Source organism: Kitasatospora sp. NPDC001664, from assembly GCF_053596675.1.
Window position 1 is genome coordinate 1 of the sequence record NZ_JBSFGS010000039.1, and the last position, 56,264, is coordinate 56,264.

Annotated in this window: 50 protein-coding genes and 1 tRNA gene (1 of these 51 running past the window's edge); 20 read left to right on the forward strand and 31 right to left on the reverse strand. The window is 73.4% G+C overall.

The genetic code is table 11. The features are described from left to right. The 3 genes from ACWCYY_RS35795 to ACWCYY_RS35805 all read right to left on the reverse strand — a co-directional run. Nucleotides 1–2,020 (reverse strand): heavy metal translocating P-type ATPase (locus ACWCYY_RS35795; RefSeq protein WP_449798443.1); only part of this gene is annotated, 2,020 nt, incomplete at its 3' end. Between the two features lie 65 nt (nt 2,021–2,085). Continuing rightward, on the reverse strand, nt 2,086–2,304 hold the full coding sequence (locus tag ACWCYY_RS35800; protein WP_449798444.1) for a heavy-metal-associated domain-containing protein: 219 nt from the start codon (nt 2,302–2,304) through the stop codon (nt 2,086–2,088). A gap of 298 nt (nt 2,305–2,602) precedes the next feature. After that, nucleotides 2,603–3,517 carry a PrsW family intramembrane metalloprotease gene (locus tag ACWCYY_RS35805; protein ID WP_345288535.1) on the reverse strand — a complete coding sequence of 305 codons (915 nt, stop codon included), beginning with the start codon at nt 3,515–3,517 and terminating at the stop codon, nt 2,603–2,605. Between the two features lie 136 nt (nt 3,518–3,653). Between ACWCYY_RS35805 and ACWCYY_RS35810 the strand changes: the two genes are divergently transcribed. After that, nucleotides 3,654–4,826, forward strand: a complete 1,173-nt coding sequence (locus tag ACWCYY_RS35810; protein ID WP_345288536.1) for a PP2C family protein-serine/threonine phosphatase — start codon at nt 3,654–3,656, stop codon at nt 4,824–4,826. A gap of 175 nt (nt 4,827–5,001) precedes the next feature. Here the strand turns inward: ACWCYY_RS35810 and dhaL are convergent, their stop codons facing one another. After that, nucleotides 5,002–5,583, reverse strand: coding sequence for a dihydroxyacetone kinase subunit DhaL (gene dhaL / locus ACWCYY_RS35815; protein WP_345288537.1), 582 nt, complete (start codon nt 5,581–5,583; stop codon nt 5,002–5,004). Between the two features lie 13 nt (nt 5,584–5,596). Then, on the reverse strand, nt 5,597–6,592 hold the full coding sequence (dhaK, locus tag ACWCYY_RS35820) for a dihydroxyacetone kinase subunit DhaK (RefSeq protein WP_345288538.1): 996 nt from the start codon (nt 6,590–6,592) through the stop codon (nt 5,597–5,599). A gap of 131 nt (nt 6,593–6,723) precedes the next feature. Between dhaK and dhaM the strand changes: the two genes are divergently transcribed. Then, nucleotides 6,724–7,116 (forward strand): dihydroxyacetone kinase phosphoryl donor subunit DhaM, encoded by a 393-nt coding sequence (dhaM, locus tag ACWCYY_RS35825; RefSeq protein WP_345288539.1) that lies wholly within the window; start codon nt 6,724–6,726, stop codon nt 7,114–7,116. A gap of 15 nt (nt 7,117–7,131) precedes the next feature. On the opposite strand, the gene ACWCYY_RS35830 is transcribed toward dhaM, so the two are convergent. Continuing rightward, on the reverse strand, nt 7,132–8,814 hold the full coding sequence (locus tag ACWCYY_RS35830; RefSeq protein WP_449798445.1) for a bifunctional 3'-5' exonuclease/DNA polymerase: 1,683 nt from the start codon (nt 8,812–8,814) through the stop codon (nt 7,132–7,134). 330 nt (nt 8,815–9,144) lie between these two features. On the opposite strand from ACWCYY_RS35830, the gene ACWCYY_RS35835 reads away from it, so the two are divergent. After that, the gene (locus ACWCYY_RS35835) at nt 9,145–11,175 is read left to right on the forward strand and encodes a M3 family metallopeptidase (RefSeq protein WP_345288541.1); all 2,031 of its coding nucleotides are present in this window, start codon (nt 9,145–9,147) and stop codon (nt 11,173–11,175) included. Between the two features lie 28 nt (nt 11,176–11,203). Here the strand turns inward: ACWCYY_RS35835 and ACWCYY_RS35840 are convergent, their stop codons facing one another. Then, nucleotides 11,204–12,682 (reverse strand): cellulase family glycosylhydrolase, encoded by a 1,479-nt coding sequence (locus ACWCYY_RS35840; protein ID WP_449798446.1) that lies wholly within the window; start codon nt 12,680–12,682, stop codon nt 11,204–11,206. A gap of 102 nt (nt 12,683–12,784) precedes the next feature. Then, nucleotides 12,785–13,378: a TetR/AcrR family transcriptional regulator gene (locus tag ACWCYY_RS35845; RefSeq protein WP_345288543.1), complete on the reverse strand. Its 594-nt coding sequence runs from the start codon at nt 13,376–13,378 to the stop codon at nt 12,785–12,787. Between the two features lie 129 nt (nt 13,379–13,507). Here ACWCYY_RS35845 and ACWCYY_RS35850 point away from each other — a divergent pair, with 129 nt between their 5' ends. Continuing rightward, the gene (locus ACWCYY_RS35850; protein WP_449798447.1) at nt 13,508–14,725 is read left to right on the forward strand and encodes an acyl-CoA dehydrogenase family protein; all 1,218 of its coding nucleotides are present in this window, start codon (nt 13,508–13,510) and stop codon (nt 14,723–14,725) included. A gap of 85 nt (nt 14,726–14,810) precedes the next feature. Here the strand turns inward: ACWCYY_RS35850 and ACWCYY_RS35855 are convergent, their stop codons facing one another. The 3 genes from ACWCYY_RS35855 to ACWCYY_RS35865 all read right to left on the reverse strand — a co-directional run bounded on the left by ACWCYY_RS35855 (nt 14,811) and on the right by ACWCYY_RS35865 (nt 16,889). Continuing rightward, complete coding sequence (locus tag ACWCYY_RS35855; RefSeq protein WP_449798467.1) at nt 14,811–15,596, reverse strand: enoyl-CoA hydratase/isomerase family protein; 786 nt, start codon at nt 15,594–15,596, stop codon at nt 14,811–14,813. 58 nt (nt 15,597–15,654) lie between these two features. After that, nucleotides 15,655–16,074: a RidA family protein gene (locus ACWCYY_RS35860; protein ID WP_449798448.1), complete on the reverse strand. Its 420-nt coding sequence runs from the start codon at nt 16,072–16,074 to the stop codon at nt 15,655–15,657. A gap of 248 nt (nt 16,075–16,322) precedes the next feature. Next, nucleotides 16,323–16,889 (reverse strand): GNAT family N-acetyltransferase, encoded by a 567-nt coding sequence (locus ACWCYY_RS35865; protein ID WP_345288546.1) that lies wholly within the window; start codon nt 16,887–16,889, stop codon nt 16,323–16,325. Nucleotides 16,890–16,952: 63 nt separating this feature from the next. Between ACWCYY_RS35865 and ACWCYY_RS35870 the strand changes: the two genes are divergently transcribed. Further along, entirely contained in the window at nt 16,953–17,630 is a 678-nt protein-coding gene (locus ACWCYY_RS35870; protein ID WP_449798449.1) for a TetR/AcrR family transcriptional regulator, read from the forward strand. 43 nt (nt 17,631–17,673) lie between these two features. Here the strand turns inward: ACWCYY_RS35870 and ACWCYY_RS35875 are convergent. Beyond that, nucleotides 17,674–17,749 (reverse strand) — tRNA-Arg (locus ACWCYY_RS35875). A gap of 578 nt (nt 17,750–18,327) precedes the next feature. Between ACWCYY_RS35875 and ACWCYY_RS35880 the strand changes: the two genes are divergently transcribed. The 5 genes from ACWCYY_RS35880 (at nt 18,328) to ACWCYY_RS35900 (ending at nt 24,099) form a co-directional block, all read left to right on the forward strand. Then, entirely contained in the window at nt 18,328–18,972 is a 645-nt protein-coding gene (locus tag ACWCYY_RS35880; protein WP_345288548.1) for a single-stranded DNA-binding protein, read from the forward strand. 326 nt (nt 18,973–19,298) lie between these two features. Next, nucleotides 19,299–20,663 carry a Cys-Gln thioester bond-forming surface protein gene (locus ACWCYY_RS35885; protein ID WP_345288549.1) on the forward strand — a complete coding sequence of 455 codons (1,365 nt, stop codon included), beginning with the start codon at nt 19,299–19,301 and terminating at the stop codon, nt 20,661–20,663. 246 nt (nt 20,664–20,909) lie between these two features. After that, complete coding sequence (gene ettA / locus ACWCYY_RS35890; protein WP_345288550.1) at nt 20,910–22,574, forward strand: energy-dependent translational throttle protein EttA; 1,665 nt, start codon at nt 20,910–20,912, stop codon at nt 22,572–22,574. Nucleotides 22,575–22,694: 120 nt separating this feature from the next. Further along, nucleotides 22,695–23,165, forward strand: a complete 471-nt coding sequence (locus tag ACWCYY_RS35895) for an acyl-CoA thioesterase (RefSeq protein ID WP_345288551.1) — start codon at nt 22,695–22,697, stop codon at nt 23,163–23,165. A gap of 193 nt (nt 23,166–23,358) precedes the next feature. Further along, complete coding sequence (locus tag ACWCYY_RS35900; RefSeq protein WP_449798450.1) at nt 23,359–24,099, forward strand: hypothetical protein; 741 nt, start codon at nt 23,359–23,361, stop codon at nt 24,097–24,099. A gap of 70 nt (nt 24,100–24,169) precedes the next feature. Here ACWCYY_RS35900 and ACWCYY_RS35905 read toward each other — a convergent pair whose 3' ends face one another. From ACWCYY_RS35905 to ACWCYY_RS35940, 8 genes are all read right to left on the reverse strand, one after another. Then, entirely contained in the window at nt 24,170–24,553 is a 384-nt protein-coding gene (locus ACWCYY_RS35905) for a globin (protein WP_345288554.1), read from the reverse strand. A gap of 136 nt (nt 24,554–24,689) precedes the next feature. Beyond that, a complete protein-coding gene (locus ACWCYY_RS35910) occupies nt 24,690–26,243 on the reverse strand; it encodes an FHA domain-containing protein (RefSeq protein WP_345288556.1) in 1,554 nt (517 codons plus the stop codon). Between the two features lie 72 nt (nt 26,244–26,315). Continuing rightward, on the reverse strand, nt 26,316–27,686 hold the full coding sequence (locus ACWCYY_RS35915) for a vWA domain-containing protein (RefSeq protein ID WP_345288557.1): 1,371 nt from the start codon (nt 27,684–27,686) through the stop codon (nt 26,316–26,318). Between the two features lie 130 nt (nt 27,687–27,816). Beyond that, nucleotides 27,817–28,992, reverse strand: a complete 1,176-nt coding sequence (locus ACWCYY_RS35920) for a protein phosphatase 2C domain-containing protein (protein WP_449798451.1) — start codon at nt 28,990–28,992, stop codon at nt 27,817–27,819. Between the two features lie 4 nt (nt 28,993–28,996). Next, nucleotides 28,997–31,675 (reverse strand): tetratricopeptide repeat protein, encoded by a 2,679-nt coding sequence (locus ACWCYY_RS35925; RefSeq protein WP_449798452.1) that lies wholly within the window; start codon nt 31,673–31,675, stop codon nt 28,997–28,999. Continuing rightward, nucleotides 31,668–33,029 (reverse strand): hypothetical protein, encoded by a 1,362-nt coding sequence (locus tag ACWCYY_RS35930; protein WP_449798453.1) that lies wholly within the window; start codon nt 33,027–33,029, stop codon nt 31,668–31,670. The genes ACWCYY_RS35925 and ACWCYY_RS35930 overlap by 8 nt, the downstream gene beginning before the upstream one ends. Nucleotides 33,030–33,184: 155 nt before the next feature. Next, nucleotides 33,185–34,162, reverse strand: coding sequence for a glutamate ABC transporter substrate-binding protein (locus ACWCYY_RS35935; protein ID WP_345288563.1), 978 nt, complete (start codon nt 34,160–34,162; stop codon nt 33,185–33,187). A gap of 13 nt (nt 34,163–34,175) precedes the next feature. Beyond that, complete coding sequence (locus ACWCYY_RS35940) at nt 34,176–35,432, reverse strand: hypothetical protein (protein ID WP_449798454.1); 1,257 nt, start codon at nt 35,430–35,432, stop codon at nt 34,176–34,178. A 401-nt stretch (nt 35,433–35,833) separates the two neighbouring features. On the opposite strand from ACWCYY_RS35940, the gene ACWCYY_RS35945 reads away from it, so the two are divergent. Next, nucleotides 35,834–36,412, forward strand: a complete 579-nt coding sequence (locus ACWCYY_RS35945; RefSeq protein ID WP_449798455.1) for a nucleosidase — start codon at nt 35,834–35,836, stop codon at nt 36,410–36,412. Between the two features lie 25 nt (nt 36,413–36,437). Here ACWCYY_RS35945 and ACWCYY_RS35950 read toward each other — a convergent pair whose 3' ends face one another. Next, on the reverse strand, nt 36,438–37,028 hold the full coding sequence (locus ACWCYY_RS35950; protein WP_449798456.1) for a cysteine hydrolase family protein: 591 nt from the start codon (nt 37,026–37,028) through the stop codon (nt 36,438–36,440). 71 nt (nt 37,029–37,099) lie between these two features. On the opposite strand from ACWCYY_RS35950, the gene ACWCYY_RS35955 reads away from it, so the two are divergent. After that, nucleotides 37,100–38,077 (forward strand): GlxA family transcriptional regulator, encoded by a 978-nt coding sequence (locus tag ACWCYY_RS35955; protein ID WP_449798457.1) that lies wholly within the window; start codon nt 37,100–37,102, stop codon nt 38,075–38,077. A 254-nt stretch (nt 38,078–38,331) separates the two neighbouring features. On the opposite strand, the gene ACWCYY_RS35960 is transcribed toward ACWCYY_RS35955, so the two are convergent. From ACWCYY_RS35960 to ACWCYY_RS35990, 7 genes are all read right to left on the reverse strand, one after another. Further along, nucleotides 38,332–39,357, reverse strand: a complete 1,026-nt coding sequence (locus ACWCYY_RS35960) for an N-acetylglucosamine kinase (protein WP_345288569.1) — start codon at nt 39,355–39,357, stop codon at nt 38,332–38,334. A gap of 116 nt (nt 39,358–39,473) precedes the next feature. After that, on the reverse strand, nt 39,474–40,763 hold the full coding sequence (locus ACWCYY_RS35965; protein WP_380148967.1) for a 6-phospho-beta-glucosidase: 1,290 nt from the start codon (nt 40,761–40,763) through the stop codon (nt 39,474–39,476). Further along, nucleotides 40,763–41,647 (reverse strand): carbohydrate ABC transporter permease, encoded by an 885-nt coding sequence (locus ACWCYY_RS35970; protein WP_345288570.1) that lies wholly within the window; start codon nt 41,645–41,647, stop codon nt 40,763–40,765. The genes ACWCYY_RS35965 and ACWCYY_RS35970 overlap by 1 nt, the downstream gene beginning before the upstream one ends. Further along, a complete protein-coding gene (locus ACWCYY_RS35975; protein WP_345288571.1) occupies nt 41,647–42,609 on the reverse strand; it encodes a carbohydrate ABC transporter permease in 963 nt (320 codons plus the stop codon). The genes ACWCYY_RS35970 and ACWCYY_RS35975 overlap by 1 nt, the downstream gene beginning before the upstream one ends. A gap of 1 nt (nt 42,610) precedes the next feature. Further along, nucleotides 42,611–43,960 carry an ABC transporter substrate-binding protein gene (locus ACWCYY_RS35980; RefSeq protein ID WP_449798458.1) on the reverse strand — a complete coding sequence of 450 codons (1,350 nt, stop codon included), beginning with the start codon at nt 43,958–43,960 and terminating at the stop codon, nt 42,611–42,613. A 155-nt stretch (nt 43,961–44,115) separates the two neighbouring features. Continuing rightward, on the reverse strand, nt 44,116–45,324 hold the full coding sequence (locus ACWCYY_RS35985; RefSeq protein WP_380148969.1) for an ROK family transcriptional regulator: 1,209 nt from the start codon (nt 45,322–45,324) through the stop codon (nt 44,116–44,118). 207 nt (nt 45,325–45,531) lie between these two features. Beyond that, complete coding sequence (locus ACWCYY_RS35990) at nt 45,532–46,677, reverse strand: mechanosensitive ion channel family protein (RefSeq protein ID WP_449798459.1); 1,146 nt, start codon at nt 46,675–46,677, stop codon at nt 45,532–45,534. Nucleotides 46,678–47,356: 679 nt separating this feature from the next. Here ACWCYY_RS35990 and ACWCYY_RS35995 point away from each other — a divergent pair. Further along, nucleotides 47,357–47,929 carry an HNH endonuclease gene (locus tag ACWCYY_RS35995; RefSeq protein WP_345288575.1) on the forward strand — a complete coding sequence of 191 codons (573 nt, stop codon included), beginning with the start codon at nt 47,357–47,359 and terminating at the stop codon, nt 47,927–47,929. A gap of 285 nt (nt 47,930–48,214) precedes the next feature. Here ACWCYY_RS35995 and ACWCYY_RS36000 read toward each other — a convergent pair whose 3' ends face one another. Further along, nucleotides 48,215–48,784, reverse strand: a complete 570-nt coding sequence (locus tag ACWCYY_RS36000; RefSeq protein WP_449798460.1) for a CGNR zinc finger domain-containing protein — start codon at nt 48,782–48,784, stop codon at nt 48,215–48,217. 159 nt (nt 48,785–48,943) lie between these two features. Between ACWCYY_RS36000 and ACWCYY_RS36005 the strand changes: the two genes are divergently transcribed. From ACWCYY_RS36005 to ACWCYY_RS36020, 4 genes are all read left to right on the forward strand, one after another. Continuing rightward, a complete protein-coding gene (locus tag ACWCYY_RS36005) occupies nt 48,944–49,399 on the forward strand; it encodes a VOC family protein (protein WP_449798468.1) in 456 nt (151 codons plus the stop codon). Nucleotides 49,400–49,476: 77 nt separating this feature from the next. Continuing rightward, nucleotides 49,477–50,400, forward strand: coding sequence for a pyridoxamine 5'-phosphate oxidase family protein (locus ACWCYY_RS36010; protein WP_449798461.1), 924 nt, complete (start codon nt 49,477–49,479; stop codon nt 50,398–50,400). Between the two features lie 19 nt (nt 50,401–50,419). After that, entirely contained in the window at nt 50,420–50,626 is a 207-nt protein-coding gene (locus ACWCYY_RS36015) for a ferredoxin (RefSeq protein ID WP_449798462.1), read from the forward strand. Next, a complete protein-coding gene (locus ACWCYY_RS36020) occupies nt 50,623–51,822 on the forward strand; it encodes an NAD(P)/FAD-dependent oxidoreductase (protein ID WP_449798463.1) in 1,200 nt (399 codons plus the stop codon). The genes ACWCYY_RS36015 and ACWCYY_RS36020 overlap by 4 nt, the downstream gene beginning before the upstream one ends. A 28-nt stretch (nt 51,823–51,850) precedes the next feature. Here ACWCYY_RS36020 and ACWCYY_RS36025 read toward each other — a convergent pair whose 3' ends face one another. Beyond that, nucleotides 51,851–52,315, reverse strand: coding sequence for a cupin domain-containing protein (locus ACWCYY_RS36025; protein ID WP_380148972.1), 465 nt, complete (start codon nt 52,313–52,315; stop codon nt 51,851–51,853). Nucleotides 52,316–52,572: 257 nt separating this feature from the next. Between ACWCYY_RS36025 and ACWCYY_RS36030 the strand changes: the two genes are divergently transcribed. Both ACWCYY_RS36030 and ACWCYY_RS36035 read left to right on the forward strand, forming a co-directional pair. Continuing rightward, on the forward strand, nt 52,573–53,949 hold the full coding sequence (locus ACWCYY_RS36030) for a vanadium-dependent haloperoxidase (protein ID WP_345288581.1): 1,377 nt from the start codon (nt 52,573–52,575) through the stop codon (nt 53,947–53,949). A 23-nt stretch (nt 53,950–53,972) separates the two neighbouring features. Beyond that, nucleotides 53,973–54,599 carry a pyridoxamine 5'-phosphate oxidase family protein gene (locus tag ACWCYY_RS36035; RefSeq protein ID WP_345288582.1) on the forward strand — a complete coding sequence of 209 codons (627 nt, stop codon included), beginning with the start codon at nt 53,973–53,975 and terminating at the stop codon, nt 54,597–54,599. 119 nt (nt 54,600–54,718) lie between these two features. Here the strand turns inward: ACWCYY_RS36035 and ACWCYY_RS36040 are convergent, their stop codons facing one another. Next, nucleotides 54,719–55,642, reverse strand: coding sequence for a LysR family transcriptional regulator (locus ACWCYY_RS36040; RefSeq protein ID WP_345288583.1), 924 nt, complete (start codon nt 55,640–55,642; stop codon nt 54,719–54,721). Between the two features lie 227 nt (nt 55,643–55,869). Here ACWCYY_RS36040 and ACWCYY_RS36045 point away from each other — a divergent pair, with 227 nt between their 5' ends. Beyond that, nucleotides 55,870–56,264, forward strand: partial view of a cupin domain-containing protein gene (locus tag ACWCYY_RS36045; protein WP_345288584.1) — the 5' portion only. The gene runs 22 nt beyond the window's last position; the window shows 395 of its 417 coding nt (coding positions 1–395); its start codon is at nt 55,870–55,872; its stop codon lies beyond the right edge, outside the window.

Sequence of the window (56,264 nt, forward strand, 5' to 3'; positions counted from 1 at the left end):
TGGCGGCGTCGGTGCCGGTGCCCATGGCGAGGCCGAGGTCGGCCTGGGCGAGGGCGGCGGCGTCGTTGACCCCGTCGCCGACCATGGCGACCGAGCGGCCCTCCTCCTGCAGCCTGCGCACGGCGGCGACCTTGTCCTCGGGGAGGACCTCGGCGATGACGTCGGCGGCGTCGATGCCGACCTCGGCGGCGACGGCCTTGGCGGCCGCGGCGTTGTCGCCGGTCAGCAGGACCGGGCGCAGGCCGAGGGCGCGCAGGCGGGTGATGGCCTCGGCGCTGGTGGGCTTGACCGCGTCGGCGACCACCAGGACCGCCCGCGCCTGGCCGTCCCAGCCGACCGCGATCGCGGTCTGCCCGGCGGCCTCGGCGGCGCTCTTGGCGTCGGCCAGGGCGGGCGGCAGGTGCTGGGCCCAGTCGGCCAGTAGGGCCTCCCGGCCGGCGACCACGGCGTGGCCCTCGACGATGCCCTGCACGCCGCGGCCGGGCAGGTTCTCGAAGCCTTCGACGGGGGGCAGGGTGCCGAGGCGGTCGGTGGCGGCGGCCGCGACGGCGGCGGCGATCGGGTGCTCGGAGGCGTGCTCCAGGGCCCCGGCCAGGCGCAGGGCCTCGGTCTCCGACACACCGTCAGCCGTGTGGACGGCGAGCAGGGTCATCTTGCCGGTGGTCACGGTGCCGGTCTTGTCCAGCACGATGGTGTCGACCTTGCGGGTGGTCTCCAGCACCTCGGGGCCCTTGATCAGGATCCCGAGCTGGGCGCCGCGTCCGGTGCCGACCATCAGGGCGGTCGGGGTGGCCAGGCCGAGGGCGCAGGGGCAGGCGATGATCAGCACGGCGACCGCGGCGGTGAAGGCCTCGGTGGGGCTGTCGCTGACGAGCAGCCAGGTGACCATGGTGGCCAGGGCGAGCAGGATGACCACCGGCACGAAGACGGCGGAGATGCGGTCGGCCAGGCGCTGGGCGGCGGCCTTGCCGTTCTGGGCGTCCTCCACCAGCTTGGCCATCCGGGCCAGTTGGGTGTCGGCGCCGACCCGGGTGGCCTCGACCACCAGGCGGCCACCGGCGTTGACGGTCGCTCCGGTGACGGCGTCCCCGACGCCGACCTCCACCGGCACGGACTCGCCGGTGAGCATCGAGGCGTCCACCGCGGAGGTGCCCTCGACCACGGTGCCGTCGGTGGCGATCTTCTCGCCGGGGCGGACCACGAAGCGCGTGCCGACGGTCAGTTGACCGACCGGCAGCCGGACCTCGCGGCCGTCCTGGAGCACCGCGACGTCCTTGGCGCCGAGGTCGAGCAGGGCGTGCAGGGCGGCTCCGGCGCGGCGCTTGGAGCGGGCCTCCAGCCAGCGGCCGAGCAGGATCAGCACGGTGACCCCGGCGGCGGTCTCCAGGTAGAGGGTGGAGGAGGCGTCGGCGCCGCCGACCGCGAGGGAGAACTCGTGCCGCATGCCGGGCATGCCCGCGTGGCCCCAGAACAGTGCCCAGACCGACCAGCCGAAGGCGGCCAGGGTGCCGAGTGAGACCAGGGTGTCCATGGTCGCGGCGCCGTGCTTGAGGTTGGTCCAGGCGGCCTTGTGGAAGGGCCAGCCGCCGTGGAAGACCACCGGGCCGGTGAGGGCGAAGGCGAGCCACTGCCAGTTGTCGAACTGCAGTGCCGGGATCATGGACAGCAGCACCACCGGGACGGTGAGCAGGGTGCTGACCACCAGCCGGTCGCGCAGGGGGTCGGGCGCCTTCGCGGGCTCGGTGGTGGCGGGGGCGGCCTCGGTGACCGGCGGGGCGGGCAGCTCGGCGGTGTAGCCGGTGCGCTCCACGGTGGCGATCAGGTCGGCGACGCTCACCTCGGGGCCGAAGTCGACCTGGGCCTTCTCGGTGGCGTAGTTGACGATGGCCTGGACGCCGTCCATCCGGTTGAGCTTCTTCTCGACCCGGGCCGCGCAGGAGGCGCAGGTCATCCCGCCGATGGCGAGTTCCACCCGGTCGTGGACGGCGTCGGGCTCTATGCCCGGTGCGGTGGTGCTCATCGCTGGCTGCTCTCCTCGGGTCGTGCCCCGGGGGCCGGCGGGCGGCCCCCGGAGGGGGTGGGGGCTCAGGCGGTGCGGCCGACCAGCTCGTACCCGGCCTCGTCCACGGCGGCGCGCAGCTGCTCCTCGTCGACCGGGGAGGCGGAGGAGACCGTGACGGTGCCGGCCTTGGCGTCGGCCAGGACGTCGAGGACGCCGGGCAGGGCGGAGACCTCCTCGTGGACGGACTTCTCGCAGTGGCCGCAGGTCATGCCGGAGACGGAGTAGGTGACAGTGCTGGACATGGGTGCCTCCGATGGGCTTCCGCAGGGGCTGGGTTCGACTCTGATAACACCATACCCCCAGGGGGTATTCCCCGCATCGGATGGCGATCAGTGCGCGGTGTTGCGGTCGTCACGTCGCCCGCCGAGAGTAACCGGACGGACACTCTGGGTGCGCGACCGTCCGCAGGGCCGCGCCCCGGGGACGCCGAACGGGCGGTACCCGGAGTATCCCGGGGCCGCCCGTCGGTGGGTGCGTGGTGTGTCAGGTGACCTGCGGTTCGTCAGGTGACCTGGTGTTCGTCAGGTGATCGGAGGTGTGTCAGGTCACCGGGGTCGCCGGGGCCGGCGCCGTCCGGCTCTGCCGGACCAGTGAGCGCAGCCAGCCCAGGCCTCCCAGGGAGATCAGGATCAGCCCTAGGGCGTTGTAGAGGGTGTAGAGGTGCACCTGCTGCTCGGTCGGGGTGGGCATGTAGCCCAGCTCGAACAGCGAGCGCTGGAAGTCGCTGGTGGTGGTCCGGGCGACCAGCCAGACCGCGATGCCGCTCATGCTGTCCCAGAGGGCGTGCAGCAGCGAGACGCCGAGGTAGGTCGCCAGCACCGGGCCGTTGAGCCGGAAGTGCAGGCCGCGCCGCTCGCGGAAGAGCACGCCGCCCATGATCCCGGTCCACAGGATGTGGCCGACCGGGGCCAGGATGCCGCGCAGGATCTCGGTCTCCACCAGGTCCTTGAGTGAGAGCCCCTGGATGGTGAGCACCGCGTTGAAGGCGTAGCCGGCGCTCTCGAAGGCCGCGAAGCCGGCGCCCACCGTGGCGCCCAGCACCAGGCCGTGGCGCAGGCCGCTGACCGGGATCCGGCGGGCGACCAGGATCAGGGCGCCGAGCTTCACGGCCTCCTCGATCAGGCCCACGCCCAGGTACATCCAGACCGAGGGGGAGAGCAGGTAGGTCTCCAGCACCGAGGCGCCCAGCACGCCGATGATGCCGCCGACGCCGAAGCAGGCCGCGATCCGCTCCAGGCCGACGTCGTCGGCGTAGCGCTCGTACGCCCAGACCACGAAGGTCGCCGGGACCAGGAAGCTGCCGAGCAGGACGATGGTCGGCACCAGGTTGCTGTTGTCGGTGAAGAACGTGACCACCACCGTGGCCACCCAGAGCGCCAGGCCGGTCAGGAAGAGCTTCAGCCAGTACGTCGGTTTCGGTGGGGCGGCCGTGCGCGTGCGGACGTGGTCGGACATCGGCGAAGACCCTTCCCTCGGTGAGTGGGGTGAGTGGGCGTCACGTTGTCCGTACGGTATGACAAAAGGGTCATTTCGGGCGGCATTGCCCTCGGGACGCGCGGGTGGTGGGGGGTTTCTCCGCTATGTTCGGTATGTGTCCCGGTTCGTCCGCGCCCAGTCGCCCACGATGCCCAAGGCCGCCGGGCTGCCGCCCGCCCGGCGCGAGCGGGCCCTGCTCGCCACCGACCTCCAGGACCTCTCCCGGCGGCGCCGGGCCACGCCCGCGCTGAGCGCCCTGCTGCTGGTGGTCTTCGCCGACCTGGTCACCGGCCGGGACAGCTACCTCGCCCCGCTGATGGTGGTGGTCCCCTCGCTGGCCGCGCTCACCCTGCGGCCGGTCGAACTGCTGCTCGTCTGCCTGCTCGGCTTCCTGGCGCTGATCGGGCTCGGGCACTACGACCAGGTGGCCGACCTGAACAACGGTCAGTTCCTGTTCGGCGCCGTGGTCAGCTACCTGGTGCTCTCCGTCTTCAGCGCCTGGGTGGCCCGGATCAGGATGCGGCGGGCGGCCGCCTTCGCCGCCGTCTCCTCGGTGGCCGAGGCCGCCCAGCGCGCCCTGCTGCGCCCGCCCGGGCCGGTGGTCGGGCCGCTGCGGCTCGCGGTGCGGTACGCCTCGGCGGCGGACTCCGCCCGGATCGGCGGGGACCTCTACTCGGTGCTGGAGACCCCGAACGGGACCAGGGTGCTGGTTGGGGACGTCCGGGGGAAGGGACTGGGTGCGGTGCAGACCGCGGCGGTGGTGCTCGGCGCCTTCCGCGAGGCCGCCTACGACGAGAGCGGGCTGACGGCGGTGGCGGCCCGGGTCGAGGTCAGCGTGGACCGGCACGTGCCGGACGGGGAGTTCACCACCGCCCTGTTCGCGGAGTTCCGGCGGCCGGGTGTGGTGGAGCTGATGCACTACGGGCACGTGCCGCCGATCGTGGTCTCCCGGGACGGGGCCGTGACGGTGCTGGAGGCCGACGATCCGTGGGTGCCGCTCGGGCTGGGGGCGATGGCGGCGGGAGCCCCGACGAGCATGGAGGCGGCGTTCGGGGACGGGGACGTGCTGGTGCTCTGCACGGACGGGGTGGTGGAGGCGCGGAAGAAGGGGGCGGGGGACTTCTATCCGTTGGCGGAGCGGGTGGGGCCGCTGGTGCGGGACGCCGCGCGCTCGGCGGCGGAACTGGAGACGGCGGTGGGGCGGGTGTACGCGGACCTGCTGGTACACACGGGCGGGGAGCTGGGGGACGACGCGCTGCTCCTGCTCATCAGCCGCACCGACGGCTGACGCGGGCGGTCGCACCGGGCTGCGCCCCGCAGGGGCGCGGGGAACTGCGCGAGTACGGAAGGCGGACCGGCGCTAGATCGGGGCAGGCGAGCCGGTTGCACGTGTTGCCGTTCCCCCGCGCGCAGTTCATCGCGCCCCCGGGGTAACCACGTACGCCCTCGCGCCCCCAGAGGCGTCACCTCGGTCCGGCGTCGGCCAGGGCACGGAAGAGCAGGGCGGTGGAGGTGGCGCCGGGGTCCTGGTGGCCGGTGCTGCGGGGGCCGAGGTAGGAGGCGCGGCCCTTCCGGGCCTGGAGGGGGGTGGTGGCGAGGGCGCCCCGTTCGGCGGCGGTGGCGGCGTCGGCGTAGGAGCCGGTGAGCCGGTAGGCCGCGGCTGCGGGGGCCCAGGCGTCGACCATGGTCTTGTCGCCGGGGGCGGCGCCGCCGAGCCGTCGGACGTCGGCGAGTGCCGCGTCGAGGGCGTCGGCGAACGAGGAGCCGGCAGTGAGGGCGGTGCCCATCGCGCGGAAGGCCTTGCCGTAGAGGGGGCCGGAAGCGCCGCCGACCTTGGAGATCAGGGTGGTGCCGGCCTTGGTGAGGACGGCGCCGGCGGAGTCCAGGCCTTCGACGGCGGGGAGGACGGCGGCGAAGCCGCGCCGCAGGTTGGTGCCGTGGTCGCCGTCGCCGATGGCGGTGTCGAGGTCGGTGAGCTGCTGCTGGTGCTCCTCGACGGCGGCCGCGGCGGCGCGCAGCCAGGCGAGGGCGAGGGCGGTGTCCACGGGTGAGGTCCTCTCAGGGCCGGCGCAGCGCCGGGGTGGTGGCGGGGGCGTCCCAGAGGTCGAGGAGTTCGGGGTCGGCCTTGGTGAGGGTGAGGGAGAAGCCCGCCATGTCGAGGCTGGTGACGTAGTTGCCGACCAGGCTGCGGGCGATGGTGATGCCGCGGTCGGCGAGGCGGTCGCGGACGGTGCCGTGGAGCACGTAGAGCTCCAGCAGCGGGGTGGCGCCGAGTCCGTTGAGCAGGGCGATCACCTCGTCCCCGGCGGTGAGGTCGTGGTCGGCCAGGACGGTGTCGACCACCTCGGCGGCGAGTTCGGCGGCGGGGCGCAGGGGTTCGCGGCGGCGGCCCGGTTCGCCGTGGATGCCGACGCCGACCTCGATCTCGTCCTCGGGGAGGTCGAAGCCGGGTCTGCCGGCGGCGGGGGTGGTGGCGGCGGTGAGGGCGATGGCGAAGGAGCGGGAGGCGGCGTTGACCCGGGAGCCGAGGGCGGCCACCGCGTCGAGCGGCGCGCCCCGTTCGGCGAGCGCTCCCGCGCACTTCTCGACCATCACGGTGGCGCCGGTGCCGCGCCGTCCGGCCGTCCAGGTGGAGTCCTGGACGGCGACGTCGTCGTCGACCAGGACGGTGCGGACCTCGATGCCCTCCTCCTCGGCGAGCTCGGCGGCCAGTTCGAAGTTGAGGACGTCGCCGGTGTAGTTCTTCACCACGAAGAGCACGCCCGCGCCGCTGTGCACGGCTCGGGCGGCGGCCAGCAGCTGGTCGGGCACGGGGGAGGTGAAGACCTCGCCGGGGCAGGCCGCGTCGAGCATGCCGGGGCCGACGAAGCCGCCGTGCAGGGGCTCGTGACCGGAGCCGCCGCCGGAGACCAGGGCCACCTTGGGGGCGGCCGGGCGGGCGGTCCGGTGGATCACGCGCTGCTCCAGGTCCACCGTCAACTCCGGGTGGGCGGCGGCGAATCCGGCCAGCGCGTCGGTGAGCACGTCCTCCGGGGCGTTGATCAGCTTCTTCACCGGTGGTCCTCCCTCGAACGGATCCTGCGGCCGACGTTACGTCAACCGGGAGCACGGGGACGGGAGATCCGACACGCTCGGCGCGAACCGGTCGTCTGGGCAGGCGGGGCGGCCGCCGTTAGGGTCGGGGCATGGGCAACCACGTGGGCGTCGTGTTGGTCTCGCACAGCCCCGGCCTGGCCGCCGGGCTCCGCGACCTGCTGGCCGAACTGGGCTCCGGCCAGGTGGCGGTACGGCTGGCGGCGGGCACCGAGGGCGGCGGGCTCGGCACCAGCTACGACCTGATCGTGCGGGAGGTGGCGCAGGCCTGGAGCCCGGCGGGGGTGGTGGTGCTGGCCGACCTGGGCAGCTCGGTGCTGACCACGGTGGCCGCGCTGGAGGACCATCCCCGGGACGGGGTGCGGCTGGTGGACGCGCCGTTCGTGGAGGGCGCGGTGGCCGCCGTGGTCACCGCCTCGACCGGGGCGGGGCTGGACGAGGTGGTGGCGGCGGCCGAGGACGCCCGGGGCTTCCGCAAGCTCTGAGGACCCGTCAGGTCCTCACTTGGCCTCCGCGTAGCTCTCCACCACGGCGGTGGTGAGCGGGAACCGCACCGGGGTGTCGCCGAAGACCAGCCACCGGGCCTCCTCGGCGCTCTCCTCCACCGCGGCGGCCACCGCCTCGGACAGGTTGGCCGGGGTGTGCACCACCACCTCGTCGTGCTGGAAGAGGACCAGGTGCGGGCGGTCCGGCCCGTCGGCCAGGGCGGTCAGGCGGCGGCGCAGCGCGGCCAGCAGGGCCAGCGCCCAGTCCGCCCCGCTGGCCTGGATCACGAAGTTGCGGGTGAAGCGGCCGCGGGCCCGGGCCGAACGGGCGCCCGCCTCCCCGGCGGTGTCCGGCGCCTCGGTCAGGTCCAGCCAGTCCGCCGAGGGCGGCGGGCAGGTGCGGCCCAGGCGCGAGCGGACCATGCCGCCCTCCTCGCCGGTGCGGGCGGCCGCCTCCACGTAGCCCATCGCGGCGGGGTAGCGGCGGCGCAGGGTCGCCAGCAGCGGGCCGATGTCCCCGCTGGTCTGGCCGTACATCGCGCCGAGCAGGCCGAGCTTGGCCTTCTCCCGGTCGCCCTGGAAGGCGGTGGCGGCGAGCGCCGCGTACAGGTCGCCGCCGGCCGCGCTGCGGGCCAGCCCGGCGTCCTCGGAGAGCGCGGCGAGCACTCGGGGCTCCAGCTGGGCGGCGTCCGACACCACCAGGGCCCAGCCCGGATCGGCCACCACCGCCCCGCGCAGCACCCGGGGGATCTGCAGCGCCCCGCCGCCGCGGCTGGCCCACCGGCCCGAGACTACCCCGCCGACCACGTACTCCGGCCGGAAGCGGCCGCCGCGCGCCCAGGTGTCCTGCCAGGCCCAGCCGTGTGCGGCGTGGATCCGGGACAGTTCCTTGTACCGGATCAGCAGCGGCGCCGCCGGGTGGTCGACGCCGCGGACCTCCCAACTGCGGGTGGAGTTCAGCCGGATGCCCTGGTCGGCGAAGGCCTTGAGCACCTGGGCGTGCGAGTCCGGGTTGAACGGGCGGCCGCCGAGCGCGCGTTGGAGCTCGACGGCGAGCTCGGCGAGCAGCCTGGGCTGGGTGCCGGGCACGTGCGGGCGGGCGCCGAGCAGCTCGGTGAGCAGCCGGTCGTGCAGGTCGGCCCGCCAGGGCAGGCCGTCGCGCGCCATCTCGGTGGCCAGCAGGCCGCCGGCCGACTCGGCCGCCACCAACAGGCGGAACCGGCCGGGGTGCTCGGTCTCGCCGATCCGGCGCAGCTGGTCGGCGTGGACGGCCACCACGGCGGCCAGCGGGTCGGTGCCGGGCGGGAGTTGGAGGCGGTCGGGGGCGAAGAGGCTGTCCTGCTCCTCGCCTCCGGCGGCCTCCGGGAGGTCGGGCGGGACGGGGGAGCCCTGGAGGCGGGCCCAGGCGGCGCCGAGGCTGCGGGGTGCGCCCCAGCGGCCCTCGTGGCCGAGCAGCAGTGCCTCGACCAGGCGCAGGTCGTGACACCTCGCCACCTGCTGCGGCAGCAGCGGCGCGTAGGCGCTCTCGGCCGAGGCGAACACCCAGCGGGGGCGGACCGCCGCCTCCCGCTCCGCCACCGCCGCCGCCAGGTCGGCCACCCTCACCGGCCCGCCCACCGGCCGCCCGTCCTCGGTCAGCTCCACCATCCGCCCGCCGGGGCCGTGCTCCGCAGGCACCACCGCGATCCTCGCCACCACGACGGGGCCTCCTTGCACGTACCGGAACAGACTTTCGGCCCCGACGCTACCGCCCGCCGCCGACAGGGCCGTGGATTGGCCGCACCGGGCTGCGCCCCGCAGGGGCGCGGGGCTCTGCTGATCTGCGGCTCCGCCGCGGGGCGCGCAGGGGAACGGCAGCACGTGCAACTGGCTGACGTGCCTTCAGTTGCAGGTGGGCCGCCTTCCGATTCGCGCAGTTCCTCGCGCCCCCAGGGTGACCACCAGCCCGCGCCGCCCGGGGTGATCAGCCTCCCGCCCCTGATCCAACCGCCAGCGCTCCGGCCTTCCGCGGGCGGTATGGTCGCGGGCATGACGGACAACCCCTTCTTCGCACCCAGCACCCTGGTGTTCGAACTGCCGCCCTTCGCCGCGATCCGGGAAGAGCACTACCTGCCCGCCTTCGAGCGCGGCATGGCGGACCAGCTCGCCGAGACGGCCGCCATCGCGGCCTCCGAGGAGCCGCCGAGCTTCGCCAACACGGTGGAGGCGATGGAGCGTTCGGGTGCCCTGCTGCGCCGGGTCCGGCTGGTCTTCGACAACAGGAACTCCTCGGACACCAGCCCGCGGCTGCAGGAGCTGGACGCCGAGCTGAGCCCCCGGCTCGCCGCGCACCGGGACGCGATCCTGCTGGACCGCGCCCTGTTCGCCCGCTTCGACGCGCTGTACGAGCGGCGGGAGGCACTCGGCCTGGACGCCGAGGCGCTGCGGCTGCTGGAGCGCCACCACGCGCGCTTCGTCCGGGCCGGCGTCCGCCTCGACGAGGCGCAGCAGTTGCGGATGCGCGAGCTCAACTCCCGGATGGCGGCGGCCGAGTCGGCCTTCCGGCAGAACGTGTTCACCGGGACCAGGGCCAACGCGCTGGTGCTGGACGACGCCGGGCAGCTGGCCGGCCTCGCGCCGGGCGCGGTCGCGGCGGCCGCGGCCAACGGCCGGTCGCTGGGCCAGGACGGCGCCTACGTGCTGAGCCTGAAGAACTTCTCCAACCAGTCCGAGCTGGCGGAGCTCACCGACCGCGGCGTGCGGGCCCGGCTGATGGCGGCCTCGCTGGACCGGGCGGTGGAGGGCAACGGCCCGCTGGCGGTCGAGCTGGCCGCGCTGCGGGCCGAGCGGGCGGCCCTGCTGGGCTACCCGAGCCACGCCGCGTACGTGGTGGCGGACGAGACGGCCGGCACCGTGGAGGCGGTGGAGGAGCTGTTCGCCAAGCTGATCCCGCCGGCCGTGGCCAACGCCCGCAAGGAGGCCGAGCAGCTGGCCGCGTTCGCCGAACGGGTCGACGGGGTCACCGACTTCGGGGCGCACGACTGGCAGTTCTACGCCGAGCGGGTCCGCAAGGCCGAGTACCAGCTGGACAGCGCCGAGCTGCGCCCGTACTTCGAGCTGGAGCGGGTGCTGCACGACGGGGTGTTCTTCGCCGCGAACCTGGCCTACGGGCTGACCTTCACCGAGCGGGCCGACCTGGCGGCGTACCACCCGGACGCCCGGGTCTTCGAGGTGTTCGAGGCGGACGGCTCCTCGCTGGGCCTGTTCATCGGGGACTTCTTCGCCCGGGAGTCCAAGGGCGGCGGCGCCTGGATGAACGAACTGGTGCAGCAGTCCGAGCTGCTGGGCCAGCGCCCGGTGGTGGTGAACAACCTGAACATCGCCCACCCGGCGGACGGCGAGCCGGCACTGCTCACCTGGGACGAGGTGCGCACGCTCTTCCACGAGTTCGGCCACGCGCTGCACGGCCTGTTCTCGGCGGTGCGCTTCCCGTTCTTCGCGGGCACCGAGGTGCCGCGGGACTTCGTGGAGTTCCCCTCGCAGGTCAACGAGATGTGGATGACCCGGCCCGAGGTGCTGGCCAACTACGCCCGGCACCACCTGACCGGCGAGCCGCTGCCCGCCGAGCTGGTGGAGCGGATGGCCGCCACCGAGAAGTTCGGGTACGGCTTCCGGACCGTGGAGTACCTGGCGGCGGCGCTGCTGGACTGGGCCTGGCACACCGTGCCGGCCGGGGAGGAGATCGGGGACGCGCGGGAGTTCGAGGCGCTCGCACTGGCGAAGGCCGGGCTGGCCGAGCCGCTGATCCCGCCGCGCTACCGGACCACGTACTTCAGCCACGTGTTCTCGAACGACTACAGCGCCGGGTACTACGCGTACATCTGGTCCGAGGTGCTGGACGCCGACACCGTCCGCTGGTTCGAGACCAACGGGCGCGGCGTCCGGGAGAGCGGCGAGGTCTTCCGGACCGAGCTGCTCTCCCGGGGCGGCAGCGTGGACGCGTTGACCTGCTTCCGGAACGTGGTGGGCCGCGCCCCCGAACTGGAGCCGCTGCTGGCCCGCCGGGGCCTGGACGGCTGACCGTCCTGACCCGTCGTCAGGGGGCCCGCTACCGGCCGGTGATCCGCACCGTGACCACCGTGCCGGGGCGGGCCTGCGGCAGCAGCACCCGGGCGGTGCCGGCCCGGCCGTCCCGGGGCTGCTCCACGTCCAGCACCGAGGCGTGGGCGCCGGAGACGGTGACCTTCGCGCCGCTCGGATAGGCGGTGGCGGGCAGGGTGATCTCGGTCCAGCCGCCGCTGCCGCCCGCGGTGCGCCCGCCGGCGGTGAAGGTGAGGGCGTAGGCGCCGTCCCGGAAGGTCTCGTCCTGCGGGGTGCCGGCCAGCGCCCGGGCGTACGGGGCGAAGGCGGGCTCGTGCCCCGGGGCCGGGAGGCCCTGCGGGTCCAGCGCGCAGTAGCCGCCGTTGCCCCTGCACCAGTACCACATGGCCCAGCCCTCGGCGAAGGCGGACATGGCGGCGGTCTGACGCCGCACCAGCTCGCGGTTGCCGGGGGTACGGGCGCTGGGCGGGCCCCACTCACCGACGATCACCGGCAGCCGGTGGGCCCGCGGGTAGGCGGTGACGGCGGCGGTGTAGTTCTCCACGAAGCCGCCGGACGGGTCCCAGTCCTTCCCGGCCTCGACGGCGGTGTCGTAGAAGTGCGGGGCGTAGCCGATCCGGTCGGCCCCGGAGCGGGGGTCGGCGAACGGCGGCAGCTCGGTCGGCACACCGAGCCCGACCAGGACCGTCGGCTCCACGAACAGCCAGGAGCGGGAGTCCACTTGGCGGACCGCGGCGATCAGCCGCCGGTACATGGCGGGGAGCCGGTCGCGTTCCAGGGCGGCGGAGGCGGCGACCAGCACGGCCGGGTCGGTCGGGTCGCCGGGGATCGGGCCGGACGGCTCGTTGAACAGGTCGTACCCCAGCAGCGAACCGTGGCCGCGGAGTTCGCGGGCCAGCCGGGTGTAGAAGTCGGCCTGCCAGCGGCGCAGGTCGGCGTCGTCGTAGAGGTGGGTGAAGGCGGCCTGCACGGCGGGCTGGTAGTACCCGGCGAACCAGTCGTCCGGGTCGGCCTCGAACGGCAGGCCGTCGTCCCGGGTGGCCCAGAGCGGGATGCCGCGGTCGCCTCCGCCGAACTTCGGCCCGTAGACGTCCTGGTGGAAGTCGACCAGGACCAGCAGCCGGTACTTCTCGGCCCAGTCGAGCACCCGGTGCAGGCGGGCCAGTTCGGCGGGATCGAGCCGGCCGCGGGTGGGTTCGAGGCGGTTCCAGGAGATCGCCACCCGGACGAGGGTGAAGCCCTGGGCGGCCGCCGCCCGTAGATCGGCCTCCGTCACCTCGGCGTACTTGTCCACGTTGAAGCCGCGCAGCTGGACCACCCGGCCGTGGGCGTCGGTGAGGTGGGTGCGGCCGTCGGCGGTGGTCGAGGTGCCGGAGGGGAAGAGCGGTTGCTGCTGGTGGGCCGAGGCGGTGGCGGGCGCGGCCAGGCCCGTGAGGGCGGTGGCGGCGGCCAGGGAGAGAGCGGCGGCGGTACGTCGAGCGCGCACGGGACACCTCGCGGCTAGGGCCTGGGGCCAGTCTGGGTGCGCCGATCCTGCCCCAGCCCCCTGGTGCGCACAAGAGGTGAGGCAGGCTCATGTTACGTGGCGTCAGCCGAGCGCCCCGGGGAGCGCGGCGGCCGCCGCGAGGCGGCCCCAGAGCAGGTCGGCCAGTGCCTGCACCATCCGGGCCCGGGGGCAGGGCCGCTGGTCCAGCCACCAGTCCCCGGCGGCCAGCACCATGCCGGTGATCGCCCGGCCCCAGGTCTCGGAGAGCAGCGGTCCGTCCGCCCCGAGGTCGACCTGGGCCTGCACGGCCTTGGTGATCTCGTCGGCGATCTGCTGGAGCGCGGGCGCCAGCGCCTGCCCGGCGGCCCGGCCCTGGTCGCCGCCCTGGGTGATCAGCCGGTAGACCTGCGGGCGGGACTCGATCCCGGCCAGGTAGACGTCCAGCACGTGCTCCACCCGGTCGCGGCGCTCCAGCGGCTCGTTCAGCGCAGCCCGGACGGCGGCCAGCAGGCCGCTGGTGTGACGCTCCGTCAGGGCGCTGATCAGGCCGTTCCGGTCGCCGAAGTGGCGGTAGAGGATCGGTTTGGTGATCCCGGCCTCGGCCGCGATGGCGTTCATGCTGGCGCCCGGGCCGTCCCGCTGCACGACCCGGTCGGCGGCGTTCAGCAACTGCTCGCGGCGGGGCTCGTCCGGCATGTGCTGCTCCCTGGGCGTGGGGGTGGATGTGGACGTTGACAGGCCTACCAATCAGTAGCAGACTCCGAGCATGTTACCGGGGGTAACACCCCACGGCATGGGACGACACCGCGACCGGAGGCACCCCGCATGAGCACCTTCTCCCTCGACCCCGGCCCGGACCAGCTCGCCGTCCGCGACTGGCTGCACGGCTTCGCCGCCGACGTGATGCGCCCGGCCGCGGCCGAGTGGGACGAGCGCGAGGAGACCCCCTGGCCGGTCATCCAGGAAGCGGCCAAGCTCGGCATCTACTCGCTGGACTTCTACGCTCAGCAGTTCTTCGACCCCTCCGGCGTCGGCATCCCGATCGCCATGGAGGAGCTGTTCTGGGGCGACGCCGGGCTCGGCCTGGCCATCACCGGCACCACCCTGGCCGCCGTCGCGGTGCTGGCCAACGGCACCGACGAGCAGATCGGCACCTGGGCGCCGCAGATGTTCGGCACCCCCGAGGACGTCAAGCTGGCCGCCTTCTGCTCCTCCGAGCCGGACGCCGGCTCCGACGTCTCCGCGCTGCGCACCCGCGCCGTCTACGACGAGGCCAAGGACGAGTGGGTGATCAACGGCACCAAGACCTGGGCCACCAACGGCGGCATCGCCCACGTCCACGTGGTGGTCGCCACGGTGGACCCGGAGCTCGGCGCCCGCGGCCAGGCCTCCTTCGTGGTGCCGCCCGGCACCCCGGGACTGAGCCAGGGTCAGAAGTTCAAGAAGCACGGCATCCGCGCCTCGCACACCGCCGAGGTGGTGCTGGACGGCGTCCGGGTCCCCGGCAGCTGCCTGCTCGGCGGCAAGGAGAAGCTCGACGAGCGCCTGGCCCGGGCCCGCGAGGGCGCCCGCAAGAGCGGCAAGAACGCGGCGATGGCCACCTTCGAGGCCTCCCGCCCGGCCGTCGGAGCGCAGGCCATCGGCATCGCCCGGGCCGCCTACGAGGTGGCGCTGGACTACGCCAGGACCCGGGTGCAGTTCGGCCGGCCGATCATCGACAACCAGGGCGTGGCCTTCCAGCTGGCCGACATGAAGACCCGGATCGACGCGGCCCGGCTGCTGGTCTGGCGGGCCTCCTGGATGACGGCCACCAACCAGCCGTTCACCTCGGCGGAGGGCTCGATGTCCAAGCTCTACGCGGGCGAGACCGCCAAGTACGTGACCTCGCAGGCGATGCAGCTGCTCGGCGGGAACGGCTACACCCGGGAGTACCCGGTGGAGCGGATGCACCGGGACAGCGCGATCTACACGATCTTCGAGGGCACCAGCGAGATCCAGCGGCTGGTGATCGCCCGGGCCATCTCGGGGATGCCGATCCGCTAGCGCGGTGGTGCCGAGGCGGTGGTGCCGAGGCGGTGGTGCCGGGGCGGTGGTGCCGGGGCGGTGGCGCCCGTGTGGTGACGTTCCGTCAGAACTGCGGGGGCCTGCGCTCCAGGAAGGCGGCCAGGCCCTCGCGGACGTCGGGGGACCGGCGGGACTTCCGCTCCCAGGGGGCGAGGGCGGCGCGGGCGTCCTCGACCCCGGGCCCGGCCTCCAGCGCGGCCTTGGCCGCGCCGAGGGTCTGCGGTGAGCGGGTGGCCAGCATCGCGGCGAACTCGTGTGCCCGGGCGTCCAGTTCGGCCGCCGGGTGCACCTCGTCGGCCAGTCCGAACAGCTCGGCCCGCCGGGCGTCCACCAACTCGCCGGAGAACAGCAGGTACTTGGCCCGGGCCGGGCCGACCAGCCGGGCCAGCCGGGTGGTCGGCACCGCCGGGTAGACCACGCCCAGCTTGGCCGGGGTGATGCCGAGGCGGGCGTCGTGGGCGACGAAGCGCAGGTCGCAGGCGACCGCCAACTGGCAGCCGCCGCCCACGCAGTGGCCGTGCACCACGGCGACGGTCGGGTGCGGGAAGGCGGCCAGCGCCTGCTCGGCCGCGACGTTCTGCGCGTGGTAGGCCTCGGCCCGGTCCGGGTCCGCGTACACCTCGGAGAGCTCGGCGATGTCGGCGCCGGCACTGAAGGTGCCGCCCGCGCCGGTCAGCAGCAGCGCGCGCACCCCGGGGGCGGCGGCCAGCCGGTCGAGCACGCCGGGGAGCGCGCGCCACATCGCGAGCGTCACGGCGTTGCGCCGCTCGGGGCGGTCCAGGACGAGGGTCGCGACCGCGCCGTCCACCGTGGCCCGCAGGCCGGGGACGCCGGTGTCGACGTGCTCGATCCCGGACCGGTCGCTCTCGAACTGCTCGGTCAAGGCCGCCTCCTGGGGGTGGGTCGGCTCAGCCTTCCACGGCGGACGGCTCCGGCACCACGGCGGTGACTGTGATCTCCACCAACTGGCCGGTGTAGCCGAGGGAGGTGACCCCGAGCAGGGTCGAGGTGTGCGGGCCGTCGTGCAGCGCCGAGGCGTCGACCACGTCCCAGACCGTGGAGAGCGGGCCCGGCCGGTCCGCCACCACGTAGACGGTGGAGGCCACCACCCGGTCGAGCGAGCTGCCGACCGAGACCAGCGCCGTCTCCAGGTTGGCGAGCACCTGGTGCGCCTGGGCCACCGGATCGCCCGGGCCGACCAGCTCGCCGGAGGCGTCCAGCGGGACGCCTCCGGCCAGGAAGACCAGCCGCTCGCCGGCCTCGACCACGGCGGTGTGCGCGTAACCGGGCGGCGGGAAGAGGGCGGGGACGGTGCGGTGCTGGGCCATCGGGACTCCGACCGGTCGAGGGGCTGGGCCTGGGCGGGCCCGGTCTGGGTGGGCCGGGCCTGGGTGGGCCGGGCCTGGGTGGGCCGGGCCGGACGACCTCCGATCCTCGGCCGTCCGGCCCGGCCTGTCACCCGGTTTTCCGGGCCGCCCGGGCGCCGCTCTCCGGGGCGGGGCGCCACGTGGTCCACGAGCTGTCGGGCGACCGGGAGCCGGCCGGCGCCCACGCGCTGTCGAGCGCCCACGAGCTGTCAGGCACGGTCGGAGCCTCCCCGCTTCTCGGCCCACTCCGGGGCCAGGATCGCCCAGACCTCGTAGTCCAGCCGCTCGCCGCGGTACAGCGCGGACTTGCGCAGCACGCCCTCCAGTTGGAAGCCGAGGCCCTGGGCCACCGCGCGGCTGCGCGGGTTGACCGAGCTGTTGTGCCACTCGGCCCGGTAGAGGCCGCGCTCGGTGAAGGCGTAGTCCAGCAGGCGGGCGGTGGCGGCGCTGATCAGGCCGCGGCCCTGGCCGGCCGGCTCGGTCCAGGCGCCGATCTCGCAGTTGCCCTGCTCGGCGTCGAAGGCCACGAACATCACGCCGCCGACCAGCGTGCCGTCCAGCCAGATGCCGAACAGCTGGCGGGCGTCGGCGGCCTTCCGGTCGGCGAAGCCCTGGAGCGTGGCGGTGGCCGACTCCAGGTCGGTGGAGCGGGTGGCCCAGGGGACGTACGGGTTGACGTTGTCCCGGGCCCGGTCCATGTGGGCGAGGAACTCCTCGGCCTGCCAGGGCTCCAGTGGGCGGAGCTCGGCGCCCTCGGCGAGGGGTACGGCGAACACGGGGCCTCCTGTGGGCGGATGGTCGTACGTACATAACAAACGTTTGGTAGGTACCCTAGCGCCATGCCGCCCGCCCGTGGAGACCATGCCGCCCGTCGCAACGACGTATCCGCCGCCGTCTGGCGCGTGCTCGCCGAGCGCGGCTTCGGCGGTCTGACGCTCCGCGCGGTGGCGGCCGAGCTCGGGGCCAGCACCGGTCTGCTCACGCACTACTTCCCGAACAAGCGGGCGCTGCTCTCGTACGCGCTGGAGCTGCTGGACCAGGACGCCCAGGGCCGGCTGCCCGCCGCGGAGCCGGCCGGGGCGGCGGGGATGGCGGGGGCGGCGGGGATGGCGGGGACAGCGGGGGCGGCGGGGGTCGACGCCGGGCGGGGAACGGCCGCCCCGGGCGCGGACGGGTTGGAGCGGCTGCGGGAGGTGCTGCTCGGCATCCTGCCGACCACGCCCGAGTCCGTCGCGGGGAACCGGATCTGGGTGAGCTCCTGGGACACGGCCCTGGCCGATCCGGAGCTGACGGCCCAGCACGCGGAGCGCTACCGCAGGGCCAGGGAGCGGAACGCGGCACTGGTCGAGGCGGCGCAGCGGGCCGGGGAGGTGTCGGCGGAGCGGTCGGCGACGGAGGTCGCGGCGGGGGTGCAGGCCTTCGCGCTGGGGCTGGTGGTGCAGGCCCTGCTGTCGCCGGAGGAGTTCCCGGCGGAGCGTCAGGCGGCGCTGCTGGAGGGGTACCTGGAGACCCTCTGAGGGGGTCGGCGGCGGTGGCCGGAGCGGGCCCGCCGTGGCGCGGTGGTGCCCCCAGCAGGATTCGAACCTGCGACCTACCGCTTAGAAGGCGGGTGCTCTATCCGCTGAGCTATGGGGGCGCGGCGACATCCGCCCGGGGAGGGCTTCGGTCGGCGTGCGAGGTCCGGGACAGGATAAGGGAGCCCAGATACTCGTCCGGGTCTTCAAGCACCGTGCCGGGTGTGTCGAGCCGGTTGAGCGGTCCGATAATCGCAGGTGGCGGCCGGGTGCGCAGCGCTCTGACGGCTTCTGGCGGCGGACGTTGTGCAGTCGTTACGGGGCTGTCTCCCCACCTGTTATGGATTCGGTGCGGAGAATGCCCGTGCCCGGTGGCCGGGTGGGGGAGGTTTTCGGCCTAGTGGGCACCGGGTGACGTGCGGGGATGCCGGGGCGGCGCACCGACCGGCGGCGGGGCCGGGGAGGGTCGGCGGGCGGGCGGCCGGGGGCGTCGGGGCGAGGATGTTGTCATGGCCCCGAAAAGCTGGCGTCAGGTCAGTCGGAAATGCGATTGATTCACTCCGGAGAGTGACATCGGTTATCCCCATGCCCGGGTTGTCCACAGGATTTCGGAACTTCTCCGTGCATTTCCGCGGAGGGGGAACCCTCGGTTCTGCGGGCGATTCCGCAGGGTGATTCCCGACGGACGGAGGGTGTTCCGGTGAACGAGTCGATGGTGACCATGATCGGCAATGTCGCGACGGTGGTGAACTACTCGCAGACCGCCGCCGGGGTTCCGGTGGCCAACTTCCGGATGGCGGCCACCGAGCGCCGCTACGACCGGGAGAAGGGCGACTGGGTGGAGGGGGACACCAGCTGGGTCACGGTGAAGGCCTGGCGCTGGCTGGCGGCCAATGTGGTGAGTTCGCTGAGCAAGGGCGATCCGGTGGTCGTGAGCGGCCGGTTGAGGGTCAGGGAGTGGGGCGAGCCGGAGAAGCGGCACTGCGTGGTCGAGATCGACGCCCGGGTGGTGGGTCACGACCTCGGGCGCGGTACCACCGCGTTCCGCTGGGCGGTGCAGGCCAAACCCGAGTTGGTGGGCGGCCGTTCGGGTCGGGACGATCCGGCGGCCGGGCCGCCGCCGTCGCAGCCGGGCGGGCGCGAGCCGGCCCCGGCCGAGCAGGCGGTGCCGGGGTGGATCGTCGCGGCGCTGGACTCCAGGCGGGCGGCCGTGGCGGAGTCGGTGCGGGTCCCGGTGGCGGTTGGTGCGGGTGGGACGGATGGGGAGGGAGGGGCCGATGGTGTGCGGGAGTTGGAGCAGGCGGGTGACGGAAATGCGGGAGGTGATCGAGTAGTCGCCGGATGAGCCGGGCTCCGACCGACTCCGGACACTTCCCGGCCGCGGGAGTGCCGAAGCGGAAACCGTCCTGATTGATCGTGAGAATCTGGCGGATCGTCAGTACACCGTTGTGATCAGCTGCTTGATAACAATATAGATACGGAACCGTCCTGGTTCGGCACGGAGGTTTGCTGGCGCCCGTCGGTCAATAGGATGCGTCTGGTTCAACACAGGTGCGGCGGTGTCACAGGGTGCGTCGCTTTGCAAGGCGGGCTGCCATCGGCAACGCCCAGCCCGGAGGGGTCGAGATGTTCCACAAGCAGGGGCGGGCGTTCTCCCGCATAGGCTCTGTCATGCTCGCGACGAGCATGCTCGTCGGCGGAGCGATGGCCACGGCCGCGTCGGCGGCCGACACGCCGAGCTCGACCGGTACCAAGGCCAAGCTGCTGCCGGGCGTCCGGCACAGCGGCAGCATCAAGTACGACCGCAACGGCGAGGAGCACAAGGTCCAGGGCGGCATCCTGCAGCTCATGACCGAGGACGAGAAGACCCTCGACACGTACTGCATCGACCTCCTGAACCCGACCCAGGAGAGCGCCGACTACAGCGAGACCGGCTGGTCCGCCACCTCGCTGGCGGACAAGCCGACCGAGGCCGGGAAGATCCTCTGGATCCTCAAGAACTCCTACCCGCTGGTGAAGCCGGCCGCGCTCTCCACCTCCAGCGGCATCGAGGGCCTGACCGAGGACGACGCGGCCGTCGCCACCCAGGCCGCGATCTGGCGCCTCTCCGACGGGGTCAACGCGACCCCGATCAACAACGAGAAGGCCGTCAAGCTCGCCGACTACCTGAGCCAGAAGGCGGTCAAGCTCGAGGAGCCGAAGCCGACCCTCACCCTCAACCCGGCCTCGGTGTCGGGCAAGAGCGGCGACCTGCTCGGCCCGATCACCGTCACCACCAACGGCACCGCGGTCTCGCTGGCCCTGGACGAGGCGGGCACCAAGGCCGGCCTGACCATCACCGACAAGAGCGGCAAGCCGGTGACCAGCGCCAAGAACGGCGACCAGGTCTTCGCCAAGGCCGGCGCCGCCGGTGCCGCCGCGGGCAGCGCCGCCATCAAGGCGACCACCACCGCCGCCGAGGTCTCCGTCGGCCGGGCCTTCGTCGGCGTCGGCAAGGAGAACAAGCACAGCCAGACCCTGATCCTGGCGGGCTCGCAGCCGGTCAACGCCGCCGCCTCCGTCACGGTCAACTGGGCCCCCACCGGCCCGATCCCGGCCCCCTCCGCCAAGATCGACTGCATCCAGGGCGCGGTCGTGGTCACCGTCGCCAACAACGGTGACCAGGACTACACCTTCACGCTGGCCGGCCAGACCGTTACCGTCCCGCCGGGCGCCAGCAAGAGCGTCCCGGTCAAGGTCGCCGAGGACACCGCGTACAACATCAAGGTCCCGCTGGGCGGCGGCAAGTTCGAGGAGTTCAAGGGCGTCCTGAACTGCAAGACGGACACCGCCGTGACCCCGAGCCCGAAGCCGTCCGTCTCCGGCAGCAAGAGCGCCACCCCGACCCCGTCGGCCAGCCCGAGCGGTCCGGTCCTGGCCAACACCGGTGGCGGCGGCCAGACCCCGCTGCTCGCGGGCATCGCCGGTGCGCTGGTGATCGCCGGTGGCGCCGCGGTCTACACCCTGCGCCGTCGCGGCCGCCACAGCCGCGCCTGAGCCTGACGGTGACTCAGCCCGCCGAGGGCTGAGCCCCCGCACCGGCCCCGTTCCCTCCGCAGTCGAGGGGACGGGGCCGGTGCCGTCCCGGCCGGGCCCGCCGCGGCAACTCGGGCCGGTCCGGGGAAGGGCGGTTCGGGGCGGGTGCCGCGTTGCGGCAGAATGGAACGCTGCAAGCCGAATGTTCGGCTCCCCGTAGTTGCGGGGCGGTCCCCATCTCACACGACGACGCCGGAGCGATCTCACGTGGCGGAATACATCTACACCATGCGCAAGGTGCGCAAGGCCCATGGCGACAAGGTCATCCTTGACGACGTGACGCTGAGCTTCCTCCCCGGGGCGAAGATCGGCGTCGTGGGCCCCAACGGCGCCGGTAAGTCCACGGTGCTGAAGATGATGGCCGGGCTGGACCAGCCCTCCAACGGTGACGCCTTCCTGTCGCCGGGCTTCACCGTCGGCATGCTCCTGCAGGAGCCCCCGCTCGACGAGACCAAGACGGTCCTGGAGAACGTCCAGGACGGCGTCAAGGAGATCAAGGGCAAGCTCGACCGCTTCAACGAGATCGCCGAGCTGATGGCGACCGACTACTCCGACGAGCTGCTCGCGGAGATGGGCACCCTCCAGGAGGACCTGGACCACGCCAACGCCTGGGACCTCGACGCCCAGCTGGAGCAGGCCATGGACGCGCTGGGCTGCCCGCCCGGCGACTGGCCGGTCACCAAGCTCTCCGGTGGTGAGCGCCGCCGCGTCGCGCTCTGCAAGCTGCTGCTCGAGGCGCCCGACCTGCTGCTCCTCGACGAGCCCACCAACCACCTGGACGCCGAGTCGGTGAACTGGCTGGAGCAGCACCTGGAGAAGTACGCCGGCACCGTCGTCGCCGTCACCCACGACCGGTACTTCCTGGACAACGTCGCCGAGTGGATCCTCGAGCTCGACCGCGGCCGCGCGTACCCGTACGAGGGCAACTACTCCACCTACCTCGAGACCAAGCAGTCCCGTCTCAAGGTCGAGGGCCAGAAGGACGCCAAGCGCGCCAAGCGGCTCAAGGAGGAGTTGGAGTGGGTCCGCTCCAACGCCAAGGGCCGCCAGGCCAAGTCCAAGGCCCGCCTCGCCCGTTACGAGGAGATGGCGGCCGAGGCCGACAAGATGCGGAAGCTGGACTTCGAGGAGATCCAGATCCCGCCGGGCCCGCGCCTGGGCAGCGTCGTGATCGAGGTGGACCACCTCAACAAGTCCTTCGGCGAGAAGGTCCTGATCGACGACCTCAGCTTCACCCTGCCGCGCAACGGCATCGTCGGCATCATCGGCCCGAACGGCGCCGGCAAGACCACGCTGTTCAAGATGCTCCAGGACCTGGAGACCCCGGACTCCGGTTCGGTCAAGGTCGGCGAGACCGTCAAGATCAGCTACGTCGACCAGTCGCGGGCCAACATCGACCCGAAGAAGACCCTCTGGGAGGTCGTCTCCGACGGTCTGGACTGGATCAACGTCGGCCAGGTCGAGATGCCGTCCCGCGCCTACGTCTCGGCGTTCGGCTTCAAGGGCCCGGACCAGCAGAAGCCGGCCGGGGTCCTCTCCGGTGGTGAGCGCAACCGTCTCAACCTGGCGCTGACCCTCAAGCAGGGCGGCAACCTGCTGCTCCTCGACGAGCCCACCAACGACCTCGACGTCGAGACCCTCTCCTCGCTGGAGAACGCGCTGCTGGAGTTCCCCGGCTGCGCCGTGGTCATCTCCCACGACCGCTGGTTCCTGGACCGAGTGGCCACCCACATCCTCGCCTACGAGGGCGACAGCAAGTGGTTCTGGTTCGAGGGCAACTTCGAGTCGTACGAGAAGAACAAGATCGAGCGGCTCGGCGCCGACGCCGCCCGCCCGCACCGGGCCACCTACAAGAAGCTGACCCGCGACTGACGGGTCGGTGCGCCCCGTCCGGCAGCCCGCCCCGCGGGCGGGCTGCCGGACCGCCGCCCGTAAGCTGCCGACGGGTCACGTCGGCCGACGGGCGACCGGAAACCTGAGGAGAGATCGACCGTGGCACGCCACATCTACGCCTGCCCCCTGCGGTGGTCCGACATGGACGCCTTCGGACACGTGAACAACGTGGTCTTCCTGCGCTACCTGGAGGAGGCCCGGATCGACTTCATGTTCACCCAGGCCGCCGCCGCCGGCGCCGGGGAGTTCGCGGGCGGCTCGGTGGTGGCCCGTCACGAGATCGACTACAAGCGCCCGCTGGTGCACCGGCCCGAGCCGGTCACCGTGGAGACCTGGGTGACCAAGATCGGCGGGGCCTCGCTCACCGTGGCCTACGAGATCAAGGACACCGCCGCCGACGGCACCGAGACGGTCTACGTCCGCGCCTCCACCGTGGTCGTCCCCTACGACCTGGCCGAGGGTCGCCCGCGCCGGATCAGCCCGGTCGAGCGCGAGTTCCTGAGCCGCTTCACCGAGGACGCCGACGAGGTCGGGGACCGGTCGCCCGGTGTGGCGGCCGCCGCGGCCTGAGCCCGCGCGCCCGTCGCGGTCCGGGCCCGGGCCTGATCCCGGCCCGCCTGACGGTCCGTCACCGCCCGCCCCTCCGTCACCGCCCGCCCCGGGACCCGTCCGGCGGGCCCTCCCGTCGCCGCCTCCCGCGCGTCGCCGCCTCGTACGCGTCGCAGCCCCGCGCGGAGCCGCCCCCCATGAGTGAGCTGATCCGTTGACCACCCCTGCCCCGCTCCCGCTCGCCGACCAGGGCGAGGCCGCCGGTCTGGCCGCCTTCCTGAGCAGGTTGCTGCGCTTCGACCGGGCTGCGGCCGTCCGGCTGCAGGCGGTGCGGGCGGGTGGCGGCGCGGCAGGTGGTCCGGCGGGCGGCGGCGCCGAGGGCGGTGGTGCGGGCGGTGTGGTGCTCGCGGTCTTCGGCCGGCTTCCGCTGGGCGGTACCGGGGTGCTCGCGGTGCGCAGCGTCCGGCTCGGCGCGGGCGCCCCGGAGTTCGACCTCACCGTCTCCGCCGGGCAGTTGCTCGACGGACTGGACGAGGCGGCCGACGAGCTGCGCCTGCCCGCCGCCGTGACCGGCCCGGCCTGGGCCGGGCTGCTCCCGCCGCGGACCGGCTGGGAGCGGATCGCCGAGACCGCCGCCGCCGAGGTGGCGCCCGAACTGGCCGCCGCCATCGAGGAGTTCAAGCAGCGCAGCGCGGAGGTGCCGGAGCACCACCGCAGCCGGTCGGTGCTGGAGGGCCTAGCCGACGAGATCTGGTCCCGCCCGCTGACCGCGGCTCCCGGGCTACCGCTGCGTGCGGCGCACGCCGCCCAGGTGATCGGCTTCCTCGCCCCCGGTGGGCCGGTCACCGCCCATCGTTCCGGGGCCTGGCTGCGCCTGGGCACTCCGGCCGGCTCCGTCGCGCTGCGGGCGGCCGCCGCTCCGGGCGCGGGTCTGGGCCTCAGCCCGCTGCGCTGACCGGCCCGCGCCGGTCGGGCCGGGTCGGGGCGGACCTGCGCGGACCCGATCGGACCCGACCCCTCCGGCGTCAGCCCGGGGTGTTGATCATCGAGGCGGCGGCGTAGGTCAGGTAGTCCCAGAGCTGGCGCTCGGCGTCGGCCGGGAGCTCCAGGGAGTCGACGGCGGTGCGCATGTGGCGCAGCCAGGCGTCGTGGGCGGCACGGTCCACCTTGAACGGGACGTGCCGCATCCGCAGCCGCGGGTGGCCGCGCTCCTCGCTGTAGGTGCGGGGGCCGCCCCAGTACTGCATCAGGAACAGCGCGAAGCGCTCCTCGGCCGGGCCGAGGTCCTCCTCCGGATACATCGGGCGAAGCAACTCGTCCTCGGCGACGCCCTGGTAGAAGACGTGCACCAGGCGTCGGAACGTCGGCTCGCCGCCGACCTGGTCGAAGAAGGTCACCTCGTCAGTCACTTGACCATGGTCGCAGACCGCCCCGGCGGCCGTACACCAGGTCCATCGGCCTAGGACCGTGGTACGTCGGGTGCGCGGCCGCCGGGGCGGCGGGGTGCTGCGGGCCGGGGTGGTGCGGGTCCTGGCGTACAGGCCGTCAGGAGCGGTGCAGGGTGATCGTGGTCCAGGCGCCGATGTGGACGCGGTCGCCGTCGTTGAGCGGGATGGCGGTGTGCGGGGGCACGGGCTCGGCACCGCCGTTGACCGTGGTGCCGTTGGTCGAGTCCTGGTCCACCAGGACCCAGCTTCCGTCGGCCTGTTCGGCCAGCAGGGCGTGCTGGTGCGAGGCGCCCGGGTCCTCCGGCGGGACGGAGAGGTCGATCTCCGGGACGGTGCCCCGGTGCTGGCTGCGGCGGCCGATCCGCAGCTGTCCCCGGCCGGTGAGCGGTATCCGCCGCTCCGGGCAGTACGGCGGGAAGAACAGCCCGGCCGCCTCCGGGCCGCTGCGGGCCATCATGTCGGTGAAGTAGTCGCGGTCCGCGCTGACCACCGCGATCCAGGTGGACCGGACGGGAGCGGCCGGGGGCTGCTGCGCGGCCGGCGGCTGGAGGTGGAACGAGGTGCCGAACTCGTCACCGGGGGCGGTGCCGGGCTGGGCGTAGGTCGGGCCCGAGTCGAAGGTCTGCAGGGCCTCGGCGCCGGTCGGCTCCGCGAACCGCTCGTGCTTGCGGAACGGATCGCCCGCACCGAACGGCCCCGGCGCCGCGGGGGAGCCGGGCACGCCGGGCACCCCGGGTACGGGGGGTGCGGCCGGGGCGCCCTGGGTGCCGACCGGTGGGAACGGCGAGGGCTCCGGGCTCGGCGCGGGCGGCGGCACCGGGGGCAGGTAGGGGTCGGGCGCCGGGGCCGGCGCCGGCACGGGTGGCTGGTACGGCCCCGGGGCGGGGGCCGGCGCGGGCGGCGGGAAGCCGGGGTGACGACCGGCGCCGGGGTGCTGGGCCTCGGGGTTGGAGAGGGCGTAGTCGAAGCCGCACTCCTCGCAGTACCGGCCGGTCTGCGGGGTCCGGCAGATCGGGCAGGTGACCAGGTCGGTGGTGAGCTCGGGTGCCTGCCCGGGGTGCCCGGCCTGCCCGGGGTGGGCCGGGTGCGGGGCGTGCGCGCCGGGGCCGGCCGGAGGGGCGAACTGCCCAGCTCCGCCCGGGGGTTGGGCGTACGGGTCGGACTGCTGAGGGTGCGGCTGGTAGGGCGCGGAATGCGGCTGCTGTGACTGCTGCGGCTGGTACGCGGCGGCCTGGTGCGCCTGGTGCTGCTGCCCGTGGTGCTGGTGTGCCTGGTGCTGGTGCGGCGCCGGGTGTCCCGGGGCCTGGTGGCCCTGGGGCTGCGCCGGGTGGGCCGCGTACGGGTCGGGCCGGCCGGGCTGGGTGTGCTGCGGTGCGCCCGCGCCGTAGGGGTCATCCGGGCGCCCGAAGTGCGCGGGGGGAGCGACGGCTGGTGCGGGCGCCACCGGGGACACCGGTGCGACCGGCGACACCGGAGGCAGGTGCGGTGCGGCGGTCGGCGGCGCCCCCGTGCCCGGCGCGGGAGTGTGCCCGCTGCCGAACGGTGCGGCCGAGCCCGGCACGGCCAGCCCGGGCGGAGGCGTCATCGGGAAGCCGCAGAAGTCGCACCAGTCCTCGGCCTGCGACTCGTGGCCCCTAGGGCAGATCGGCATCAGGTCCCCCACATTCCAGCGACGTCACGTTCCAGCAGAGTCCAGCACGAGCGGCCCGGTCTCACCGGACCGTCACTTCTTCACCCGGACGGTCTTGGTGGACCGGGTCTCCAGCGTCATCGAGTCGGCTTCGCTCACGTTCTTACGGAACCGAACGGTACCTTCCTTCGGGTCCACCACGTCCACCACCTTCTGCAGGAGCTTGTAGGTGGAGTCGTTCCCCGTCCGGTGGGCGATCCGCACCGCCGCCCCCAGCTTGGCGGTGGCCCGGTCCAGGTCACCGGCCCGGTGTGCCTCCAGGCCCTCCTGGATGGAGGAGGCCAGCTCGGCCTGGCCGGTGTAGTGCGCGACCTGCGGGCTGATCCGGGTGGTGGAGGCGAGGTCGTCGGTCCAGACCGCGCGCACCAGACCCTGGGAGAGCACCTCGGTGCTGCCGTCCGGTCGGGGCAGCACCAGGCTTATCCGGGCGGCCAGCATCTCGTTGCCGACCTCGGCGGAGGGGACCTCCACACAGACGTGGTAGTCGCGGCTCTCGTCGCCCCAGGAGCCGGTCGGGTAGTCCCCGGCGCGCGGTCCGGCCTCGGACCGGTGGTCCGTCAGGTCCTCCAGCGAGGGGGAGACCTGCTTGACGTAGCGGACCACGGCGTTGGCCGGCGTCCAGACCCGGAGGGACACGTCGGCGACCTGCTTGCCCATCGCGGCCTCCATCATCTGCCGGAAGTCCTCGGCCAGGCCGGAGGGTTCGGCGACGATGTCCACGGTGCCGAGCAGGGCGGAGGCGATCTTGCGCAGCTCGGCCACCTGCCAGTCGGTGCCGACGCCGCGGCAGTCCACGGTGAAGTACCCGGCAGCCGACTCCAGGGCGCCCTCCAGGCCGCCCGGCTTCTCGTGCTCGTTGCGCCCGTCGGTGAGCAGGATGCCGTGCCGGATGGTGGACTCGGGGCGGCTGGCGAAGAGCTGACGGGCCTTCAGCAGCCAGGTGCCGATCGCGGTGCCCCCGCCGGCGGAGAGCTTGCGCAGGGCCTCCTTGGCCTGGGCCCTGGTGGCCTCGCCCGCCACCGCGAGCTTTCCGCCGCCCGGGTAGACCTCGGTGGCCTCGTGGGTGCCCGCCACCACGGCGAAGGCGACGCCGTCCCGGATGGTGTCCACCGCGACGGCGGTGGCGGCGCGGGCGTTGCGCAGCTTCTCGGCCGGGTAGTCCATCGACCCCGAGCAGTCCACCATGATCACGACGGCGGCCTGGGCGCCGCCCGCGCCGCCGGAACCACCCGCGCCGCCCGCGCCCTCCGCGGCGTCCCGGGAGACCGGCCGCCCCCCGGTGGTGCCACCGCCGGTCGCGGTCACGGTGACGATCGCGTTCACCTCGCGGGCGCCCTCGGCGAGGTACTCGTTCTGGAAGACGTCGACGCTGAAACTCGGCTCGGACCGGGACAGAACGGCCATCGTTGCTCCTGTCGTGCGGATCGGGTGATCGCGGGTTCGCTGGGTCGGTGGTGGGGCACGGGCGCGGGGGAGCGGGTGGCCGGGGCCGACGGCCGCGGGCCGGGGGCGCCGGCCCCGGGGTGACCGGTCGTCAGGCCCGGTCGGCCGGTTGGAGCTGGAGCTGGAGCTGGAGCTGGAGGGTCTGGTCGGCGGGCCGTTGGAGCTGGATGGTCGGGTCGGAGTGGAGCGGTGCGGCACCGGTCGCGGCGCCGGCCTGGAGGGGAACGGTCTGGAGCGAGGACTCCGGCGGCGGGCTGATCGGCAGCACCGCGACGGTGATGTTGTCGTGCCCGCCGGCGGCCACCGCGAACTCCACCAGGTTCCGGGCCGCGGCGAGCGGCTCGGTCCGGGCGTCCGGGCGGACCCGCTCGGCCAGGTCGGCGGCGGCCTCGGCGTAGTTCCACAGGCCGTCGGTACAGACCAGCAGCACGCCGGGGACGTGCGGGGTGAAGCTCACGGTGTGCGGTTCCAGGTCCTCCGCGTCGGCGCCGAGCCAGCCGGTGATCGCGTGGGCGCGCGGGTCGGCGTACGCCTCGGCCTCGTCCATCAGGCCGATCGCCACCACCCGCGCCGCCCAGGAGTCGTCCTCGGTCAGCCGGTACGGGACGGCCGACTCGCGGTCGTCCGGGATCCAGTACGCCCGGGTGTCACCCACCCAGCCGATGGTGACCAGCCCGGCGGCCGAGACCGCGCTGACGTAGGTGCAGGCCGGGGCGTTGAGGCTGCCGCCGGGGGTGCGGACGCCGTCCTTGGCCAGCTCGCTGACCGCCTTCGCGGCCTCGCCGATCGCCTCCCGCATGGCCTGGTCCGGACGCTGACCGCGTTCCAGCGCCGCGAGCAGGTGCGCCGAGGCGGCCCGGACGGCGGTCTCCGAGGCCTCGTCGGGCCGGGCCGAGGAGGACACCCCGTCGCAGACCACCGCGAGCGCGACCGGCTCGCCGCTGGGCAGCCGGGTGGCGGCCACCGTGAAGGCGTCCTCGTTGCGGTGGTGCCGCAGCCCCCGGTCGGTCACCCCGGCGACGCCCTCCACCTCCCGCTCCTGGTGGTCGCGCGGGCGGGGCTGCACGCCGCCGCAGGATTCGCAGTAGCCGTCGGCGGTCAGCTCCGCCGCTCCGCAGTGCACGCAGGGCACGGCCGCTGACGCTCCGTCGGAAGCGGCGGGCACCGGGGCGGTGGCGTCGGTCACGCCGACGCCGCAGGCGCCGCAGTAGTCGTCCTCGGGGTCCAGCGGCTCGGCACAGCTCGGGCACACGGTCTGCTGCGGCATCGGTTCACACCCACGTCCGGGGGCGGGCACGGTTGGCCCGCTCCACCATCTCGATCCTGATCTCGGCGCGGTCGGTCAACCGTGCCAGTACTCGATAGGAGTGTTCCAGGGCGAAGCGCAGTTCCCGTTCAACGGCGGGTCGGCCGAGCACGTCGATCGTACCGGTGGAGGCACCTCCGCCGGCCTTCCCGGCTCCGCTCGCAGGCTCGTTCCCGGCGCCGTTCCCGGCCCCGTTCCCGGTCCCGTTCGCGGCGTCGGCGGGGGAGCCCGCCAGTACCCAGCCGAGGGCGGCCTCGAGGAGTTCCACCGAGAGCTCCTCGGCGTGTCGGGCGTCCAGCGGAAGCGCCGTCAGCTGCTCGGAGCAGCGCGCCAGTTCCGGGCCGAGCGGGTCGGTCGCGGGCCGGCCGCGCAGGCGGGCCCGCAGGGTGGCGACCCGGGCGGAGGTCCAGTGCGCCGAGGACTCCGGCACGCTCTCCAGGGCCCGGACCGCCCCCTCCCGGTCGCCGGCGGCCAGCAGCACCCGGGCCAGGCCGAAGGCGGCGCTGACGTAGCCGCGGTCGGTGGTGCCGACCAGGCGGTAGAACTCGGCGGCGTCCTCGCCGTTGCCGAGCAGCTCGGCGCAGACCGCGAGGGCCAGCTTGGGGGCCTGCTCGCCCGGGAAGGCGTCGTAGACCGCGTCGAAGGACTCGGCGGCCGCCGCGGCCCGGCCGGCCACCAGCTCGAACAGGCCCCGGTGCCAGACCACCCGCCAGTCGTCCCCGTGGTCCTGCTCCAGCGCGAGCAGTTCCTGCTCGGCGGCGACCGTCGCGGCGGCCTCCCGCGAGCCGGGCGCGGGGACCTGCACGGGCGGTGCGCCGGGGACCATGACGACCGAGGCGGGCTCGGGGGTCCGCGGGTCCCCGGCGAGCCGCTCCAGATGGGCGCGCAGGGCGCGCAGCCGCAGCTCCGGCGAGGGGGACGGAGCGGTGGCCAGCGCGGCGAGCGCCTCGGTGGGGCCGCTCGTGCTGAGGGTGGCCAGCAGGCCCGCGTAGGGGTCGGACGGGTCCACCAGCGGCACCGGCAGGGCGAGCGCGGCGGCGGCCGGGGCGGGCGGAGCCGGCGTCAGCTCGCGGTCCACCACCCGCAGTTCCGGCCCGAAGAGGGTGGAGAGCGCGGGCCGGGGGCGGCCGTCCTGGAGGCTGAGCAGTTCGCGCAGCACGCCGGTGAGCTGCCCGGCCATCTCCTCGGCGGAGCCGAAGCGGCGGGCCGGGTCCGGGTCGGTGGCCCGGACCAGCAGCCGGTAGTACGACTCGTACCGGGCGAACAGCTCGACCTGCTCGGGGCCGGGCAGCTCGTACCGGAAGCGGGTGTTGTAGCCCTGGAAGTCGAAGGTCAGCACGGCCAGGGTGCGGGCCACGGTGTACAGGTCCGAGGCGACCGAGGGGCCGTCGGTGGCGATCTCCGGGGCCTGGTAGCCGAGGGTGCCGTAGATCGGGCCGTCCTCGCCGATCCGGCAGACCGCGCCGAGGTCGATGATCTTGAGCGAGTCCTCGCTCTGGATCACGTTGTCGATCTTGAAGTCGCAGTACACCAGCCCGCGGGCGTGCAGGTAGCCCAGCGCGGGCAGCGCCTCCAGCGCGTACGCGATGGCCTGCTCGACCGGGAGCGGGTCGCGTCGGCCCTCGATGGTGCGGCGGTCGTTGGCGATGTCCTTGAGCGACAGGCCGCCGACGTACTCCATCACGATGTAGCCGTCGGTGGAGCCGGTCCGCAGGTCGGGGTGCTCGACGAAGTTGATGATGCGGACGATGTTCGGGTGGTCCACCTCGGCCAGGAAGCGGCGCTCGGCGATGGCCACCGCCAGGGCGTCCTGGTCCCCGGTGTCGAGCAGGCCCTTGAGCACCACCCAGCGGTCGTTCACCCGGCGGTCGGCCGCCAGGTAGATCCAGCCCAGGCCGCCGTGCGCCAGGCAGCCCATCACCTCGTACTGACCGCCCACCAGGTCGCCCCGGGTGAGCTTGGGCGTGAAGGAGTACGGCGTGCCGCACTTGGTGCAGAAGCCGTCGGCCCGTCCGGGGCGGCCGTTCTTCTCCCGGCCCACCTCGGCGTCGCAGTTGCTGCAGAAGCGCTTGCGCTCCGGCACCTGAGGATCGGTCAGCACCGCCGAGGCCGGGTCGGCCGCGGGGACCACGGGGACGTTCACCAGGCCCGCGCCCAGGTTGCCGCGCCGCGCCGTCCCGGTGGAGCCGCTGCCGGTGCCGCTGCGCACCGAGACCGAACGGCCGCTGCCGGTCCGGGTGGAGCGGTGCGAGCGGGAGCGGCCGGACATGGTCCGGGAGGAGCGGGAGGAGGTGGTGCCGGAGTGCGACCCGGTCCGGGCCGACGGGACGGCGCTCACCCGGCCGGTCTCGGCGGCCAGACCGCACTCGTCGCAGTAGCCGTCCGGGTCGATGGTCCCGCCGCAGCCGCGGGTGCAGGCGCTCCCGGTGACCGGCAGGCCGGGGACGACCCGCCCGCTGTCCGGCGCGCCGGCCGAGGACCCGGTGGCCGAGGATCCGGTGGCCGACGACGCCGTGCCGGTCGGCGCTGTGCCGGTCGACGCCGTGGTGGTCGAACCGAGCGGCGCCAGGCCGCAGTTGTCGCAGTAGCCGTCCTGGTCGATCGTCCCGTCGGAGCAGTCCGGTCGGACGCAGTTCTCACCCATCGACGCCATCCCCCTGTCCATCCGGTATCCGGTCCTGTGGTTGTCCGGCGGCCGCCGCGGCGGGCTCGACGGGCGCCGGCGCCGGTGCGGGCGGCCGCAGCGCCTGCTGGAAGCGGACCACGGCCTCCGCCGCCGCGCGCAGGTCGCAGGGCGCGCTCCACAGCAGCCAGCGCGCCTTCTCGAAGCGCTCCACCACCACCGGGTCCTCGGCCAGCCCGAGCCGGGCCGCCATCGCCTTGTACGCCTCCAGGCGGCCGCGCAACTCGGCCCGCACGGCGAGCGGTTGGGCCACCTCGGTGAGCGACTGGCGGGCCCGGCCCAGCTCCTTGACCGCCACGTCCTCCAAGGCGTCCAGCAGCGGCGCCAGCCGGTGCCACTGGCCGCTCTGCTGCAACTCGACCGCGAGGGTGACCCGTTCGCGCAGCGCCGAGGCCGGTCCCGGGACCTGGGGCACCTCGGTGGCGGCGATCTTGGCCAGCACCTCGCCCCGGGCCCGGCGGGCCTCGGCCAGCGTGGCGTCGGCCCGGCGCAGCAGGTCTCCGACCTGCTGCAGGCGGTCCTGGGCCTCGTCGCGCAGCCGCAGCAGCCCGTCCAGCTCCAGTCTGAGCCCGTCCAGCGCCCGGCCGGCCCGGTCGAACCGCTCGGTGTCCGCGGCCCCCGCCAGCACCCCCGCCATCGCGGCCCCGGGCGAGACGGTCCCGGTGCGCTGCGAGGGCACCCGGCCCGGCCGCCAGAACGCCAGCGGATCGGACCGCACCTCGGACCGCAGCTGCGTCAACTCCCCTTCCAGGCCGTCCAGGTCATCGGCCAGCGGGTGCGCCCCGCTGCGCACCCCGACCGAGCCGGAGAGCATCCGGACCCGGCCCAGCTCGGCCAGCAGCAGGTCGATCCGGGCGGGCAGCGCTGTCCAGACCGCGTCCGCCGGGGCCACCACCTCGTAGACCGCGGCGTACCAGGCGTTCATCCGCTCCAGCAGCTCGGCCAGGCTGATCTGCTCCACCAGACGGACCGGCACCGGCCCTGCGGCGTCCGGCAGTTGGCCGCCGGAGACGGTCACGGCCGGGCCGCTCAGCAGCTCGGTCAGCTCGGCCAGCTCCGCCCCGCCGGGACGGTTGCGCCGGGCCCGGACCGCCCGGGCCGAGGCCAGCGCCTCGGCGTAGCGGTCGAACAGCGCCCAGAGCAGCGCCAGTCCGGGCTCGGCCACCGCCCAGCGCTCCTGGGTCCGCCCGCTCAGGACGGCGCCCTCCAGCAGCCGCCGGCCCTGGTGCTCCTGGAGGGAGAGCAGCGCGGCTTCGACCGCGTCGCGCTCGGCACCCAGCCGGCCCAGCTCGCGGTCCACCTCCTCCCGGCTCATCGCCGGCCCGGCAGCTCCTGCCAACGCCACGTCATCCCTCTCTCGACCAAGACCACATCACCGAACGAACCACGAACCTCGAACCACGAACCTCGAACCACGCACCAGGAGCCGCGCACCACGCACCGCGATCCACGGGCTCGGCGCCGACGACGCTACGGCAGGTAGGGAGCCGAGGAGGCCCCCATGCTCGCCGCCAGCCAGTGGTCGTAGGAGGCCTGCCAGCCGCCGTTCGCCCGGTAGTCCACCAGCACCTGGTTGACCAGCGCCACCAGGTCGGTGTCCTCCTGCTTCAGCCCGATCCCCATCCGGGTCGAGCCGAGGTTCTCCTCGACCATTCTGGCGGTCGGGTCCTGGGCCACCTGGGCGGCGGCCAGCGAACCGTCCGTCAGGGTGGCGTCCACCTTCCCGAGCTGCATCAGCACCAGGCAGTCCAGCTGGTTCTCCACCAGGGTCACCGAGGCGGTGCCGTACTCGGGCTTCTTCAACTCGGTGTCGGAGGAGGACTGCTGGGCCGCGCAGGCGCGCTTGCCCTTCAGGCCCTCGGCCACCGTCCTCGCCTGCACCGCCTTCGGGACCACCAGCCGCTGGCCGTTGGCGAAGTAGGGCGCGGAGAAGGCGATGTCCTTCCAGCGCTCGCAGTTGATGGTCATGGTGCGGACGATCAGGTCCACCTGGCCGGTGCGGATCGCCTCGATCCGCTTCGGGGTCTGCACCGTCCGGTAGGTGATCTTCTCCGGGTCGCCCAGCACCGCCTTGGCGACGGCCTTGGCCAGGTCGATGTCGAAGCCCTCGATCCGGCCGGTCTGCGGGTTCCGGTAGCCCCAGTTGAAGCTGTTCTGGTCCACGCCGACCACCAGGGTGCCGCGGTTGCGGATCTCCTGGACCTTGCGGCCCGTCAGCGAGGAGCTGGGCGCCACCGTCTTCTCCGCGCAGTCCTCGGTCACCGGAGCCGCCGGAGCCGCCGGAGCCGCCGGCGCGGCGAGCGCCGCGGCGGGCACCGCTTCCGGGCCCGCCGGCCCGGCCGGGGCCGCCCGCAGGCCCACCGTCAGACCGGCGGCGGCCAGGGCCACCGCCACGCCGCCCGCCGCGGCCGCGAGGGTCGTTCCACGAACCGTTCGTTCCGTGTGCACCGTCAACTCCCCCTTACCGGTACTCCGCCAGGCGGCGGCCCAGGCCCACCACGACCCCCGCCGCCGCGAGCAGCGTCAGCACGCCGAGGCCCCAGGCCAGCGCGGCCAGATCGCCGTCCACCCCGCGGGCCGCGCGGTCGAACGCCGCCTGCTCGGCAGCCGCGGCGCTCCCCAACTTCCGGTCCAGTTCGGCGAAGACGGCTGCCGAGCTCTCCGCCCCGCCGCCGCTGCCGACCACGATCCGCAGCGAGGCGCCGTAGTCGTCGCCGCTCTCGGACTTCCGGTGCAGGGCGTCCCAGCGCAGGAAGTCGTTCGCGGCCTCCGTGACCGCGTTGCGGGCCCCGCGCGGCGATTCGTCCAGGGCCCGCCCCAGGGTGCCCTTAACGGCGGTCCGGGCCTTGCCGTCCTCCACGGGAGCTCCGGCCAGGGCGGCGGTGTAGCGGGCCCAGTCCTTGTCGTAGCCGTCCGAGCCGCCCCGGGAGACCAGGTCCAGGTTCTCCGCCGCCCGGGCCTGGAGGGTCTCGATCCGGGCCTGGTTCAGCACCCGCAGCGGCGCGGCGCCGTTGCCCCGGCTCTCGCCGAGGTCCGCCTGCGCCACGGTGGTGCCGACGGTGAGCCAGGCCAGTCCGGCCAGCACCGCGGCCGTGGCGCCCAGCATGCCGGGGTTGAAGACCCGGTTGGTCCGGCGGAGCAGCAGGACCTGGCACCAGACCAGCGCGGCCAGCACCAGCAGTCCGAGCACCGCACCGGCCCACGGGACGGACCGGGCGTCGGCGTAGTCCGCGTCCAGCCGTCGGTTCTCCGCCTCCACCAGCTTCTGGGCGACCGGCAGCAGCTCGGTCTGCATCTGCTTCGAGGCGTACCGCAGGTAGGCCCCGCCGAGCGGCAGGCCCTGCCGGTCGTTGGCCCGGGCGGTCTCCACCAGGCCCGCGTACGCCGGGAGTTGCCGGTTCAGGTCGGCCACCCACTGCTGGGTCTGCGCGCTGCTGCCGCCGGTGCCGGTCCGGGCCGCGGCCCGGGCGAGCAGCTCCGCGGCGGTGGCCAGGTCCTTCTCGTACCGGGCGCGCAGCTCCGGAGGGGCGTCGGAGGCCAGCAGGAAGACCGCGGCGGCGGTGGTGTCCGCGTCGGCCAGCGAGCGGTACACCTCGGCGGCGTCCTGGCTCATCGGCTGACTGTGCGTCACCACCTGCCCGGCGGCCCGGGCCCGGACGCTCACCTGCCAGGCGGTCAGCGCCCCGAAGGCCAGCACCAGGACGGTCAGCACCGTCATTGCGGCCCTCAGCCGCGCCGGCGCGGTGCCGGTCAGCCGTCTCAGCCGGTCCCGGTCCAGCAGCCGCGCCGGACCTCCGGAGGTCCGGGCCGCTTCCGTCCCTGCTTCCGTCCCCGCCCCGGCCGCGGCCTCGCCGCCGGGTGTTCTCGGTATCGGCGGACGCCCGCCGTGCACCACCGGTGTCGCCACCTGCCCCAACCTCCCCCTGGGACCCGCCCCGCCTCCGGGACCGTCCCCCGCGAGCAGTATGGCCGCCGGGTCCGGCCGCCACACGCGAGTTGCGCCGCTCTTGAGCTTCCGGCAGCCTCCGCGCTCTACCGGCGACGCCGGACGCACCCTATGCGGTTCCTGGCGATCAAGGCCATGGGGGGTGGGGAGGGGTTCGTCCTACGATGGGGGCCATGCGCCTGATCGGAACCATCGCCCCGGACCGCCCGCTGCTCGTCGTCGCGGTCGAGGAGGAGGCCGCCCACCTCGGCGGCGAGCTCCCCGTCCTGCTCACCGGCATGGGCAAGGTCAACGCCTCGGTGGCGCTGGCCACCGTGCTGGCCCGCGGCGAGCGGCCCTCCGAGATCGTCAACCTGGGCACCGCGGGCGCCCTGCACCCCGGCCTGGAGGGCACCCACCTGGTCTCCCGGGTGATCCAGCACGACCTGGACACGCCCGTCCTGCACTCCCTCACCGGCCGCACCTTCGGTGCCGAGATCGTCTTCGAGGGCGTGGCCGACGGCCCGGTGCTGGCCACCGGCGACCTCTTCGTCTCCGACGCCGACGCCCGCGACCGGCTGGCCGCCCGGGCCCACCTGGTCGACATGGAGGGCTACGCGGTGGCCACCGCCGCCCAGCGGGCCGGGGTGCCGGTGCGACTGGTCAAGCACGTCAGTGACGAGGCGGGCGCGGGTGCGGCCCGCACCTGGCGCGAGTCGGTGGACGGCTGCGCCGAGCTGATGGCGGCCTGGGTCCGCAGCCACCTGCTCTGATCCGGGCAGCGGTGCTGACGCCCGGTCAGGCAGCCTTCAGCACCTCCTCGGTGCGGACCACCTTGGCGAACCGCATCGCGTGCAGCACCGCTGCCGTGCTCCGGGCCAGCACCTCGGCCGGCACCGGCTCGCCGTCCGGGCCCGCCATCGCGAAGGTGTGCATGGCGTCGATCGGGAAGACGACGTCGTAGCCGAGGTTGCCGCCCATCCGGGCGGTGGTCTCGTTGCAGACGTTGGTCATGATGCCGGCCACCACCAGCTGGGTGGCGCCGCGCAGTCGCAGCCACTCGTGCAGGTCGGGGGTGCCGTAGAAGGCGCTGTTGACGGTCTTGGTGACGTGCAGGTCCGGGGCCGCGGCGGCGACGAAGGGCTTGAGGGCGTAGCCGGGGGAGCCGACCGCGAGCGGACCGCGCGGCGCGCCGTGCTGGACCGTCACCACCGGGCGGCCGGTGCGCTGCCACGCGTCGAGCAGTTCGCCGATCCGCAGCTCGGCGTCCGGGTTGTCCCGGGGGCCCCAGAACTCCTCGTCCTCGAAGCCCTGTTGGACGTCGATCACGATCAGCACGGCGTCGGGGGCGAGGGTGAGCGGGGCGTCGAAGGCGCTGGTGTTCGTCATGGCTCCATCCTCCGGCCGGCCTCCGGAGGGCGGTGAGGGGGCCGAGCGCCGGTGATCGATAGATTCCTGCCATGCGAACGGTGGGCTGCCTGGTGCTGGACGGTGTACGGGCCTTCGACTACGCGGTGGTGGGGGAGATCTGGGCGTCGCGGGGCGGGAGCCGTCCCGGACTGCCGGAGTTCGAGCTGCGGGTCTGCGGCCCGGGCGGTGGCCCGGACCGCGGCCCGGATGTCCGGCCGGTCCGGATGGGCGGCGGCCTGGAGCGGTGGCCGGACCACGGGCTGGACGCGCTGGCCGGCTGCGACCTGGTGGTGGTCCCCGGCGTCGAGGACCCGTCCGCCTCCACCCCTGGGCCGGTGCTGGACGCACTGCGCGCCGCGCACCGGGCCGGCGTGCCGCTCGCCTCGCTCTGCGCCGGGGCCTTCCTGCTCGCCGAGGCGGGGCTGCTGGACGGACGCCGGGCCACCACGCACTGGCACCTGGCCGGTGAACTGGCCCGCCGCTACCCGGCGGTGACGGTGGATCCGGAGGTGCTCTTCACCGGCGACGGACTGATCTGGACCTCGGCGGGCGTGGCGGCCGGGATCGACCTCTGCCTGCACCTGGTCCGGGCCGCGCACGGGCAGGGGGCGGCGGCCGCGATCGCCCGGGGGATGGTGACGGCGCCGTTCCGGGCGGGCGGGCAGGCGCAGTTCATCCCCTCGCCGGTTCCGGTGGCCGGCGAGGATCCGCTGGCCGGGGTGCGGGCGGCGGTGCTCGGTTCGCTGGAGCGGCCGTGGACGGTGGGGGAGTTGGCGCGGATGGCGGTGATGTCGGAGCGGTCGTTCGCGCGGCGGTTCGCGGAGGCGGTGGGGGTGCCGCCGCTGCGGTGGCTCTCGGAGCAGCGGGTGCTGGCGGCGCAGCGCCTCCTGGAGGAGACGGACCTGACGGTCGAGGAGATCGCGCTGCGCTGCGGCTTCGGCTCGGCGGTCTCGCTACGGCCGGCCTTCACCCGCCGCGTGGGGGTCGCCCCGCGGGACTACCGGCGGAGCTTCAGCGCACGGCCATAGGCGGAGCCAGGTGGTCACCCCGGGGGCGCGGGGCCCTGCTGATGTGCGGCTCCGCCGCGTGGGCGCGAGGCGGAAGACGACGACCCGTGTGCCGGGTACGGACACTCACTTGCAAGTGGCTCTCCGTACCCGGCACACGGGTCTCGTTCTTCCGCCTCGCGCAGTTCCCCGCGCCCCTGTGGCCCCCTTGCGGGGGCTACAGGGGCGCAGTTCCCCGCGCCCCTGTGGCCCCCTTGCGGGGGCTACAGGGGCCGTCAGGCGGCCAGGGCCGGGGTGGGGAAGGCGCTGCGGAGGTGCTGCTGGGCCGCGGCCCCGGCGTCGAGGTGGTCGAGGCCGAGGAGGGCGGCCCCGAGGACGGGCGGGGCGACCACGACGCGGGGTTCGGCCAGGGGGGCGGTGGCCGCGAGGCGGGCGATGACGTTGTCGAGCAGGAGCGGGTGGCGGGCGGCGAGGACGCCGCCGCCGAGCACCACCGGGGCGGCCTCGGCGAGCAGGTCGAGCCGGCGCAGGGCGACCACCGCGAGGCGGGTGATCTCGTCGGCCTGACGGTCGATCAGTTCGAGGGCGATGGGGTCGCCCTCGCCGGCGACGTCGAACAGCACCGGCACCAGCTCGTGCAGCCGGCCCTGGTCCAGCTCGTCGAGGTGGATCGCCTCGGCGACCGCTCCGGCGGTCGGCAGCCCGAAGTGGGCGGCGATCGCCGGGGCGAGCGCGGTCGGCCGGTCCCGGCCGTCCTCGGCCCGGACGGCGTACCAGAGGGCCTCCTGGGAGAGCCCGCCGCCACCGCCCCAGTCACCGGTGAGCTTGCCGAGCGCCGGGAAGCGCGCGGTACGACCGTCCGGCAGCAGGCCGACGCAGTTGATCCCGGCGCCGCAGACCACCGCGACCCCGAGCGGGCCGTCGGTGCCGGCCCGGAGCAGGCCGAAGGTGTCGTTGGCGACGTGGTTGGTCAGGCCCCAGGGCCGGGTGGAGAGGGCGGCGAGCAGCGCCTCCTCCTCGACCGGCAGGTCGGCGTTGGCCAGGCAGGCGCTGACGTGACTGGTCAGCGCCCCGCCGTCCGTCCCGAGCCGGACCGGGTCGAGTCCGGCCTGGACGGCCACCGAGGCGACCAGTGGGGCCAGGCCCTCGATGGCCGCCTCGGCGCCGATGCTCTGCGGCTGGAAGCCGCCGCCCCGGGCCCGGCCGAGCACGACGCCCGTGGCGCTGACCAGTGCCACGTCGGTCTTGCTGTTCCCGGCGTCGACGGCCAGGACGCCTGCGAGCTGTGCCTGCTGCTCCATCGGATCCTCACTGCTGGGGGCGTTCCGGACCGACTGCCCCGGCCCGGCCTGCCTCGGGAAGCTGACGCCCGACGGGCCGCTCGTGCCCGCCGGACCGCGGGTGCCCGCCGGACTGCTCATGCCCATGCGAGGTGGGCCCGGTTGTGGGCGATCAGACGGTCCGTCAACTGGTCCGCCAGCTCGATCTGCCCGACCAGCGGGTGGGCCAGCAGGGCGTCGAAGACCCGGTCCCGGCCGCCGCGCAGCGCGGCGTCCAGGGCCAGGTGCTCGTACGCGGTGACGCCGGCGATCAGGCCCGCGTACAGCGGCTCCACCGGCCGCTGCGGCAGCGGCCGCACGCCCGCCGCGTCCACCTCGGCCGGGACCTCGATCACCGCGTCGTCGGGCAGGAAGGGCAGCACGCCGTCGTTGCGGGTGTTGACCACCTGGACGGTGGTGCGGCCGTCGGTGCCCAGCAGCGAGGCGATCAGCTGGACGGCCGCCTCGGAGTAGAACGCCCCGCCGCGCTTGCTCAGCAGCTCCGGCTTGGTGTCCAGGGTCGGGTCGGCGTACATCTCCAGCAGCTCGGCCTCGATCGCGGAGACCGCGGCGGCCCGGGAGCCCTGGACCTTGAGCTCCTCGACCACCTGGTCGTGCTGGTAGAAGTAGCGCAGGTAGTAGGAGGGCACCACGCCGAGCCGCTGGATCACCGGCAGCGGCAGGTGCAGGTCCTCGGAGATCTCCTTGCCGAAGCCGGCCAGCAGCTCGGGCAGCACCTCCCGGCCCGACGTGGCGTCGGGGGAGTCGAGCAGGGTGACGCCGCGCTCCCAGGTGAGGTGGTTGAGGCCGACGTGGTCCAGCCGGACCAGCTCGGGGGCCACGTTCAGGTGGGCGGCGAACTTGCGCTGGAAGCCGATCGCCACGTTGCACAGGCCGACGGCCTTGTGGCCGGCCTGCTGGAGCGCCCGGGTGACGATGCCGACCGGGTTGGTGAAGTCCACGATCCAGGCGTCCGGGTTGGCCCGGCGGACCTGCTCGGCGATGTCCAGCACCACCGGGACGGTGCGCAGCGCCTTGGCGAGGCCGCCGGCGCCGGTGGTCTCCTGGCCGACGCAGCCGCATTCCAGCGGCCAGGTCTCGTCCTGGTTGCGCGCGGCCTGGCCGCCGACCCGGAGCTGGAGCAGCACCGCGTCCGCGCCCTGGACACCGGCGGCCACGTCGGTGGAGGTGGTGACCACCGCGTCGTGGCCCTGCTTGGCGAAGATCCGGCGGGCCAGCCCGCCGATCAGCTCCAGCCGGTCGGCGGCCGGGTCGATCAGCACCAGCTCGCCGATCGGCAGGGTGTCGCGGAGCCGGGCGAACCCGTCGATGAGTTCGGGCGTGTAGGTGGAACCGCCACCGACGATCGCCAACTTGAGTGCGGACATCAGCCCTTGACCCCTGTCAGTGTCACGCCTTCGATGAAGGCTTTCTGTGCGAAGAAGAAGAGAACGATCACCGGGGCCATCACCAGCAGGGTGGCTGCCATGGTGAGGTTCCAGTTGGTGTGGTGGGCCGCCTTGAAGGAGGCCAGGCCGTAGCTGAGGGTCCAGGAGTGCTCGTTGTCGCTGGAGTAGATCTGCGGGCCGAAGTAGTCGTTCCAGCAGTAGAAGAACTGGAACAGCGCGACGGCGGCGATGGCCGGCTTGGCCATCGGCAGCACCACCCGCAGCAGGGTGCGCAGTTCGCCGCAGCCGTCGATCCGGGCGGCCTCCACGTACTCCTTGGGGATGGTCAGCAGGAACTGCCGCAGCAGGAAGATCGAGAACGCGTCGCCGAAGGCCATCGGGATGATCAGCGGCCAGAGCGTCCCGCTCAGGTGCAGCTGCTTGGCCCAGAACAGGTACATCGGGATGATCACCACCTGCGGCGGCAGCATCATCATCGAGACCACCGCCAGCAGCGCCAGCCGCCGGCCGCGGAAGCGGAAGCGGGCGAGCGCGTAGGCGACCGGCACGCTGGACACGATGGTCAGCACGGTGCCGAGCCCGGCGTACAGCAGGGTGTTGCCCCACCACTCCAGGAAGCCGGGGGTGCGGAACACCGCGACGTAGTTGCTCCAGACCCACTCGTGCGGCCAGAGGTCCGAGGTGAGTGCCTGACGGTCCGTCATCAGCGAGGTGAGCAGGACGAAGACGAAGGGCAGCACGAAGAACAGCCCGGCGGCCAGCGCCGTGGTGTGGACGGCCACCCAGTGCAGGGCGGCCCGGCGGCGGGCGACCCGCAGCGCGGCGCCCTGGCGGGTCAGCGGTACGGAGACGGTGGCGGCCATCAGTCCTCACTTCCCAGCAGACCGGACTTCCGGCGCATCAGCACGGCGGTGAACGCCATCGAGAGGGCGAACAGCACCAGGGCCACCACGCAGGCGGAGCCGTAGTCGGAACGCTGGAAGCCCAGGTTGTAGACCATCTGCGGCAGGGTCCAGGTCGAGCCGTTGGGGTAGCCGGGCTCGAACTGCTGGCCGGAGCCGCCGATCACGCCGCTGGCGACCTTCCCGGCCACGATCGCCTGGGTGTAGTACTGCATCGTCTGGATGACCCCGGTGACCACCGCGAACAGCACGATCGGGGTGATGTTCGGGAAGGTGACGAAGCGGAACTTCTGCCAGGCGCCCGCGCCGTCCAGCTCGGCCGCCTCGTACTGCTCCTTGGGCACGTCCAGCAGGGCGGCCATGAAGATCACCATCAGGTCGCCGATGCCCCACATGGCCAGCATGGTGAGGGCCGGCTTGGACCACTCCGGGTCGGTGAACCAGCCGGGCTGCGGCAGGCCGAAGCTGCCGAGCAGGTCGTTCACCGGGCCGGTGCCGGGGTTGAGCAGGAAGGCGAAGGCCATCGTGGCGGCCACCGGCGGGGCCAGGTACGGCAGGTAGAACAGCGTGCGGAACAGGCCGGCGCCGGTCTTCACCTTGGTGATCAGCAGGCCGATGCCGAGGCCGAAGGCCACCCGCAGGGTGACCATGATGACCACCAGCCAGAGGGTGTTGCCCATCCCCTGCCAGAACGAGGGGTAGTGGTTGAAGACGTAGTTCCAGTTCTTCAGCCCGCGGAACTCCGGCGGGTCGATGCCGTTGTACTTCATCAGCGAGAAGTACGCGGTGGAGACCAGCGGGTAGACGAAGAAGACGCCGAAGCCGATCAGCCAGGGGCTGAGGAAGGCCAGGGTGCGCAGGCCCTCCCGGCGGCGCTTGCTGCGCAGCGCCGCCGGGACGGGGTTGGTGCCGAGGAGCGTCATGTCACTTGGCCTGGTCGACGGCCGCGTCGATCTCCTTGGCCGTGGCGGTGAGCCCGGCCTTGAGGTCGGAGGCCCGGCCGGCCTCCACCTCGTAGGAGAAGTTCTGCAGGCTGACCTGGAACGCGCCGCCGTTGATGGAGGCCGGGGCGCCGTTGGAGGCCGAGTTCTTGGCGATCTCCAGGAAGGTCTTGAAGTTGGCGTCGGCGGTCAGCTTCGGCGAGTCCAGCGCGGCGAAGGTGCTCGGCACGTTGTGGATCGCGTTGGCGAAGTTCACCACCGCGTCGGTGTCGGTGGTCAGGTACTTCACCAACTCCCAGGCGGCGGTCTGCTTCTTGCTGGTCCGGGCGATGCCGACGATGGTGCCGGTCTGGTAGCCCTTGCCGTAGCTGGCGGCCTGGTCGTCCGGCACCGGGAACGGCGCGGTGGCCCACTCGAAGTCCGGCTTCTCCTCGGCCAGCGAGGCGGTCCGCCACTCGCCGTCCAGCGACATCGCCACCTGGCCGGTGTGGAAGGGGTTCTTGGCGCTGAACTCGTCGCCGAAGCCGGAGCGGTACTTCTCCAGCTTCTCGAAGCCGCCGAGCTTCTCCACCAGGGACTTCTGCCAGGTCAGCGCCTGGGCCACCTTGGGGTCGGTGTGCACGGTGGACTTGCCCTGGGCGTCGAAGTACTCGACGCCGTACTGGCTCAGGTAGTGCGGCAGCGCGGTCTCGTAGCCGTGGTAGTTCGGCATGAAGCCCAGCTGCTTGTAGGAGTCGCCCTCGGTCTGGGTCAGCTTGACCGCGGCGGCCTCGAACTCGCTGAAGGTCTTCGGCGGCGCGGTGATCCCGGCGGCGGCGAAGGCGGTCTTGTTCCAGTACAGGCCGTAGGCGTCGCCGAGCAGCGGCAGCGAGCACTGGTTGCCCTGGAACTGGCTGTACTTGAGCATCGCGGCCGGGAAGGTCTTGGCCGGGTCGATGCCGCTCTTCTGCAGCAGCGGGTTGAGGTCGATCCAGGCCTTGGAGTTGCAGAACTTGCCGACGTTGTCGGTGGTGAAGGAGGAGACCACGTCCGGCGCGTCCGGGCCGCCGGCCCGCAGGGCCTGCTCGACCTTGTCGTCCTCGATCCTCGGGACGACCTTGACCTTGATGTTCGGGTGGGTCTTCTGGAAGGCGGCGATGTTCTCGTCGATCGCCTTGGTCTCGCTCTCCTGGCTCCAGCCGTGCCAGAAGGTGATGGTGACGTCCTGGCCGGAGGCCGACTCGTCCGTGGTGCCGGAGTCGGGGGTGCCGGTGCAGGCGGTGGCGAGCAGGGCCAGCACGGCGCTGCCTGCGGCGGCGGCGAGTACGCGGGACGGTCTGCGGGGGGAGCGCATCGAAGGTCCTCCTGGGGGAATCCGGGCAGGCCGGACCGCCCTGTGGGCGGGCGGTGGCGTGGTGACGGTGGGTCAGGCAGTGGAGGCGGAGCAGGTGGTGACGACGGATCCGGTGGTGCGGGTGGTGACGGCGGATCCGGTGGTGCGGTGTCGGGTCAGTGGGTGGTGAAGACCGTCTCCCTGGCGGTGGCGAGCGCGCGTTGCAGCGCGCCCTGCAGGACGGGGGAGCCCGGGACGGTGCTGGAGCGCACCTCGGGACGGGGGACGGAGGTCCGGGCAAGCTCGGCCTGGACCAGCTCGCAGAGCCGGTCGCCGCCGGCCGCCACGGTGCGCCCGGCCAGGACCACCAGCTCCGGGTCGACCACCGCGACCACCGCGGCCAGGCCGACCGCCAGCCGGGCGGCCAGGGTGTCCAGGAAGTCGTCGCCGGCCCCCTCGGTGCGCAGCGCGGCCCCCACGGCGGCCTCGGCGAGCGCCTCGACGGTGGAGTCGGCGGCGGTCACCTCCAGGCCGTGCTCGCGGGCCAGCGCGATCACCGCGTCGGCACCGGCCAGGTCCTGGAAGCCGCCGGTGTTCTTGCGCGGGTGGTGCACCACCGGCGAGCCGGGCACCGGCATGTAGCCGATCTCCCCGGCGCCGCCGGTGAAGCCCCGGTGCAGCCGGCCGGCGATCACGATCGCCGCGCCCAGGCCCTCCTCGGCCCAGAGCAGCACGAAGTCCTCGCTGCCCCGCGCCGCGCCGAAGGCCTGCTCGGCCATGGCGGCCAGGTTGACGTCGTTCTCGACGGTCACCCCGGAGCCGAGCGCCTCGGTCAGCTCCTCCAGCAGCCGGGGCGAGTGCCAGCCGGGCAGGTGCGAGGCGTACCGGAGCCGGCCGCTGCCGGGGTCGAGCGCGCCGGGCACGCCGACCACCGTCTCCAGCAGGCTGCCCGGGGCCAGCCCGGCCTCCCGGACGGTCTCGGCCAGCACCTCGGCGGTGCGGGCCACCGCCTCGGCGGCCGGCCAGCCCTTGGTCGGGGTGACGCGCTCGGCCAGCGTGGAGCCGGTGATGTCGGCCACGGCGGCGCGCACGTGCGTGGTCGTCACGTCCACCCCGGCCACGTGGCCGGCGGCGGGGTTCACCTGGTACAGCTGCGCGTTGGGCCCGGGGCCGCCGGCCGTGGTGCCGACCGGCAGCACCAGGCCCGCGCTCTCCAGCCGCCCGAGCAGCTGGGAGGCGGTGGGCTTGGAGAGGCCGGTCAGGGTGCCGATCTGGGTCCGGGAGAGCGGGCCGTGGGCGAGCAGCAGCTCCAGCGCCGCACGGTCGTTGATCGCGCGCAGCAGGCTCGGGGTGCCGGCCAGGGGGGTGCGGGTGTTGTCGGTCACGCCCAGAATCCTCCCTGCTCTGGCCCCGGCCGTGCGGCTCGGGGCCTCCCGTTGGACTGTTAGGAAAGTTTCCAATCCCTGGGAGGAAGCTATTCGCCTAGGCCAGGGGGTGTCAACGGGGCGTCGCCCGCAGGTTGCCGAAGCGTTACCCAGCACGCGCCGGGACCCCGCCACCGGAGGGGTGACGGGGTCCCGGCGCGGCCGCTGCTACTCGGTGCCCTGGGCGGGGATCGGCTTGGTCGCGAGCGAGGCGGGGGAGGTCGGGTCGGCCAGGGCGGAGGGGGCGGTGCCGGCCGCGGCGGCAGCGGCGGTGGCGCTCTCCGCCGACTTCGCCGCTGCGGCGGCCGCGGCCGCGGCGGCCGTCACGGTCTCCTCCTTGACCTTCACCCCGGCGCCGTCCAGCGCGGTCTTCAGGCGCTGGCGCAGGGTGCGGGAGACCAGCAGCGCGTTCCCCGGCGACGTGCGGGCCTCGACCCGGACCGTCACCGAGTCGAAGGCCACCGACTCCAGCCCCAGCACCTTGACCTGACCCCAGATCAACTCGTCGAACGGGCTCTCCTTGGAGAGCCGCTCCGCCGTCTCCTTGATCAGCTCCTCGACCTTGGCCAGGTCCTCCTTGTAGCCGACCTGGACGTCCACCGAGGCGGTGGCCCAGCCCTGGCTCATGTTGGCGATCCGCTTCACCTCGCCGTTGCGGATGTACCAGATCTCGCCGTTGGCCCCGCGCAGCTTGGTCACGCGCAGGCCCACCTCCAGCACGGTGCCGGTGGCCACACCGGTGTCGATCTCGTCGCCGACGCCGTACTGGTCCTCCAGGATCATGAAGACCCCGGAGAGGAAGTCGGTCACCAGGTTCCGCGCGCCGAAGCCGATCGCCACGCCGGCCACACCGGCGCTGGCCAGCAGCGGCGCCAGGTTCACCCCGAGCGCGGAGAGCACCATCAGTGCCGCGGTCCCCAGGATGGTGAAGGAGGTCACGCTGCGCAGCACCGAGCCGATCGCCTCCGAGCGCTGCTGGCGCCGTTCGGTGTTGACCACCCCGCTGTTGGCCAGCAGCCCGCTGAACCGGCCGGTCTCGGCCTCGGCCTCGGCGGGGCGCACCATCCGCGCTATGAACTTGGTGATGATCTTCTGCAGCACCGCGCGGAGCACCAGGGCGAGCAGCACGATCAGCACGATCCGCAGGCCGCCCTCCAGCCAGCCCTGCCAGCTGCGGCCGACCCACTCCGTGGCCTGCTTGGTGGCCTCCGCGGCCTCGGCCGGCGAGGTCGGCAGGTTCGTGAGCGGGTCCGCGGTCGGGCCGGGGGAGGGGGAGGCGTCGGCGAGGAGGCCGAGCGTGCCGGAAGCGGTCACGGGCGGAGTCCTTCCTTACTCGGTGCTACGGCTGGGCGAAACGCCAGCCTAGCCCGGCCCGCAGGGGGCACTTCCCGGTGCCGGGGGCGCGGGGCTCCGCCGTGTGGGCGCGTGGTGGGTGGTGGTCACCCCGGGGGCGCGGGGCTGTGTTGATGTGCGGCTCCGCCGCGTGGGCGCGTGGTGGGTGGTGGTCACCCCGGGGGCGCGGGGCTGTGTTGATGTGCGGCTCCGCCGCGTGGGCGCGTGGTGGGTGGTGGCTACCCCGGGGGCGCGGGGAACTGCGCGAGGCGGAAGGAGGTGACCTGTCTGCCGGGTGCGGTCGCTCACCTGCAAGTGGAACGCCGTACCCGGCACCCGGGTCCGTGACTTCCGTCTCGCGCAGTTCCCCGCGCCCCCGGCCGCACCACCGGCCGCGCCTCGGCCGCACCACCGGCCGCGCCCCGGGCCGCGCCCTCCGGTGCCCGGCTCTTACGCCGAGGGGCTGGTCGTGGGGTGGGATGCGGGAGGTGGATGGGCATACCGGGTATGACGGAATCCACATCGGATCCGTTTCGCAGGAGTGGTGGCGCCCCACGACGGCGTGAGGCGACACTTGTGGAGATCGCGGCGGGGCACCCGCCCGCGGTCGACCGCTCGTCCCGGCGCGAGCCACGCGCCGCAGGCGTCCAAGGAGGCCTCCGTGCCGCATGTCCTGGTCCTCAACGCGTCGTACGAACCGCTGGGTGTGGTCTCGATGCGACGCGCTCTCATCCTGGTCCTCAACCACAAGGCGGTCTGCCTGGAGGATTCCGGGATCACTCTGCACAGCGCCACCAGCGCCGTTCCGGCGCCGTCCGTCGTCCGTCTGACCCGCTTCGTCCGGGTCCCCTTCTGCGGCCCGGTCCCGCTCACCCGCCGGGCCCTGTTCGCCCGCGACCACGGTCGCTGCGTCTACTGCGGGGCCGCCGCCACCAGCGTCGACCACGTCATCCCGCGCAGTCGGGGCGGCCAGCACCGGTGGGACAACGTGGTGGCGGCCTGCCGCCGCTGCAACCACACCAAGGCCGACCGTCACCTGACCGAGCTCGGCTGGCGGATGAAGCGTCCGCCCGCCCCGCCCACCGGCCTGGCCTGGCGGATCATCGGCACCGGCATCAAGGACCCGCGGTGGCGGCCCTACCTGGAGCCGTACGGGGCCACCGAGCAGTTCCGCGAGTACGAGCACCACGACCATAGCCGCCCGCGCGGCGAGCCCGAGCCGCTCTCCGCCTGACCTTCCGCCACCGACGACACCGACAGCACCGACAGCACCGACGCCACCGACAGCTCCGACGACGCCACCACGACCGACGACAGGGCCACCCCTCGGTACGCCTCATGGGCCGCCGCACCACCCGCAGCGCGGGCGGTGCGGCGGCCCGCCGTACGTCCGGGGCCGTCCGGGGGAGGCCGTCGTCCGCGCGGGTGACCGGACCTGACGGAGTATCGGCCCGGGATTGGCAGGCCCGGAGCGGCGCTCCCTAGCGTCTTCGGCATGACCCCCGACCCACCGGGACGCTCAGGAGTCGCTGCCGTGCCGGGCGTAGTGCCGGGAGGCCTTGGCCCGGTTCCCGCAGACGGACATCGAGCACCAGCGGCGGGTGCCGTTCTTCGAGACGTCGTAGAAGTGCAGCACGCAGTCGTGGTTGGCGCAGGGGCGGATCCGCTCCGGACGGTCGCCGAGCAGGCGCAGGTAGTCCTCCGCCGCCGTCCAGGCGGGCAGCCACTCCGGGGCGTCGGTCTCCACGGCGGTGGCGGGGCCGTGGTCGGTGAGCAGGTGGCGGACCCGGCCGTGGGACAGGACCTCGTTGAGGGCGGCGCGGGCGGCCGGGTCCTCGGGTGCGCGCACCGCCGCCGCGATCGCGTCCCGGGCCTGTCGCAGCCGTTCCAGGGCCTCGGGGGTGGCCTCGGGCACGGTGTCGCCGAAGGCCTGACGGGCCGTCGGGAAGTCGAGCCAGGCGGCCAGGCCCTCGGTGCTGTCGAGCAGGTCCTGCGGCCCGGACTGGGGCTTCCAGCGGGTGTTCAGCAGATCGATGGAGAGCGGTTCGCCGGCCAGGGGGCGCGGGTCGGCCGTGGTCGACGGGGCCATCGGGCTCCTCCTCACGTGCGCGGTGAAAAGCGAAAGACTAGCAATACTAACCGGTAAACGGAAGTTAGTCGGTTTGCTGCCCCGGAATCTAACCACTAAAGTCGCTTTCAGCGGTTCGGGAACGTATCCGGGCCACCTCTATGAAGGCACGTGATCACCATGGGTAACTTCAAGTCGCTGCAGACCGGCCACGTGGGCCTGAACGTCACCGATCTGGACCGCTCGATGAACTTCTACGGGAAGGTCTTCGACTTCGAGGTGCTCGGCGAGGGCAAGGAGACGGACCGCCGGTTCGCCTTCCTCGGCCGCGACGGCAAGCTGCAGGTCACCCTCTGGCAGCAGAGCGCCGCGGCCTTCCCGACCGCCTCGGCCGGCCTGCACCACCTGTCCTTCCAGGTGGAGACGGTCGACGAGGTCAAGGACGCCGAGGCCGTGCTGCGCGACCTGGGTGCGGAGTTCGCCTACGACGGCGTGGTCCCGCACGGTGAGGGCGCCTCCTCCGGCGGCATCTTCTTCACCGACCCCGACGGCATCCGCCTGGAGATCTACAGCCCGTCCGGTGCCGAGGGCCAGGAGGCCCCCACCACCGGTGCCCCGACCTGCGGCTTCTTCTAAACCGCCCCGCCGCACCGACCCTGCCGCACCGACCCCGCCGTACCGATCCCGCCGATCCGACCGGAAGGACAGAGACCGTGACGACCGCCTACCACCGTGGGGAACTCGCCGTTCAGGACCGGGCGGAGCTCAGCCAGCAGGCCGGGTTCTCCCTCGGCGGGATCGGCACGGTCATCCCGCCCGTGGCCGCGGAGTTCCTCACCGGCCAGCCGATGGTCGTGATCGGCGGCGCCGACCGCGACGGCCGGATCTGGGCCACCCAGGTGAGCGGGACCCCCGGGTTCCTCCGGGCCCCGGACGAGCGGACGCTGACCGTCGCCGCCCGTCCGGGGCCGCAGGACCCGCTGGCCGCGACGCTGGCCGGTCCGGCCCGGATCGGCATGATCGCCATCGAGCCCGCCACCCGGCGCCGGATGCGGATCAACGGCCGCTCCGTCCCGGACGGCGACGGCCTGCGGGTCGACCTCGACCAGGTCATCGCCAACTGCCCCAAGTACATCCAGAAGCGCGACCACCGCCCGCTCCCCGTCGAGGAGGCCGCCGGCCGCCGGCCCCGCGCGCTCGACTCGGCGGAGCTGACCGAGGACCAGCAGCGGCGGATCCGGGAGGCGGACACCTTCTTCGTGGCCACCGCCTCGGACGGCGGCGACGCCGACGCCTCCCACCGGGGAGGCAGCCCCGGGTTCCTCCGGGTGCTCTCGCCCACCCGGCTGCGCTGGCCGGACTACGTGGGGAACGCGATGTTCCTGACCCTGGGCAACCTCGAACTCAACCCGGCCGCCGGGATCCTCGTCCCCGGCTGGGAGTCCGGCTCCTCCCTCCACCTCACCGGCACCGCCCGCACCGTCTGGGACCCCGAGCTGATCGCCGAAGTCCCCGGCGCCCAGCGCCTGGTGGAGTTCGACGTCACCGCCGTCCGGGAGGTCCTGGACGCGGCCCCGCTGCGCTGGAGCGCCCCGGAGGCCTCCCGCTTCAACCCTCCCGTCACCCCCGTCAGCTGACCCTCAGAGGAGTACGGACATGCGGATCACCGTCGACATGGACCTGTGCGAGAGCCACGGGCAGTGCGTCTACGCCGCGCCCGAGGTGTTCTCCTTCGACGAGGACGACTACCTGGTCTACCAGGCCGAGCCCGCGGACGGGCTGCGCGACAAGGTGGAGAAGGCCGCCGCCGTCTGCCCGGTCCGCGCCATCGCCACCGCCGCGGCGGGAGGCGCGGACCGGTGAGCGGCGGCCTGCGACGCGTGCTGGTGGTCGGCGCCTCGCTGGGCGGGCTGCGGGCCGCCGAGGCGCTGCGGGCCGGCGGCTACGACGGCGCGCTGACCCTGGTCGGCGCCGAGCCGCACCCGCCGTACGACCGGCCGCCGCTCTCCAAGCAGCAGCTGGCCTCGGAGGATCCGGCGGACGCCACCGCCCTGCCCGTCCCGGAGGGGCTCGGCGCCGAGTGGCTGCTCGGCACCCCGGCCGTGGCGCTGGACCCGGACGGCCGCACCGTGAAGCTGGCGGACGGTCAGGAGCTGGGCTGGGACGGCCTGGTGATCGCCACCGGTTCGGCGGCCCGGGGCTGGGACGGCCCGGTGCCGCAGGGCGTGCACACCCTGCGCGGCCGCGACGACGCCCTCGCCCTGCGGGCCGAACTCCGGCCGGGGCGCAGGCTGCTGGTGGTCGGGGCCGGGTTCCTCGGCGGCGAGATCGCGGCCACCGCCCGCTCCCGCGGGCTGGAGGTCACCGTGGTGGAGGCCGCGGTGCAGCCGCTGGCCCGGGCGATCGGTGCCGAGGCGGGCGGCTACCTGGCCGCACTGCACCGGGAGTCGGGGATCGACCTGCGCACCGGCGTCACCGTGACGGCCTTCCGCGGCGGCGCCCGGCTGACCGGGGCGGTGCTCTCCGACGGCACCGAACTCGCGCTGGACGCGGCGGTGCTGGCGCTCGGGGCGGTGCCGAACACCGGGTGGCTGGAGGGGGCCGGCCTGGCCCTGGACGGCGGGGTCGGCTGCGACGCCGCGCTGCGGGTGCTGCGGGCGGACGGCTCGGTGCTGCCCGGCGCGGTGGCGGCGGGCGACGTGGTGCGCTGGCCGCACCCGTTGGCCGGCGGCGCGCGGGTGGCGCTCGGGCACTGGACCAACGCGGTGGAGCAGGCGGCCGCGGCCGCGCGCACCCTGCTGCACCCCGGAGCACCGGAGCCGTTCACGGGAGTGCCGTCGTTCTGGTCGGACCTGCACGGGGTGAAGGTCCGCTCGGTCGGCCTGCCGGCCTTCGCCGACGAGGTCCGGGTGGTCGAACACGACCTTCCGGGGCGGCGGTTGGAGGTCTCGTACCACCGGGCCGGCGCGCTGGTCGGCGCGCTGACCGTCAACCGGGTCGGCCGGCTGGCCGGCTACCGGCGGGAGTTGGAGGAGGTGCTGCTCGGTGCGGTGCGCTGACCACCGCACCGAGCAGGCTGACCTACGGTCAGAACTTGCAGTACTTCGGCGCCTCGCGCTCGTAGCGGAGCGGGGTGCCCTCGGGCAGGACGTAGGTGAGGTGGAGCTCGATCGGCTCGGTGCCCAGGTTGACGCCGTTCAGGGGGACGTCGCCCTGCTTGATGAACGAGCTGCCGGCCGGGAAGGTCTCGACCTTGCAGTCCGCGCTGCGGCGGGTGATGGTGCCCTTGACGACCGTCAGGAAGACGATGCCCGGGTGCACGTGCCAGCCGGTGTCGCCACCGGGCTGGATCGTGAGGGTCTGCTCGATGACCCGGCTGACGTTCTTGACCTTGACGTTCTGGGGCTTCACGAACTTGCCCTCGGCGGTGGTCTTCGCGGTGATCAGGTGGCCCGGGCTGGCGGAGGCGACGCCACCGGCGCCGAGCAGACCGGCGACCAGAGCGGCGGCGACCACAGTGCGACGGCCACGACGAGTACGCGTGCTGTTCACGTCCATATCTCCAGGGGGTATAACGTGCGGGGGAGTCGGTCGGAGGTATTTCCGACGGCAGGGACGCTAGGCGATTTGCCGAAGACACATCAAGGCTTATCGGATGCATATGTCAGGTCCCCGGGAAATCTCAGGAACGATGGTCCGTGCCGGTATCGGAAATACCGATGGCTGATTCGCTGGAAAACTCTGTCTAAACCTGTCGACAGGCCCTAGATTCCTTCTCGCAAGCCTCCTAGCGAAAAGGAACCGCCCAGATGAACCGCACCACGAGGACTCGCCGTTCCGTGCTCAAGGCCGCCTGTTCGGTCCTGGCCATCGGCGGTCTGGTCTCGCTCGTCCCGCAGAGCGCCAACGCTGTGGAGGACGCCGAGACGTCGGCCGTCCACCGCACCGACCACGTCATCTACTGGAACAACGTCCTGATGGACGCCTTCCGCACCACCGGTGGCACCCCCGGCCCGCTGGGCCGCGGCGGCGCGATGATGAACCTCGCCATCTACGACGCCGTCAACTCGATCCAGCAGATCGGCCGCCCGTACCGCACCCTGGTCCCGAACAGCCGCGGCTACAACGGCTCGCTCGAGGCCGCCATCGACCAGGCCGCCTACAGCGCGCTGAAGGCGGCCTTCCCGGCGATCAACTTCGACGACGAGCTGAACACCGCCGTCTCGCTGCGCCGCCCGACCAACGCGATCAACATCAACCGCGGCATAGCCATCGGCAACGCCGCCGCCAACGGCATCATCACCGACCGGGTCGGCGACGGCGCGGACGACAACACCCCCTACGTGGTCAACAACACGCCCGGCTACTGGCGGCCCACCCCGGGCAGCGCCCCGGTCCCGCACTCGCCGAACTGGGGCAAGGTCAAGCCCTTCGGCCTGGTCTCCGGCAGCCAGTTCCGCCCGACCAGCCTGCCCTTCGGCTACACCACCATCCCGGCCTTCATCGCCAGCCCGGAGTACGCGGCCGGCGTGGACGAGGTCCGCCGCCTCGGTGGCGCCACCTCGACCGAGCGCACCGCCGACCAGACCGAGCAGGCCCGCTACTGGGCCAACGACGTCAACGGCACCTACAAGCCGATCGGCCACCAGTACGTCCAGTCGATGGACGTCTACCAGCAGCAGCACCCCTGGGTCGACTCCACCGCGAGTGCCCGCCTGTTCGCGATGATCTCGGTCGCGATGGCCGACGCCGCGATCGCGATCTGGGACTCCAAGTTCGACACCGAGAACGACCTGTGGCGCCCGGAGTCCGCGATCAACTTCGCCGACACCGACAACAACCCGCTGACCACCGCGGACCCGAACTGGCGTCCGCTCTCGATGACCCCGCAGGGCGTGCACTTCTCCCCGCCGTTCCCGACCTACGTCTCGGGCCACTCCGGCATCGTGGCGGCCTGGGCCGGCGCGATGAAGAACTACTTCGGCTGCGACAACATCCCGTTCAGCAGCGGCACCGACGACCCGAACGCGGTCGGCGTGGTCCGCCACTTCACCAGCTTCACCCAGGCCGCCCAGGAGAAGGCCAACAGCCGCCTCTACGCCGGCGTGCACTTCCGCTGGGACAACCAGGCCGCCCTGGAGATGGGCTACAAGGTGGCGGCCGAGGTCAACAAGAACGTCCTGTAACCCATCTGACGAGGAGTAATGCCGTGACCAGCCGGTACGCACAGATCGCCTTCACCACGGAGACCAAGCGCCATCAGCAGGCGCACGGGAGCGCGCGCAGCTACGAGCGGATGGCCGCCGGGGCGGAGGGTGCGGACCAGCTGGGTCCGGACGAGGCCTGGTTCATCCAGGAGCGCGACAGCTTCTACCTGGCCAGCGCCAGCGCGACGGGCTGGCCGTACGTCCAGCACCGGGGCGGGCCCAAGGGCTTCGTCAAGGTGCTGGACGAGCGCCACATCGCCTTCGCCGACTACCGGGGCAACAAGCAGTACATCACCACCGGGAACCTGGACCACGACAGCCGGGTCTCGCTCTTCCTGGTCGACTACCCGCACCGTGCCCGGCTGAAGGTCTACGGCCGGGCCCGGGCGGTGGACGTCAACGAGGACCGCGCCCTGATCGAGGCGGTCCGCGACAAGGAGTACCCGGGCGTGCCCGAGCGGGTCATGGTGATCGAGGTCGAGGCCTTCGACTGGAACTGCAGCCAGCACATCACGCCCCGGTTCACCAAGGAGGAGATCGAGACGGCGGTCGAACCGCTGACCACCCGTCTCGAGGAGCTGGAGCGGGAGAACGCCCGGCTCAAGGCCCAGTTGCTGGGCACCGCCTGACGGTCCGCCAGGACCGGCCAGGGCCCCACGGCCGGAAGCCCTCGTAGCGACGCTACGAGGGCTTCCGGCCGTTCGACGTGCGAGGGGGGACGCGCGGGGCGTACGGCCCGTACGGGTCGTCAGGCGGAGCCCACGGGCTCCCCGGTGAGCTGCCCGACCCGCCGCGCCAGCTCCAGCAGGGCCACCATCGCGGCCGGCTGCCAGGCCTGGTCGCGCCAGAGCATCCAGACCGCCCGCCGCATCCGCGGCAGCTGCTCCTGGAGCACCACCGAGCCGAGCTCCACCTCGCGGGCCACCGACTGCTCGGGGAGCACCGCGATGAACGGACCGCTGCGCATCAGCCCGAGGGCGCTGCCCACCGAGCCGGCCGACATCACCTCCAGGGTGAAGCCGTACTGGTCCTGCAGGGCCGTCTGCACCTGCTCCTGGGACGGGCAGCCGTGGTCCACCTGGAGGATGCGCGCCTCCCGCAGGCGGCCGACCGGATCGCCCTCGGCGCTCGGCAGGCCCAGCGAGCCGATGCAGACCAGGTCCAGCTCGTGCAGCCGCTCCCGGACCACGCCGGCCGGCGGCGGCTCGGAGGGCTCGGCGGTGCTGGTCATCATCAGGCCGAGGTCGAGGCGGCCGGCCGCGACCTCCTCCGGGATCCGGGTGGAGAGCATGCTGAGCGGGGAGACGGTCACCCGCGGGTACCGGTAGCGGGCCTCCCAGATCAGCCGGGACACCTCGCGGTCCACCAGCGAGCCGGTCGCACCGACCGACACCTGGCCGGTGACCTCGCCGTTCTCGGCGAGGGCGGCCGACAGCTCGTCCACCGCCGAGAGCATCCGGGCGGCGTACCCGTGGAAGATCTGGCCGGCCTCGGTGAGCCTGACCCCGTGCGGCAGCCGCTGGAACAGCGGGGTGCCCACCTGGGCCTCCAGCACCCGGACGTGCGCGGTGATGGTGGACTGCGAGTAGCCGAGCTTGCGGCCCGCCTTGGTGATGCTCTGCAGGCGCGAGACTTCCCAGAAAGTCCGCAGCTGGTACATGGCTATGTCCACTGCGCCTCCTCTCGCTATCGAGTTCCCCTCATCCTGCGCGAGTGCACACCGCCCCCACAGCGACAAGATCTGACTGTGTCACGTGCCATCGGCTTCTCGCTTGCCTCCCCATCGGGAAGGCCGGGGGGCCAGGGGTCTCCCCGGGCCATACATTTATTACAGGCAAGGGGAACGGGAAAAAGAAAAGCCCCGGCCACAATCCAGATAAATCCGAGAAGGGGATTCCCATGGCTGAGATCGAGTTCATCCAGAATGTCTTCCGCAGCGGTTTCGACCTCACCGACATCGAGTGGACGACCTGGGCCGAGCCGGGCCGCGCGGGCGTCGAGCACCACGTCCTGTGGGCCCCGAACGCGGAGACCGGCGAGGAGTCGGTGGGCCTGCTGCTCCGCTTCCCGCCCACCGCGCACGGCGACTTCCACGAGCACCTCGGCTACGAACTGATGCTCGTCCTGGACGGCCAGCTGGACCACAGCGACGGCGACTCGTACGTGAAGGGCGACCTGATCGTCGAGGGCCCGGGCACCCAGCACCAGATGTCCAGCGCCTCCGGCTGCACGGTGCTGGCGATCCGCACCCGCCCGGCCTCGCCGCGCACCCCGCAGCACCCGATCCGGCCGGT

Bases quoted from the DNA above. Each gene is read 5' to 3' on its own strand.
- ACWCYY_RS35800 (WP_449798444.1), bottom strand. From the start codon at position 2,304: ATGTCCAGCACTGTCACCTACTCCGTCTCCGGCATGACCTGCGGCCAC.
- ACWCYY_RS35805 (WP_345288535.1), bottom strand. From the start codon at position 3,517: ATGTCCGACCACGTCCGCACGCGCACGGCCGCCCCACCGAAACCGACG.
- dhaM (WP_345288539.1), top strand. From the start codon at position 6,724: ATGGGCAACCACGTGGGCGTCGTGTTGGTCTCGCACAGCCCCGGCCTG.
- ACWCYY_RS35835 (WP_345288541.1), top strand. From the start codon at position 9,145: ATGACGGACAACCCCTTCTTCGCACCCAGCACCCTGGTGTTCGAACTG.
- ACWCYY_RS35845 (WP_345288543.1), bottom strand. From the start codon at position 13,378: ATGCCGGACGAGCCCCGCCGCGAGCAGTTGCTGAACGCCGCCGACCGG.
- ACWCYY_RS35850 (WP_449798447.1), top strand. From the start codon at position 13,508: ATGAGCACCTTCTCCCTCGACCCCGGCCCGGACCAGCTCGCCGTCCGC.
- ACWCYY_RS35860 (WP_449798448.1), bottom strand. From the start codon at position 16,074: ATGGCCCAGCACCGCACCGTCCCCGCCCTCTTCCCGCCGCCCGGTTAC.
- ACWCYY_RS35870 (WP_449798449.1), top strand. From the start codon at position 16,953: ATGCCGCCCGCCCGTGGAGACCATGCCGCCCGTCGCAACGACGTATCC.
- ACWCYY_RS35885 (WP_345288549.1), top strand. From the start codon at position 19,299: ATGCTCGCGACGAGCATGCTCGTCGGCGGAGCGATGGCCACGGCCGCG.
- ACWCYY_RS35910 (WP_345288556.1), bottom strand. From the start codon at position 26,243: ATGCCGATCTGCCCTAGGGGCCACGAGTCGCAGGCCGAGGACTGGTGC.
- ACWCYY_RS35915 (WP_345288557.1), bottom strand. From the start codon at position 27,686: ATGGCCGTTCTGTCCCGGTCCGAGCCGAGTTTCAGCGTCGACGTCTTC.
- ACWCYY_RS35920 (WP_449798451.1), bottom strand. From the start codon at position 28,992: ATGCCGCAGCAGACCGTGTGCCCGAGCTGTGCCGAGCCGCTGGACCCC.
- ACWCYY_RS35925 (WP_449798452.1), bottom strand. From the start codon at position 31,675: ATGGGTGAGAACTGCGTCCGACCGGACTGCTCCGACGGGACGATCGAC.
- ACWCYY_RS35930 (WP_449798453.1), bottom strand. From the start codon at position 33,029: ATGAGCCGGGAGGAGGTGGACCGCGAGCTGGGCCGGCTGGGTGCCGAG.
- ACWCYY_RS35940 (WP_449798454.1), bottom strand. From the start codon at position 35,432: ATGACGGTGCTGACCGTCCTGGTGCTGGCCTTCGGGGCGCTGACCGCC.
- ACWCYY_RS35945 (WP_449798455.1), top strand. From the start codon at position 35,834: ATGCGCCTGATCGGAACCATCGCCCCGGACCGCCCGCTGCTCGTCGTC.
- ACWCYY_RS35950 (WP_449798456.1), bottom strand. From the start codon at position 37,028: ATGACGAACACCAGCGCCTTCGACGCCCCGCTCACCCTCGCCCCCGAC.
- ACWCYY_RS35955 (WP_449798457.1), top strand. From the start codon at position 37,100: ATGCGAACGGTGGGCTGCCTGGTGCTGGACGGTGTACGGGCCTTCGAC.
- ACWCYY_RS35960 (WP_345288569.1), bottom strand. From the start codon at position 39,357: ATGGAGCAGCAGGCACAGCTCGCAGGCGTCCTGGCCGTCGACGCCGGG.
- ACWCYY_RS35965 (WP_380148967.1), bottom strand. From the start codon at position 40,763: ATGTCCGCACTCAAGTTGGCGATCGTCGGTGGCGGTTCCACCTACACG.
- ACWCYY_RS35970 (WP_345288570.1), bottom strand. From the start codon at position 41,647: ATGGCCGCCACCGTCTCCGTACCGCTGACCCGCCAGGGCGCCGCGCTG.
- ACWCYY_RS35975 (WP_345288571.1), bottom strand. From the start codon at position 42,609: ATGACGCTCCTCGGCACCAACCCCGTCCCGGCGGCGCTGCGCAGCAAG.
- ACWCYY_RS35980 (WP_449798458.1), bottom strand. From the start codon at position 43,960: ATGCGCTCCCCCCGCAGACCGTCCCGCGTACTCGCCGCCGCCGCAGGC.
- ACWCYY_RS36000 (WP_449798460.1), bottom strand. From the start codon at position 48,784: ATGGCCCCGTCGACCACGGCCGACCCGCGCCCCCTGGCCGGCGAACCG.
- ACWCYY_RS36005 (WP_449798468.1), top strand. From the start codon at position 48,944: ATGGGTAACTTCAAGTCGCTGCAGACCGGCCACGTGGGCCTGAACGTC.
- ACWCYY_RS36015 (WP_449798462.1), top strand. From the start codon at position 50,420: ATGCGGATCACCGTCGACATGGACCTGTGCGAGAGCCACGGGCAGTGC.
- ACWCYY_RS36030 (WP_345288581.1), top strand. From the start codon at position 52,573: ATGAACCGCACCACGAGGACTCGCCGTTCCGTGCTCAAGGCCGCCTGT.